Origin of the sequence: uncultured Succiniclasticum sp., from assembly GCF_902793885.1 — a bacterium.
Classification (GTDB): Bacteria; Bacillota; Negativicutes; order Acidaminococcales; family Acidaminococcaceae; genus Succiniclasticum.
The window spans coordinates 1-57,671 of sequence record NZ_CADBFF010000014.1 but is presented as its reverse complement, the minus strand read 5'-3'; the positions used below and the strand labels follow the sequence as shown (position 1 = coordinate 57,671).

38 protein-coding genes and 1 pseudogene (1 of these 39 running past the window's edge) are annotated in these 57,671 nt (G+C 48.9%); 8 read left to right on the top strand and 31 right to left on the bottom strand.

Annotation, left to right across the window (positions count from 1 at the left end; all coding sequences use genetic code 11):
• The 5 genes from rpsB to QZV31_RS08325 all read right to left on the bottom strand — a co-directional run.
• Nucleotides 1–226: the beginning of a 30S ribosomal protein S2 gene (gene rpsB, locus QZV31_RS08345; RefSeq protein ID WP_295359579.1), read on the bottom strand. 518 nt of this gene lie to the left of the window's left edge; only the first 226 of its 744 coding nucleotides appear in the window; it begins with the start codon at nt 224–226; the stop codon falls past the left edge of the window.
• Between the two features lie 162 nt (nt 227–388).
• Nucleotides 389–1,891 (bottom strand): threonine synthase, encoded by a 1,503-nt coding sequence (gene thrC / locus QZV31_RS08340; RefSeq protein ID WP_295359578.1) that lies wholly within the window; start codon nt 1,889–1,891, stop codon nt 389–391.
• Between the two features lie 13 nt (nt 1,892–1,904).
• Nucleotides 1,905–2,384 carry a Cys-tRNA(Pro) deacylase gene (ybaK, locus tag QZV31_RS08335; RefSeq protein WP_295359577.1) on the bottom strand — a complete coding sequence of 160 codons (480 nt, stop codon included), beginning with the start codon at nt 2,382–2,384 and terminating at the stop codon, nt 1,905–1,907.
• Nucleotides 2,385–2,623: 239 nt separating this feature from the next.
• Nucleotides 2,624–2,758: a hypothetical protein gene (locus tag QZV31_RS08330; protein WP_295359576.1), complete on the bottom strand. Its 135-nt coding sequence runs from the start codon at nt 2,756–2,758 to the stop codon at nt 2,624–2,626.
• Nucleotides 2,759–2,769: 11 nt separating this feature from the next.
• Nucleotides 2,770–3,222, bottom strand: coding sequence for a phage tail sheath C-terminal domain-containing protein (locus QZV31_RS08325; protein ID WP_295359575.1), 453 nt, complete (start codon nt 3,220–3,222; stop codon nt 2,770–2,772).
• 215 nt (nt 3,223–3,437) lie between these two features.
• On the opposite strand from QZV31_RS08325, the gene QZV31_RS08320 reads away from it, so the two are divergent.
• The 5 genes from QZV31_RS08320 (at nt 3,438) to QZV31_RS08300 (ending at nt 6,743) form a co-directional block, all read left to right on the top strand.
• Complete coding sequence (locus QZV31_RS08320; protein ID WP_295359574.1) at nt 3,438–3,935, top strand: hypothetical protein; 498 nt, start codon at nt 3,438–3,440, stop codon at nt 3,933–3,935.
• Nucleotides 3,936–4,729: 794 nt separating this feature from the next.
• A complete protein-coding gene (locus tag QZV31_RS08315) occupies nt 4,730–4,882 on the top strand; it encodes a hypothetical protein (RefSeq protein ID WP_295359573.1) in 153 nt (50 codons plus the stop codon).
• On the top strand, nt 4,834–5,616 hold the full coding sequence (locus QZV31_RS08310; RefSeq protein ID WP_295359572.1) for a hypothetical protein: 783 nt from the start codon (nt 4,834–4,836) through the stop codon (nt 5,614–5,616). The genes QZV31_RS08315 and QZV31_RS08310 overlap by 49 nt, the downstream gene beginning before the upstream one ends.
• Nucleotides 5,617–5,829: 213 nt before the next feature.
• Nucleotides 5,830–6,249: a hypothetical protein gene (locus tag QZV31_RS08305; protein WP_295359571.1), complete on the top strand. Its 420-nt coding sequence runs from the start codon at nt 5,830–5,832 to the stop codon at nt 6,247–6,249.
• Nucleotides 6,250–6,332: 83 nt separating this feature from the next.
• Nucleotides 6,333–6,743, top strand: coding sequence for a hypothetical protein (locus QZV31_RS08300; RefSeq protein ID WP_295359570.1), 411 nt, complete (start codon nt 6,333–6,335; stop codon nt 6,741–6,743).
• Between the two features lie 281 nt (nt 6,744–7,024).
• Here the strand turns inward: QZV31_RS08300 and QZV31_RS08295 are convergent, their stop codons facing one another.
• On the bottom strand, nt 7,025–8,014 hold the full coding sequence (locus tag QZV31_RS08295) for a hypothetical protein (RefSeq protein ID WP_295359569.1): 990 nt from the start codon (nt 8,012–8,014) through the stop codon (nt 7,025–7,027).
• 157 nt (nt 8,015–8,171) lie between these two features.
• Between QZV31_RS08295 and QZV31_RS08290 the strand changes: the two genes are divergently transcribed.
• The 3 genes from QZV31_RS08290 to QZV31_RS08280 all read left to right on the top strand — a co-directional run bounded on the left by QZV31_RS08290 (nt 8,172) and on the right by QZV31_RS08280 (nt 11,615).
• Nucleotides 8,172–8,804, top strand: a complete 633-nt coding sequence (locus QZV31_RS08290) for a site-specific integrase (protein ID WP_295359568.1) — start codon at nt 8,172–8,174, stop codon at nt 8,802–8,804.
• A gap of 280 nt (nt 8,805–9,084) precedes the next feature.
• Complete coding sequence (gene nadE, locus QZV31_RS08285; protein ID WP_295359567.1) at nt 9,085–11,001, top strand: NAD(+) synthase; 1,917 nt, start codon at nt 9,085–9,087, stop codon at nt 10,999–11,001.
• A 38-nt stretch (nt 11,002–11,039) separates the two neighbouring features.
• Nucleotides 11,040–11,615: a 3D domain-containing protein gene (locus QZV31_RS08280; RefSeq protein ID WP_093730824.1), complete on the top strand. Its 576-nt coding sequence runs from the start codon at nt 11,040–11,042 to the stop codon at nt 11,613–11,615.
• Between the two features lie 211 nt (nt 11,616–11,826).
• Here the strand turns inward: QZV31_RS08280 and QZV31_RS08275 are convergent, their stop codons facing one another.
• From QZV31_RS08275 to QZV31_RS08155, 25 genes and pseudogenes are all read right to left on the bottom strand, one after another.
• Nucleotides 11,827–12,771 (bottom strand): nitronate monooxygenase, encoded by a 945-nt coding sequence (locus QZV31_RS08275; RefSeq protein ID WP_295359566.1) that lies wholly within the window; start codon nt 12,769–12,771, stop codon nt 11,827–11,829.
• 60 nt (nt 12,772–12,831) lie between these two features.
• Nucleotides 12,832–13,260 (bottom strand): hypothetical protein, encoded by a 429-nt coding sequence (locus QZV31_RS08270; RefSeq protein WP_295359565.1) that lies wholly within the window; start codon nt 13,258–13,260, stop codon nt 12,832–12,834.
• Between the two features lie 12 nt (nt 13,261–13,272).
• Nucleotides 13,273–14,826 (bottom strand): hypothetical protein, encoded by a 1,554-nt coding sequence (locus QZV31_RS08265; protein ID WP_093730827.1) that lies wholly within the window; start codon nt 14,824–14,826, stop codon nt 13,273–13,275.
• Nucleotides 14,823–15,734 (bottom strand): UDP-N-acetylmuramate dehydrogenase, encoded by a 912-nt coding sequence (gene murB / locus QZV31_RS08260; protein ID WP_295359564.1) that lies wholly within the window; start codon nt 15,732–15,734, stop codon nt 14,823–14,825. Before murB ends, QZV31_RS08265 begins: the two co-directional genes overlap by 4 nt.
• 1 nt (nt 15,735) lies before the next feature.
• Nucleotides 15,736–16,071 (bottom strand): YlbF family regulator, encoded by a 336-nt coding sequence (locus tag QZV31_RS08255; RefSeq protein ID WP_295359563.1) that lies wholly within the window; start codon nt 16,069–16,071, stop codon nt 15,736–15,738.
• 58 nt (nt 16,072–16,129) lie between these two features.
• The gene (locus tag QZV31_RS08250) at nt 16,130–17,176 is read right to left on the bottom strand and encodes a M15 family metallopeptidase (protein ID WP_295359562.1); all 1,047 of its coding nucleotides are present in this window, start codon (nt 17,174–17,176) and stop codon (nt 16,130–16,132) included.
• Between the two features lie 3 nt (nt 17,177–17,179).
• Nucleotides 17,180–17,965 (bottom strand): carbon-nitrogen family hydrolase, encoded by a 786-nt coding sequence (locus QZV31_RS08245; protein WP_295359561.1) that lies wholly within the window; start codon nt 17,963–17,965, stop codon nt 17,180–17,182.
• Between the two features lie 38 nt (nt 17,966–18,003).
• Entirely contained in the window at nt 18,004–18,582 is a 579-nt protein-coding gene (locus QZV31_RS08240; RefSeq protein ID WP_295359560.1) for an HAD hydrolase family protein, read from the bottom strand.
• On the bottom strand, nt 18,579–20,171 hold the full coding sequence (locus QZV31_RS08235; RefSeq protein WP_295359559.1) for a HAMP domain-containing sensor histidine kinase: 1,593 nt from the start codon (nt 20,169–20,171) through the stop codon (nt 18,579–18,581). The genes QZV31_RS08240 and QZV31_RS08235 overlap by 4 nt, the downstream gene beginning before the upstream one ends.
• A 32-nt stretch (nt 20,172–20,203) precedes the next feature.
• Entirely contained in the window at nt 20,204–20,917 is a 714-nt protein-coding gene (locus tag QZV31_RS08230) for a response regulator transcription factor (RefSeq protein WP_093730834.1), read from the bottom strand.
• Nucleotides 20,918–21,176: 259 nt separating this feature from the next.
• A complete protein-coding gene (locus QZV31_RS08225; RefSeq protein ID WP_295359558.1) occupies nt 21,177–21,848 on the bottom strand; it encodes an NlpC/P60 family protein in 672 nt (223 codons plus the stop codon).
• A gap of 300 nt (nt 21,849–22,148) precedes the next feature.
• On the bottom strand, nt 22,149–25,928 hold the full coding sequence (locus QZV31_RS08220) for a phosphoribosylformylglycinamidine synthase (RefSeq protein ID WP_295359557.1): 3,780 nt from the start codon (nt 25,926–25,928) through the stop codon (nt 22,149–22,151).
• Nucleotides 25,929–25,955: 27 nt separating this feature from the next.
• Nucleotides 25,956–27,143, bottom strand: a complete 1,188-nt coding sequence (locus tag QZV31_RS08215) for a GNAT family N-acetyltransferase (RefSeq protein WP_295359556.1) — start codon at nt 27,141–27,143, stop codon at nt 25,956–25,958.
• A gap of 134 nt (nt 27,144–27,277) precedes the next feature.
• The gene (locus QZV31_RS08210) at nt 27,278–28,177 is read right to left on the bottom strand and encodes a phosphatidylglycerol lysyltransferase domain-containing protein (protein WP_295359555.1); all 900 of its coding nucleotides are present in this window, start codon (nt 28,175–28,177) and stop codon (nt 27,278–27,280) included.
• 242 nt (nt 28,178–28,419) lie between these two features.
• Nucleotides 28,420–28,713 carry a zinc-ribbon domain containing protein gene (locus QZV31_RS08205; protein ID WP_093730838.1) on the bottom strand — a complete coding sequence of 98 codons (294 nt, stop codon included), beginning with the start codon at nt 28,711–28,713 and terminating at the stop codon, nt 28,420–28,422.
• A gap of 503 nt (nt 28,714–29,216) precedes the next feature.
• Nucleotides 29,217–29,816, bottom strand: a complete 600-nt coding sequence (cobC, locus tag QZV31_RS08200) for an alpha-ribazole phosphatase (RefSeq protein WP_295359554.1) — start codon at nt 29,814–29,816, stop codon at nt 29,217–29,219.
• Between the two features lie 158 nt (nt 29,817–29,974).
• Nucleotides 29,975–30,850, bottom strand: coding sequence for a nicotinate-nucleotide--dimethylbenzimidazole phosphoribosyltransferase (locus tag QZV31_RS08195; RefSeq protein WP_295359553.1), 876 nt, complete (start codon nt 30,848–30,850; stop codon nt 29,975–29,977).
• A 105-nt stretch (nt 30,851–30,955) separates the two neighbouring features.
• Nucleotides 30,956–31,804: an adenosylcobinamide-GDP ribazoletransferase gene (locus QZV31_RS08190; RefSeq protein ID WP_295359552.1), complete on the bottom strand. Its 849-nt coding sequence runs from the start codon at nt 31,802–31,804 to the stop codon at nt 30,956–30,958.
• Nucleotides 31,805–31,806: 2 nt separating this feature from the next.
• A complete protein-coding gene (gene cobT, locus QZV31_RS08185; protein ID WP_295359551.1) occupies nt 31,807–32,820 on the bottom strand; it encodes a nicotinate-nucleotide--dimethylbenzimidazole phosphoribosyltransferase in 1,014 nt (337 codons plus the stop codon).
• Nucleotides 32,821–32,842: 22 nt separating this feature from the next.
• Entirely contained in the window at nt 32,843–33,415 is a 573-nt protein-coding gene (gene cobU, locus QZV31_RS08180; RefSeq protein WP_295359550.1) for a bifunctional adenosylcobinamide kinase/adenosylcobinamide-phosphate guanylyltransferase, read from the bottom strand.
• A gap of 474 nt (nt 33,416–33,889) precedes the next feature.
• Nucleotides 33,890–37,957: an ESPR-type extended signal peptide-containing protein gene (locus QZV31_RS08175; protein ID WP_295359549.1), complete on the bottom strand. Its 4,068-nt coding sequence runs from the start codon at nt 37,955–37,957 to the stop codon at nt 33,890–33,892.
• A 31-nt stretch (nt 37,958–37,988) separates the two neighbouring features.
• Nucleotides 37,989–39,770, bottom strand: a complete 1,782-nt coding sequence (locus QZV31_RS08170; protein WP_295359548.1) for a ShlB/FhaC/HecB family hemolysin secretion/activation protein — start codon at nt 39,768–39,770, stop codon at nt 37,989–37,991.
• A 123-nt stretch (nt 39,771–39,893) separates the two neighbouring features.
• The gene (locus QZV31_RS08165) at nt 39,894–55,931 is read right to left on the bottom strand and encodes a leukotoxin LktA family filamentous adhesin (protein ID WP_295359547.1); all 16,038 of its coding nucleotides are present in this window, start codon (nt 55,929–55,931) and stop codon (nt 39,894–39,896) included.
• Between the two features lie 414 nt (nt 55,932–56,345).
• Nucleotides 56,346–56,774: a hypothetical protein gene (locus QZV31_RS08160; protein WP_295359546.1), complete on the bottom strand. Its 429-nt coding sequence runs from the start codon at nt 56,772–56,774 to the stop codon at nt 56,346–56,348.
• 709 nt (nt 56,775–57,483) lie between these two features.
• A pseudogene (locus tag QZV31_RS08155) lies at nt 57,484–57,671 on the bottom strand (hypothetical protein); the annotation flags it as partial.

Genomic DNA, 57,671 nt, shown 5'->3' with positions numbered 1-57,671 from the left:
GCTTTTTGGTGCCGACGAACAGAATGTTGCCGCCGTTCTGCGCAGTCTCACGAATGAAGTTGTACGCTTCGTCAACTTTTTTAACGGTCTTCTGCAGATCAATGATGTAGATACCGTTACGTTCGGTGAAGATGTACTTCGCCATTTTGGGATTCCAGCGGCGGGTCTGATGACCGAAATGTACGCCGGCTTCCAGCAGCTGTTTCATGGAAATAATTGTGCTCATGTTTTTTTCCTCCTGTTTTTTCCTCCGCAGCCTTCTTTGTATTCGGGCTCACCGCTTGCGCGGACAGTACCCATCCGACTGCGTGTGTATTGAAACACTTGAAGTATTATAGCACAGTCGCTGCCATCAGGCAAGACTTTTTTAATAACATATCAAAATATTTTATTTTATGATTTCCAGCGTCTTTTTAATGTACTGTGCCATCTCTTCCGCTGCAATCACGTCTTTGTGCAGGATGGGCATCGATTCAAGGGCAGTAACCTGTGCAGGCACCGTACTTTCTGTTTCTTCCGCAAGCCGGTGCGCTGCTTCAAACGGATCGTTTTCATTTAATCCGGCCGCCTTGCCGATGCCTTCCAGAACCGTTTTGCAGAATTTAAAGGGACTGGCAGTAGACAGCACAACAATATAGCTGTCATCTCCGCTCAGCAGACGGTATTTTTCAGCAGCCCGCCAGGCCACAGCCGTATGCGGGTCAACCAAATACTCAAAATCATTGTGGACCCGCCCTATAGCGTCAACCGTTTCCTGTTCGTCGATCCAGGCAGCAAAAAACAGTTCACGCACCTGCTCCGCCACATCTTTGGAAACCTGGTATTTCCCAACGGTATTTAACTGCTTCATCCAGGCTGCAACCTGCGCCGCATCGTTTTCCGTCAAATCAAACAACAGGCGTTCCAGATTACTGGAAACCAAAATATCCATGGAAGGCGAAACGGTTTTATTCAGTACGCGATTCTTGTCATAAACGCCGGTGTTGACAAAATCCGTAAGCACATTATTCGAGTTGGATGCACAAATAAACTGTTTTACCGGCAGTCCCATTTTCTTCGCGTAATAGCCTGCCAGTATATCGCCGAAGTTCCCGGTGGGAACAGCAAAAATAATTCGTTCACCCGGTTTAATGCGTTCACTGGCAACCGCGTCCGCATACGCTTTAAAATAATAGGTAATCTGCGGAGCCAGTCTTCCCCAGTTGATGGAGTTCGCCGAAGAAAATACCCAGCCGCAGTCTTTCAGTTCATTTTCCAGTGACGCATCACTGAAAATATCTTTTACGCCCCGCTGCGCATCATCAAAGTTGCCGCGGATACCGAACACTTTCGTGTTTTTTCCCGGCTGTGTCACCATTTGTAATTTCTGTACAGGACTTACGCCGTTTTCCGGATAAAAGACAATGATTTCCGTGCCCGGTACATCTTCAAAACCTTCTAACGCAGCTTTTCCGGTATCTCCGGACGTAGCGGCCAGGATGACGATTCTTGTGTCAGAACCGGTTTTTTCCTGGGCTTTTGTCATAAGATGCGGCAGAATCTGTAATGCAATATCCTTAAATGCCATGGTGGGACCATGCCATAATTCCAGTACATCCGTGCGTTCCCCAACCTTACGGAGCGGTGTGGGATCAGGCCCGAACTTCCCGGCAGCATAGGCTGCCGCAGCACACTCTGTCAGCTCGTCTGCCGTGTAGTCCGTAAGAAAATAACTCAGTATTTTGGCGGCGAACTGTTCGTAGGGCAATGCATGCATACCCAGAATCGTTTCCAGGGAAAAGTACGGAAAAGACTGAGGCACAAACAATCCGCCGTCGCCGGCCAGGCCTTCTTTAATTGCGTGGGCAGCAGAAACCTTTCCAGTCTGCCCTCTTGTACTCACAAATAACATTTTTTCTTCTCCTTTACATTGTCAGCAAAACTACTGTGGCACGGGTCGCCCTGACCAGATCTTCGGGGCCGGCCAGAATCTGCATACCGCGCATACCTGCGCTGATGGCAATTCGGTCAAACAGCCGGCAGGTTTCATCCATAAAGACCGGATATTCTTTCTTTGCTCCCAGAGGCGAACAGCCTCCACGGATATAGCCGGTCAGGGGCAAAACTTCTTTCAGATGGACCATTTCGCAGCTCTTGTTCCCGCTGGCTCTGGCAAGCGCTTTTAAGTCCAGTTCCCCGTTTCCCGGAATTACAGCAAACAGTACGCCTGTTTTATCGCCGCGTACACACAGCGTTTTAAACACCTGTTCCGGCGGCATGCCAACTTCCTTTGCCACATGAACGGCGTCCAGATGTTCTTCATCTACAGGATATGTTTTTAATTCGTACTGAATCTTTAAATCATCCAGGATACGGGCTGCATTTGTTTTCTTTATTTTTTTCACAAATAAATCCTCCTGCGTTTATATATAGTAAACTAAAACCAATAATTTGTAAAGTGGGTGTAGCCACAAGCATAGTAGCCGTGCGTACTCGCGAAAAGTTTGTTAAAAAAATAAAACAAAAAATGGCGGCCACGTGGTAGCCACGTACTAAAAAGAATAAAAAATTATAGCAAAAAAATAGGGGCACCCCGAAGGGTGCCTTTGCTATTTTGCGACCAATGCTACCACCAGACAGGCCGCTACAGCCGCCCATCCATTTCGCTGGGCTTTAATGCGCAGCCTTCATACTTTTTAACGTTCGCGTAACGGTTCCCGTTAATCCATAACCTGCCATTTGTACCGCGTATGATTTTATTAGTAATATTATCCGGCATTTTTCACCCTCCTATTCCATATTGATGGTAAAGCGCAAATCTTCCATTGCATCCAAAATCTTGATATCACCTGCAAGGAACACATTCGATTTGAATGTCATCCGTTTCACCTTTTCAATGCTCCAGTCGCTGGCTTCCTGTTTACCGATGGCCAGCCATGCATCGCGCTGCTTCTCAACATCAACAAAACTCCGATTGTCAAATTCCGGATCCAAAATTTCTTCTCTCTGTAATTCGCGGAAATACGTATTTACAGAACTCATAAAGAGACACTGGTTATCATAATGGTTTTTATATTTCCCTACATAATAATCTTTGTATGTAGTGTAAATGTCTTCTTCAATTAAGTTCATACTTTCAACGATGATAATCTTTTTCATGTCTTCGGAGTCTGTGCTGGTAAATGTCGTAAGACTGTTCACGCCACGACCAATCTTGATTTTGTCATCATGTGATAGCTCCACCGGTCCTTGGCTGTCTTTACCGCGCTGCCGAATGGCAACCGTCCCTGCTAGAGCCCGAACCGGATAAAGTTTTCACTTTTCCCTAATATTCTGGCCGCTACCGCCGTTGGTACTTTCCTTGGCATCGTTAATTGCCTCCTTTCCGTTTTTGCTCCCTCCGTGCTATAATTTATGTACCGGCCCCCACCGGAATAAATTTGAAGGAAGTGGTGTTCATGAAATTGAAACTTCATCAGTTGCAAAGCTTAGATGCTTTGCTGAAACGGCTTGCTTTTGAACAGAGTTCAAATACACAGCCTGAGTTTCAACCGCAACTGGTTATTTCCTTAGATGGTCAACCTGTTGCCGGTGATTATTTCCACAAGTACGAGAATGGCCGTCCTTTTACGTTCACACATCGAAAATCCGAAACGGGAGAGATTACTGTTTCTTCTGATCAGGTAAACCGGCCCATTGACTACCATCTTGTCCAAGACTTTTATTTACGACAGTTTTCCAGCAAAGAGTCTTCCATTAGTTATCTTTTTGAAAATCCTGCTGTTTTATTTTCAATTCTTCTTCAAGACAAGTATCTTAATCTTGAAATCGATGAAGGCCAGCCTTTTATTTTCAATCCGCGTTTTTTGGGAAAAATTCATTGTGGTATTGAATTCCTGCAACTTGACAAAGACGCTGAATATGAGCTTATATCTCTGGCCATCGAATCTGTATAAATTGAGATTCAAGCTTTAACCGCTTGCATACCACTCCTGCTGAACTGTGTGGCTGGGATTATGTGCCACCAGATTCTATTCTCTCTTCATCAGAAAAGATTCTTATTTCTGACTTCCGCCAGCTTAATCCTGCCGGCCAGACAGCAGCCGCAGCCGCCGTCAAAAGCTTTACCCAAATGGATCAGTTCCGGAAAGATACAGAAAAGATACAGAAAGCAGACGCTGGATAAGGGTGTGCGGTCGGAACGGTATCCCCTGTTGATTGCCCGCAAATGGCTCTACTACCGTGGCTGGAACCGTTCGGTTTTATGTTCGGTTTTTGCGGCTCGACGCAGTGGCTGCTCTCTCGAACTAACAATAGAATGCTGGCAAGTTAAGTTACAAAGAGACAAACAAATAGACTGTCTATATTTATAACAGAGAGCAGGCTCAAAAGCCGCGCTATGACTGGACTGCAGAAAATTCTCCGGTCACTAAAGTGACCGGACGCATTGTCAGCCTGGCAAGTTACCGGCAAGTTAAAGAGATAATTCAGCCAGGGTACAATCTGTACCCTGACTACCTTCCCGGGGACAGGTTTCCCCGGGAACCAGTTACAGCTTGTTACCAGTTCAAAACGTGAAAGGTTGTCACGGGTTCATAACATATTCCCAAACGTTTGGGAATATAAAAAAGCCGTCCTGAGACGGGAAAAGGAGTGACTGCTTTAAAATTAATTCTCAATTAAAAATTAAATATTGTAGCTTCTCAGAAATAATGATATAATTTCAATACCAAGAAAGGAGGTGCTGATCATGTCAGCAAAAAAAGAGCCTGTGAAAATTGATCTTGAAGAACTGAAAAGGCAACGCGACAATCATGCCTCCCGTTGTGCAAAAATAGCCGAGGAGGTAAACAAATGGGGAAAAAAGAGCAAACCCGACCTGAGCTTTCTGAAAGCCAACTGATTGATTTCCTGTATATTGACAAGAGCCGTGTAGATTCCCTTATATCGCAAATTCGTAGCGGAACCCTGAGAAGCGTAACCAAAACAATTGGTACTTCTGAGGGTTCTTCTGTTTCTGTAAACGGCGGTGTTCCCGCTGTTGTGTCTGGCGGCTTCAACAATTCTTTAAAGAGCCAGGAAAAGGCGGCCGAAAACTATGATCCGTATCACAGCCAAATCCTTGATTTGCTGAATGACCTTTCTATTGCTCCACTGGTTGAATTGCCAGAACATGCCGTCGGTCAGCTGGTAGTTTTAAATGCAACGGTTAATATCCGGGATATCCGATCGATAAAAGCAGTTACTCCACTCATTGTAAAGAATAAAAAACTGCTAAAAATTCCCAGCGACAAAAATACCAATGATTTCTTTAGATTAATCGAAGACCTTGTAAAACAGATGGATGACGCAATTGATCTGACTGCAAATTTTAATGGCCATACCATTAAAGGTGTGCTGCAGGAATCAAGTCTCTGCCTGAAGCCAGCGGATATAACCCGTACCTACGGTGTGCAAATGCCCGGCTCATGGTACATTTTAGGAATTTTAGATTCTGCATCTCAGCCTGCAGATCCGCCGTCTGCAGATTCTTTCGAAAGTGCAATTGATGCGTTTACTAATGCGATAAGGCAAGTGTATTCTCAGCCGTTTTACACCGTTATTCCGATTCTGATTTATCGCGTAATTACTTACTGAGCAGATTTACTCTTCCCGGGGACAGGTTGTCTCCAGGGAACTGGTTACAGTACGAAACCGTTCTACTACAAAATGTGGCAACTGAAAGCGTGACAAATTGTCACTGGTTTAAAAGAATATCGTTTTGTTGATTTCAACAAAACAATAATGTAAGTAATTCCCAAACGTTTGGGAATTTAAAAAGCCTCCCGGTCGGGAGGCGGAAAGGATACCATGGCTAAATACTTAGGCGGAATTAGCAATCCGGATATTGATGTGGTTGATTTTTCCAAGAGTTTTCTTTCCATTGATTTTGAATTAAAATTTTATGATTATAACGGCGAATCTTTCGGTTCGCAAACTATGAGCATCAGTGATCATATCATCCGCTATGAAGAAGTCACTTCTGAAAAGAATCGTTCTTCTGATTACAGTCTAACCTGGGGATTGACCGGGTATCTTGCCGGCGGTCCGCTTTGGGGTATTGTCGGCGCCATACTGGGCGGAAGCAGCAAAGAAACTGAAAACCATATCGTCTTTTGCGAACTGGATAACGGCTGGCAGTTTGCCGTGCATTTGGATAAAGATGAATTTAAAGCATGGAAATTGTGCATGGATACTTCGATAAAATACAATACTCAAACAGATGAATAAATATAATAATCGCCCGTTGTTATGGTTTCCCAAACTTTTAGGAAAATAAAAAAGCCTCCCTGGCGGGAGGCGGAAAGGATACCATGGCTAAGTATTTAGGCGGAATTAGTGATCCGGATATTGATGTGGTTGGTGTTTCCACAAGTTTTTGTGATGTTGATTTTGAAATAAAGTTTGATGACTTAAAACATCCGGAAGCATCAGACTTTGAAAGAATCAATATTTACGAACATATCACGCATTATGAAGTAATAACTTCAGAAAAGGTTCAGTCTTCCAGCTACAGCTTAACCTGGGGACTGGCCGGATACCTTGTCGGCGGTCCGCTTTGGGGTGCTGTCGGCGCCATACTGGGCGGAAACGGGGAAAAGAAAACGCCTTCCAGCCATGTGGTTTTCTGTCAGTTAGATAATGGCTGGCAGTTCGCTTTGGAAATGACCCCCGAAGAATTCCGCAGATGGAAAGATTTTATCAAAAGTGCTCTTGAAGAATAATAAAATGACCGCCGGTGTTGGGGCACCGAGCGGTCAAAGGATGTGCTGCAAACATACACCGCACGCTAATACGGGAGTAGTCTGCCCTTTTATTAAACAAAAGAGTTTTTCATTATTATGTCTTGATATCATCACCAAATGTTATTGTAGTATTTCTAATCTGTTCAAATAGAGAATCTGATCTTACTGATGTCGAAGATGAATAGTTTACTCTTGTGCAGCTACTTAAGCTACATTTATCAATCCGTTTTTTGATTTCAAAACCAATATCTTTCTTGTTTTCATTCTGATAATTCTTCATGCTTCCACCCCTCAAACAACCTAATGTCTTGTAAAGTAGCAGCTCCGTTACCTGATTGTCTTATTTCGACCTTGCCTTGCGATAAAAAGAACTCTGAACCGCCATTTAAGCTTTCTAACAATACTCTTTTTACCGCATAATTCCCATTGTTATTTGCTGCAATAGTTCTTATGTCTGCTGGTTCTCTCAAACCAAGTTCCTTGCTTATATCATCATAAATATCTTTAATGATTCGATACAACTTATCATCAGGTTTCTTTATATTTAACTTTAAACTATTTTTTGCCTCACGCCTATTAATCGTGTAGTCATGACTTCCTGATTCACTACACAGAAAAGATATGATTTTTTTGATTCGCTTCTTGCTTTTTACTTGATTAATCAACAATTTTTTAGCAAGCATTTTGATTTGTGCTCGTGAACGAAAAACATTACCCAAAACAAGAGGATGAACGTGTTCAGTAAGTTTCAACAATACGTTTGATAGCGCCATGTCATCCTTTATTCGTAACTCGCTTTTCGCTAACGCAATATAACCTTTTACGGCTTCAACACTAACCGGATAGGTTTTATCTATATTAGGCATTCTTGGGTTTAATGGAGTATTAAGACTTGGATCTATAGGCCCTAAAGTTGCTTGTTTTGTCATTATAATCGAATTAGCTCCTAAGCTAATAATCGTCCCAGCGCTATGCGCTTTATGTGGCACAATAACCTGCAACTCGTCACAATACTGTCGAAGGAGATTAATTATATTCCAAGCAGCCGCTGTATCCCCTCCTCTTGTATAAAGATAAAGAGATATTTTTTTTACAATTCCAATCTTATCTAATTGCTCAATAAATAAGTCAATTGTATCTCCTGCAATTTGGGTTTCAAATCCTGGACGATCCCCAGTAACATATACTAACACATGACTTTTAAGCTGCTTTTCCAATTTTTTATATAACTCAACTCTATCTTTATACAAAAGCATCATCCTCTTTTATTGTATTTATGATGATTAATTATATCAATAAATCGGAGGTTTTTCAAATGAAACGTGCAAATGGAACTGGATCTTTGAATATGCCCTGGCCAATGACCTGGTCAATAAAGATTATTCGGCATTTCTGAAAACCATGGCCATGAAGCATTCGGACATGCACCAGCCTTACACCACAGAAGAATTACGCACGTTATGGCTGCACACGGATTCGGATCTGGTAAAAATCATATTGATTCAGATCTATACCGGTATGCGCCGTGGCGAACTGGTACAGATGAAGATGGAGAACGTCAACCTGAAAGAAAACTACATGATTGGCGGAAGCAAAACGGAGGCCGGTATCAACCGGACCATTCCTATCGCGAAATGTATTATGCCCTTTGTGCAGCACTTCTATTCCATCAGCCGATTCGCACACTGGCCGTACCTTCTCATGCCGGATAAACAACGTAACATTGGAGTGTGGAACGGTGTTGTTAATCTGCGTAACGTAACCGACAAAGCAACGGAAAGCTTATCGCTGCCCCGTCACCTTACCCACGATGCCCGGCACACCTTTGTCACTATGGCCAGCAATTACAGCATGGATGACACTACGCTGAAGCGGATCGTGGGACATTCACGTGGTAGCAACGTTACGCAAGCTGTTTATACGCACAAACAAATCCAGCAGTTAATTGCAGCGGTAAACACCCTTCCCTACGGCCCTGAGATGTACCTTTCCCCGGAAGAAAAACATATGAATAGTGGTAGCCACGTGGTAGCCACGTAGTAAAAATATGTGATAATTAACAGCAAGACAGACGGCGCAAACCCCGATAAAGCCTCATTTTCCTGAATCGAAAAAAATCATCACGAAAAAACTAAAATGTGGAAAAACGCAAATATCTCTGTTATAATTAACTGAGAAAACAACAAATTTTGTAAAATCTGTTAGCACATTTCCTTTAATTACTTTATTTTTGTTTTTCAAAACCGGTTTTTCCTGTTACAATTACATATAATAATTGGAATTGTATCGCTTATATATTTTACAGAAAGAGGCGCGGAAAATGGCGTTAAAAATTGCCTGCGGACAAATGGAAATTATCGCCGGACGTCCGGACTTGAATACTAAAAAAATGTTGGAGTTGATTGGTCTGGCGAAAAATGATAAGGTTGATATCCTTCTGTTTCCCGAACTGGCTGTTCCCGGTTCCATGATCGGTGATCTGTGGGAACAGACCGATTTTCTGAAAGACTGTGAGACTTACGGGCGACAGATCATTGCCGCGACAAAGGGAATCACTGTTGTTTTCGGTAATGTGGCCGCTGACTGGAAACGAAAAAACAAGGACGGCCATGTAAGGAAATACAATGCGGCCTTTGCCGCACAGGACGGAAAGCTTGTTCCAACCGGACAGGGACTTGACTATGTTGCCAAAACTTCCCTTCCCGCTTACCGGGAGTTCGATGACCCCAGATATTTTTCAGGTCAGGAGATGCTGCTGAAAGATAAACGTATATCTCTGAAAAACGGAATGGGATTGGTAACAGTAACATTACACGGCCAGGAGTATAAGATGGGTTTGCTTCTCTGTGAAGATGGCTGGACTGACAATTATCCCATAAACGTACCTGTCATGTTAAAACAGAGCGGCGCTGATATATTATGTAATCTTTCCAATTCACCTTTTACCTTGGGTAAAAACAGCAAACGGCACGCATTGTTTGGCAGCCAGGCAAAGGAATTGCAGCTTCCTGTTATCTACTGTAATAATACAGGTATACAGAACACCGGCAAAAACATTTACACTTTTGACGGACAAAGCTGCGTTTACGGCCCTGACGGAATGGTCAAAGCGGCAGCGCCTATGTTCGAAGAAAAATTGCTGGTTTTCTCCTGGGATAAGGATACCGAAAAGATACGAGCCTACTCGGCAGAAGATGAGCTGATCACCACAGAAGACGACGATGCGGAAATCTTATATAAAACCATTCGTTACGGAACATCGCGTTTTCTTAAACAAACCGGAATCAAACGTATGGTACTGGGTGCTTCCGGCGGCATTGATTCTGCTGTTACTGCCGCCCTGTTTACCGATATTCTGGGACCGCATCAGGTATTGCTTGTAAACATGCCGAGCCGCTATAATTCAGAACTGACCAAAAACCTGGCGCAGAATCTGGCAGAAAATCTTGGCTGCTGCTACACCATTACCCCTATTAACGAAAGTGTTTCACACACGGTTGAACAGTTGTACACGCCGATCCATAATTACACAACCAACCGCGATTTTAAAGTGGAACTGACCGGCCTCATGTACGAAAACATCCAGGCCCGTGATCGCGGCTCCCGGATTTTGGCCGGTTTTTCCGCTGCATTTAAGGGTGGTATCAGCTGTAATGCCAACAAAGCAGAAATTACGGTCGGTTATGGCACATTTTACGGAGACCTGATCGGTTTGTTCTGCCCGCTGGGAGATTTATGGAAGCATCAGGTCTATGCCCTGGGAAAATATCTTAATGAATCTGTATTTAAACGAAACGTAATTCCGGAACAGATTTTCACGATCCGTCCCAGCGCTGAACTGTCACAGGAACAGACGGTAGGAAACGGCGGCGATCCGCTGGTTTACGAATATCACGATTATCTGCTGCGTGCTTTTGTTGAAAAATGGGACACGTCCTCCCCTGCAGAAATCCTCAAACACTATATCCATCACGATTTGGAAGCGTTTTTAGGCTGCAGAGCGGGTATCCTCTCTCAAATTTTTTACACCCACGCTGCCTTTTGCAAGGATCTGGAGCGATGGTACGGATTGTTTACCGGGCTTGCGGTTGCCAAACGCATTCAGGCTCCGCCAATCCTTAGCTTAAGCAAAAGAGCCTTCGGTACCGATTACCGGGAAGCGCAGCTGACCACGTATTATTCGTTGGAATATAAATCCTTGAAGGAAAAACTGCTGTTGCAGGAACGGTTATTTTAATTGTGGTGAAAACACAGAGTTTGTGAAATGAGGTATCTATGAATTCATTGTATCGCGGGATATCCCTGGCCGCTGTTTTCTGGACAACGGTGTCCATGTCTGCCTATACTCCGCACGAAACCGGGTCCCGGACTACCGCCAGCGGCGCCAGAGCCAAAGAAGGATACACCTGTGCGGCTAATTTTGTGCCGATGGGAAGCGTCATCATTTATGAAGGCCATAAATACGTCGTGCAGGACCGAATGAATCCAAAATACAACCGGCATGTAGATATTTTTATGGAATCCCATAAAAAAGCCCTGCAGTTCGGTCGAAAGAATGCAAAAGTCCAGGTCATCACCCCGGACGACAAGCAGGTAAAGCTTCCGAAAGAGAATAAACACAAAGAGAATAGAAGCAAACAAATTGAAACAAAAACGGAATCAAAAAAACATATTCCAACCGAAGAAACAAAACCGACACCAAAACAACATATCCCAACCGAAGAAACCAAAACAGCGCCAAGCCAACAGATTCCAACCGAAGAAACCAAAATTCAAAATAAATCTGACAACAGTTCGCGTTCCCACAGTCCGGCTGCCGCCCCGGTGTTTAAGCCTCAGGTACGGCCTTGACAAGAAGGAGCTGATTCGCACAAACAAAACAGAAGACCGGAGCCTGTCTCTTTACCGCAATTCGCGCGATGAATTGCCGGTACATTGCAGAGAGGATGCTCCGGTCTGTTTTTATTATGGAATCACAGCGTATGATCCGAATTCGTGTAATATTCTGTTTATGTTTCTGACACAAATTACATTTCTAAACAGATTACATTTCTAACACAAATTACAATTCAATAGAAGTCGCATTAGCCAGCGTTGCTTTTGCGTCCGCCATGATCTTTTCGATTACATCTTTGCAGGGCAATACTTCATTCAACACGTTCAGGCTCTCACCTACCATGACACTGCCATTTTCGATGTCGCCTTCCTTCATGCCCATACGGGAAGTTCCCGTGCCCAGTTCCATCAGTTTCTCTTTGGGCGCGCCGCTTGTTTCTGCTTCAAGATATTTCTGCGTAAAAGCATTCTTCAGACACCGTACGCCCATATTTCTGGAATAACCGGTTACCACGCAGTCCGTATCGGTTGCCTTCACAATCATTTCTTTTGTTTTCTCGTGAATGGGGCATTCTGTTGTCACAAGGAACCGGGAGCCCATCTGCACGCCGTCTGCGCCCATCAGCAGGGCTGCAGCCATTGCGCGTCCGTCGGAAATACCTCCTGCCGCAAGTACAGGTATGGGATACTTATCTTTAAGCACATTGGAAAGCAAGGCCATCGTGGTCAGGGTTCCGATATGTCCGCCGCCCTCCATGCCTTCGATTACCATTGCGTCCGCTCCGGAAGTTGCAATCCGTTTTGCCAGTTTTACATTAGGTACTACGGGAATCACTTTGATTCCGGCTTTGTGCATCGGTTCGATCCAGGGTACCGGGCTGCCGGCGCCGGTGGTGACAAATGCCACCTTTTCCCTGCAGACAACATCTGCAATTTCTTTTACATTCGGAGCCATCAGCATCAGGTTTACACCGAAAGGCTTGTCCGTCAGGCTCTTCGCCTTTTTAATTTCTTCTTCTACCCACTCCGTGGTACGGCCTCCTGTACCGATAATACCGGCGCCGCCCGCATTGGATACGGCAGCAGCCAGTGTTCCGTCACTGCTCCAGGCCATGCCGCCCTGGATGATCGGATAGCGGATTCCTAACATTTCGCAAAAACGATTCTTCATAAAAACCTCCATTCTGACAAACGTCCGACAAAAAAAATGATAAAAACAACAAAATCTCAATCAGTGAAACAATCGCAGCACGAAGAGGATAATCGTGGTAGCCACCGCACCGATAATACCTACAAACAGAAATGCCGGAAGAATGAAAAAGATGATTCCCAGCACAATCAGGGCAAAGATGATCCATGTCAGCAGTCCGCCGCCCATGCGATACACTTTAAATCCGGATGAATTGTTGTTGTCTTCATAGGATTTATCCGCCCGCTGGTACGCGTCATCCTGTTGATAATAACTGTCTTTTTCCTGATATTCAGCACGTTTTGTATAACCTTCTTCGCCGGGATTTCCTTCCATTTCTATGGTTGTTCCAGCGAAGTTGTCCCGTTCTTCCCTTGTCAGGCTTTTCAGTTCAAAGTCAACCTGTTTGTGGCAGTAGGGACATTCTGTAAGACTGTCATCAAAATCATGCTGACAGAATTTACATAACATGGGTCATCCTCCTTACGAAAAAGCCATATTGATGAGACCGTCTTCACTGATATATCGCGAATCGAACGGTTTCAGGTGCAATACATCCTGAATGATTTCGCTTCGTTTCGCAACACGATTGCTGTCAATATGCACCTGTTCTGCATACGGCGCAACATCCATCAGATATGTTTTGGTGATCTTCATATAATTATCAAGTATTGCAAGAGTCCAGATCATAAAATCCTGATCACTGAAACAGGAAACGGGACGCAGCGCATAAAAATCGCTCCACATCTGCGACAGGTTTTTCCTGTCCTGCCATGATAAATGCAACAGTTTTCCAAATTGCAGGAGAAACTGGCAGACAGCATTTTCTTTTTTAACGGCAGCCGGCTTATAATCCAACTCCTTTGCAGGAAAGTGCATCGGTTTGCTAAGCATGTCCGTAGCCCCTGCAGAGGCAACCAAATGCGTCACCAGCGCCGGGTTGTCTTTTACGAACTGCTCCCAGTCCGCAAGAGGATTGGCAACCCTGTAATAAGCAAGAAATTTCGCCAGGCGGTTATGAAGTGTTTTCAGTCCTAAGGGCGCAATCTTGATACTGCGCAGATAGTCAGTAATCAGGTTACCGTCTTCAAAAACATGGGCGATACATAAAAGATCCCGGGTATCCACCGTTTCATCCACAGGCAGGCTCAATTCGGATATGCTTCCCGTAAAGAAGTCCCTGCAACTGAACCACCCGTCAGTTTCCTCCTTTTCAATGGTAAAAACCATTAGCTGGATTTTCTGCATCGACGCCAGTAATTCGATCAGGGCTTTGTTACGTTTGCCGTATTTGGGATCAGGATGTTTCCTGTAATACTCATAAAAGTGGTCAATGCCCCTTTCGTCCGTATCCCTCAAATGATAATCAAAAATAAAATATTCCCAAAAGGCTGCAAAAAGCTCCGGTCTGTCCGGATCAAATTCCGGTTCCGCATCCACCCCAAAATAAGCGTAACTGGCCCGCCGTCTGTCCAGACTGAAACGGGGTTCGCCAAAAAATTTCTGCATCATGTCAGACAGCGTGCTAAGCTTCTGTCCTAACTGCATGAAGACCTTGGCTTCCAGATCAGGTTCCTGGTTTGTCCTGTATCTGTCATATTCTTCCGGAAGGGATCCGTCTTTCCGGAAGAGCAACAGGCTGCCATCCGGCCCCAACAGTTTTAATCGGCACTTAGCCGCCGCCGTATCATTGCTGATGGCCCGTTTCTGTTTTAAAAACGTAAGCAGCCGCTGGATTACCGACAGGAAAAAATCCACGCCTTCGTAATCCAGCTCGAAATCGCCGATATTCCGCTGGCACCAGCTAATACAGTAAATGAAATCCTCACAGGTCATGTCGCCGATTCTATAGGAAGTGTTGCCGCAATAGATCATCAGATACATTACCTGCTGCCAGATATCCATTAACTCGTCGTCTGTTGCACCCCGAAACGCTTCCATCCGCAGAAACTGATCTGCATACCGGAACTCCAGTACGGTATTCCACCCCTCATCATCCGTATATAAATCATTGATTAAATCATAAATATTTGTCATACTTCTCCCAATACCAAAACTTCAGGTATTAACTGTACATTATAATTCTCCAAAATCTTCTTCTGGATGTATTCAATCAGCTGCAGCACGTCAGATGCTGTAGCGTGATCCACATTGACAATAAACCCGGCGTGCTTTACCGATACTTCTGCACCGCCGATCCGGAACCCTTTTAATCCGGATTCTTCTACCATCTGTCCTACAAACCGGCCCTCCGGACGCTTGAAAGTACTGCCTGCGCTGGGAACATCCAGCGGTTGTTTGCTGATACGGCGCTGGCTGAAATCATCCATCTTCGCCTGAATCGCGGCTTTATCTCCCGGTTTAACCATCAGTTCTGCTTCCAGAACGATGACATCGGAATCCTGTAAAGCAGAATGACGATAGGCAAAATGCAGGTCATCACGGGAGAGCGTTTTAACTTCCCCCGACCGTGTCATAACCTGTACGGACACCACCGCATCCTTCATTTCCCCGTCGTAAGCGCCGGCATTCATATAGACCGCGCCTCCGAGACTTCCCGGTATACCGACGGCAAATTCCATGCCCGTGTAGCCGGCGTCCCCGATGATCCGGCAGCATTGGGCCAGCGAAACGCCACTGCCGAAAACGAACCTGCCGTCATTTTGTTCCCAGTGTTTCAATGCGTTGCCAAGCTTCAGCACAATACCGCGTATTCCTTTGTCCCGAACCAATAGATTGGACCCGTTTCCCACAACCGTGAGCGGCGTTTTCTCTTCCCACGCAATACGCAACACCTTTCGCACATCTTCCCTATCTGCAGGAACTACCAATGCATCGGCAGGCCCGCCGATATGAAATGATGTGTGAAGGGACATAGATTCATCAAACCGAACCTGTCCTGCAATTTCTGATTTTAAACGTGAAACCGTTTCCTGTGTCAGCATATTATTCAGCTACTTCCTTCACGACATCCGTAATAGTCTTCGATACGTCCTGAAACATTAACTGAAAACGCTGGAACGCGTTCAGGTAATTCATCGCCAGCGGATTCAGGCTGAGGGTACGCATCATATCATTGAACTGCGCTTCTTTTTCTGCCGGGATTTCCTTTTTCTGATACCGGGCAATTTCCACTTCCTGACCCAGCTGCATGAACCTGTTGACCAGCGCTTTGGTATCCGGTTCAACCGATAATTTTTCTTTTGCTTCTTTCAAAACGGCAAATTCACGTGTCGCACGCATTTCCCTTGCCAGTTCATTAGCACAATCATATACTGTCATCGCTGTTTCTCCTCTGCAAAATAATTAAAATTACATACGTCACATATTGTAGCACAAATTACATAATCTGCCCATAGGGAATATTTAAATGCTGCCAGCCTTTTGTATCCCCCAACGTAAAATGCCACCATTCTTCTTTCCCCTGGGTAAAGCCGCATTCCGTCATTACAGAAACCAGCATATCACGCAAGAAGCGCTGCTGTTCCGTACCGCCTGAAAAATCCGGGAACTGCCGGACAGACACTTCATCAAAATCACTGATCATGGGTACCGCTTCTCCGGTTGCCAGATCATACAGGCTGACATCTACCACACGTCCGGTATTGCGGTCTTCCCCTTTATCAGGGGCAGGCATCATGCCTTTTTTATCTTTAGGCAGCAGATCCGAAGCCAGTTTGGAAACATACCAGGGTCGGTAGGCTTCCCACACCAAAAGGCCGTACCCTTTCGCGGCAAGCAGATCCGATGCTTTTTTCAACGCAGCGGCCGTTTCTGCCTCCGCAAACGCTTCCCCGGCATTATACAGGGGAACACCGAAAATGTTATTGTTTCCTGCGTAACGCAGATCAAACTTAACATTCGGAATAACGGATCGGATCCGAACCAGTTTTCCCGCCGTTCCCTGCTGCAGTTTTGCCGGCATGTCGGCCCTGGGCGCCGCGTCTTTCAGCGACTGGTAGTCTCCGGTAATTTCTACCCGGAACACTTTGTTTCCTTCACCCGGGAAAAAGTTCCGGGCAAACCGCTTGCCCCCAATTTTGCAGGCAATCCCGTTCCCGTCTGTATCCCTTTCAAAATGCACCGGCGCTTCCATTGTAACAAGCGGTCCTTCCTCATACAGCGTATAGGAATCAAACCGTACTTTTTTCAGCGGGAAAATATTTGCCATACTGAACTTTTTTTCTTCAGAACTTGACGGATATACAATCTGAAGCGTTCCTTTGTCTTCGCGCAACAGGAAAACAGAACCGCTTCCGTAATACATGCCTAACAGATAATTCACATCCTTCGGCACTGCCTTTGCCGCCATCACGGCAGGTGTCACAGAAAACAGACTGAGGGAAACTGCCAGAGAAAGTGCAGCAAGTTTTTTACTAATAGTCATAGATCATTCACCCGGTTTCATAATTTTAAAACGAACATCGGTCAGCGCATTCAAATTCTTCCGGATCTTTGTTACCATATCCAAATCAATATCCGCATAGATGATTTCTTCTTTGTCGCCGCCTTCCGCCACAATATGATTCATGGGATCAATGATGCGGGAGTGACCGTAAAAGGGATCGCCCTTAAAAGAACCGACGCAGTTTACTGCAGCCACATACACATGATTTTCGAAAGCCCGGGCGCGGGACAACAAATCAAACCCGTCTCCCCTCCGTGTGGGCCATTCTGCCGGGCAGACAATCAACCGGGCGCCCTGCAGGGCCAGATACCGGTAAAATTCCGGGAACCGTAAATCATAACAGATCGTAGCGCCGTAACATACTCCGTCCAGATCAAATGCGTTAAAAGATTCCCCCGGTGCAAAGAATTTTTCCTCATCAAACATGCCGAAGAGATGCGCCTTGCCATATTCATACACCAGGTCTCCCCTTTTGCTGATGGCAGGAATCATATTGTAAATGCGACCGTTTTTCCGAATCGGCAGCGAACCGGGCAGCAGGGAGCAGTTATATTTTCTGGCAATGCCGCATAAGGTTTCCACCAGCGGGCTGTCCAGGGTGACCGCTTCTTCTTTCAGATGTCCCAGCGAATATCCGGTGGTCCAGATCTCAGGCAAAACAACCAGATCGCTCTGCCGCGCCGCTTCCTCTAAAAGCATCAGTCCATGGGCCGTATTACCGGCACAGTTTCGTTCTTTGATTTCCATCTGGACCAGTGCAATTTTCATGTTAAAACCTGCTTTCTATTTCAAATAATTATTGACATTCAGCAATCCTCTTCCGGAAGGATTCCTTTTTTATCCAGGTACCGCGACACACATTTTTCCAACAACCGTAAGAGTTTTGTTCCTATAAAATCATTGCGGGAGAGCGGACGCAGCCAGGCAACCGGCAAATTGTACCAGTGAGCCCCCAGCACATCCGTGAACAACTGATCCCCGGCTGCCAGAATACAGCCCGGGTCCTTTGCCAAATCAAGTTTTGCCCGGCCCTCTTTCGCAGCAGATTCTTCCAGCAGACGGATGGCACCGGCATACGCCCGGGGAAACGGTTTCCCCGCCCATCGCAACAGCGGGATGTGAAGCCCGTGTTCTGTCAGTTGCTTTTCAATCGCCGAAATCCGTTTTCCTCCGTTATTGGAAGCCAGTACGATCCGGATATCCTGCTCCTGCAGTTTCTGCAGCCAGTCAATATGTTTTTCCGGTACTGCCCAACTGTTACGGGCTGCCAGCGTATTATCGATGTCCATCAAAACAGCCCGGTACTTATGAACGCGCAGCCATTCCGGCGTAATTTTTAAAATGGAAGAAAACCGATAGTCGGGATTTACTATTTCCGCTATCATGATTGGATTTCCTCACGGATGACCGCTTCAGCAGGAAACGTTACAACAAACCGGGTTCCTACATTAACCTGTGAAAAGACTTCAATATGCGCGCCATGCATACGGACGATCTCTTTGGCAATGGCCAGTCCCAGTCCCGTTCCTTTAGACGAACTCTGAGCATGGGACTTGTCCACTTTATAAAAACGTTCAAAAATAAACGGCAGGTCCTCTTCCGGAATCCCGGGACCGTTATCCACCACACTCATCTCAATGGAACCGTTTGCCAGCTGTTTTGTCTCATAGCGGACATAACTGCCCTGGGGCGAATACTTAATCGCATTGTCGCCCAGCAGTAACACAAGCTGAACGATCTGGTCGCCGTTCCCCATTATCTCCAAATCTTCTTCCAGCTGCAGTTTCAGTGTAATCTGCTTCGGTTCTGCTTTCACTTTCAGTTTTTCTGCCACATTCCGGATGATCTCTGTCAGGGGAAGCGGCTGCGTATCCGAAACTTTCAGCTTATCGGCCGACTGCAGCCGGCTGATATCCAGCAGACCGCGCACCAGACGTTCCAGCCGTTTTGTTTCGCTGCCGATCAGGTCGCAATACCGTTTGTTGGGATCGTCTTCCGCCAGACTGTCGCTGACAATGTCATTATAACCGCGTATAATCGTAATCGGTGTCCGAAGCTCATGGGAAACATTAGCCACAAAGTCGCGGCGTATTTTTTCCATACGGGCCAGCTTGCCTAAATAATTGCTCAGTTCCGTGCTCAGATGGTTGATGGCATCGCCCAGTTCCGCCACCTCGTCTTCGCCTTCCACTTCCACCCTGCGGGAATAATTTCCTTTCGCAATGGCAATCGTGGCATTTTTCATGGAAACCAGCGGCTTCACAATCTGCCGTGAAAGTTTCCGTACCATGAAGAGACTGAGCACCAGACCTAACAGTCCGACAATAATTGTAAAAATGTACACGCTCCGCAAAAAGCCGCCAAACCCGCTCAGCGGTTCCGCCATGAGGATCGCGCCACGGGGATGGTATTTATCGCCGTACGGTACGCCTACCAAAATTACCTGCTGTTTAAAATACGGATGATAAATCTGGGAACGCACGCTCTCGCCGCGGTAAATATCTTTTAAGATTTTATTAACATTACGGGATACCTGACCGCTTTTAATTTCTTCCGCCAGCCGCGTCGTGTACTCATATACAGGAATCCGGTCCGCAGGAACAGAAACGTCCGGCTTGCCGGTACCTACCTCGCCGTTGCTGCCTGCAGCCGTTTTCCCTGCGCTATCCACATCTGCCGCAATATTGGAAGCAGCCAGCAAGTTGTACTCATTGTCAAAAAGCCAGATACGGGCTCCCACCAAATGATCTACCGCAATCAGATAACGCATCAGCATATACCGGTTGTTGTCCTTCGTAACAAAGTACTCTACGGTATCTGCCATGTCATGGCCTTTCTGGGCCAGTTCGTCTTCTTTGATTTTAAAAAAGTAATCTGCAATTAAATAGGAAGTACCGGCCGTGATACCGACTACCACGATAACGATAATAGTCATGAAGCTGTACATCAGCCGGGTACTTAAGGATTTATTCACATTTCACCTCAAAATAGCATGTTTTGGCAGTTTTATGCTTTGTCTGATTCTACCGGCATGTTTTTCAGTTCAAACTTGTAGCCTACGCCCCAGACCGTTTCAATATCCCAGGGAGAATCCTTCGGAATGGCCAGTTTCTGCCGGATCCGTTTGATATGGGTATCTACCGTACGGGTATCCCCAAAATAGGTGTAACCCCAGATAGACTCAAGCAATTGGTTGCGGGAAAAAACTTTACCGGGCGAACAGGCCAGATAATACAACAGTTCGAACTCTTTCGTGGTAAACGTAACCAAATTTCCCCACGCGGTAACCTGCATCCGTTCCCTGTCTATGAAAAGTCCCTCGAACTCAATCTTCCGCTTGTCACTCAGCTTCTGAAAACCGCCGGAACGGCGCAGCACCGCCTTAACACGCGCTACGACTTCACGCGGGTTAAACGGCTTGGTAATATAATCATCAGCGCCTTTTTCCAGACCCAGGATGCGGTCATCATCCTCATCCTTGGCCGTGAGCATGATGATGGGAAGATCATAGCGGTGACGAATCTCTTCACAGGCCGTAATACCATCCAGAACCGGCATCATGATATCCAGCAATACCAGGTCCGGTTTTTCTTTTTCAATCATTGACAGCGCCTGCTGTCCGTCTTCGGCCTCCACTGTAACAAAACCGTCCTTATTAAAATAAACGCGCAAAATTTCACGAATCTGGGGTTCGTCATCTGCAATTAAAATTTTAGACATAGTTCTCTCCTTTTCTTCGTTTGTCTATCATCCTGTTACAACTGTGTTGATGAAAATTATGTAAGGGAAACCTGCAGATAAGAGAATCTGCTTCCATACATATTATACAATATAAAAGACGCGGAATACAGAGTAAACCGATTCATCTCACAAAAGATTTACAAAATAGATGTAAAAAGAACACAAACAGAAAATAAAAACAGGCAAGCCAAAACGGTTTGCCTGTTTCCTATCACAACATAATGCGATGCCGCCTGTTTTAGTTATACGCCCTTCCGGCACCAAGATATCTGGCTCCCCAGTAACCGGTGAACACTTCTGAAACCGTAATACCCTTGCTGGAAGAAGCATGAATAAATTTACCGTCCCCAATGTAAATACCAACGTGGGAAGGACCCGGGCAGTACGTTTCAAAAAAGACCAGGTCACCGCTCTGCAGGTTTGCTCTCGGAATATGGGTCAGAGAATAATACTGGGAATCAGCCATTCGCGGCAGAGAAATACCGGCTTTGCCATACACATAACATACAAAACCGGAGCAGTCAAACCCTCCCGGGGACATTCCTCCAAAGGAATACGGTACGCCCAGCATACTGAATGCGGTCTTCAGAATGTTACGGGTCATCATATGGTTACCGTAACGATCCGGAGGCAGCTCCTTGTTCAACAGATTGCGGTACGTAGCATCATTCACAATACCGTCAACTTTTAAACCCTTGGCTGTCTGAAAATCTTTGACAGCTTTTTCCGTAGCCGGCCCAAACACCCCGTCAATTTCACCTACATTGTAGTGAAGTACAGCCAACTGTTTCTGGATTTCAATAACTTCCATCCCACGGTCACCAACCGCAAAATCAGCGAAAGCTGTTGAAAAGGAAAAACAGGACAGGGCCGCAGCCGCAACAAACGTAGCTAACTTTCTAAAATACATTCAAAAAACACCTCTCAGATTTTTGTTTACAAATTTCTGAGATACATAAAAGAACACGTAAAAGCAACGAAACCATTACTGCATTTTAATATGAATCTCTAAAATTTACTTTCCACGGTTTCTATTATAACATATTTTTGACAAAAGTTTGTGAACTTTCCAATTGCGAAAAGTGTACAAAAATAAAAAGACGTCTGAGTGACGTCTTTTTGCGCAGCCAATAACCATGCGTGTTTGCACGATTTAGCAAGATTGTTTTTTCTTTTTACACAAAATTGCTTGCAATTTAAATTGTGAACTTTATTTAAAGTACTTCACGCCGCTTTCAAAAATATGCTGTTCTTTTTCACCGTAAATATTTTCCATCAGGCCGGGAATATATCGTTCGCTGTGACCCATTTTACCCAAGATGCGTCCGTCCGGACTGGTGATGCCTTCAATAGCATACAGGGAACCGTTGGGGTTCTGCGGACTGGCCATGGTGGGAATACCGTTCAAATCCACATATTGTGTAGCTACCTGTCCGTTCCGGAACAATTCGCGGATCGTTTCGGCCGGCGCGTAGAAACGGCCTTCCCCATGAGACACCGCAATGGCATGTACGTCTCCCGGGTCCGTCATATTCAGCCAGGGGGATTTGTTGGAAGTAATACGGGTGTAAACCATCTGGGATACGTGACGTCCGATGGTGTTAAAGGTCAACGTAGGAGAATTCTCTTCCAGCGGACGGATCTCACCATAAGGCACCAGTCCTAATTTGATCAGTGCCTGGAAGCCGTTGCAGATACCCAGCATGAGGCCGTCGCGGTTCTGCAGCAGATCGTTCACCGCTTCGGCGATGCGCGGATTCCGGAACATGGTAGCGATGAACTTGCCGCTGCCGTCCGGCTCATCACCGGCGCTGAAGCCGCCCGGCAGCATGATGATCTGGGCTTCTTTGATCCCCTTCACCATTGCCTGGATCGTTTCCTCGATAGCCTGCGCGGTCAGGTTGCGGATGATAAAAATCTTACTTTCCGCCCCTGCCAAATCAAAGGCCCGGGCCGTATCGTATTCGCAGTTCTGTCCCGGGAAGACGGGAATAAACACCTTCGGTCTGGCGATGTTCACCGGTGCCGTTAAGGGTAGTTCCCGTTTATACAACGGTTGCGAAAGCAAATCTTCCGGCGTCTCGGATTCCGGTGCTTTGGCCGGAAAAATAGGTTCCAGTGTTTCGGTGTAGGCTTTTACCAGTTCCGCATTCGCCAGCGTAATATCATTGACCGTTATTTCCGCGTTGTCCGTAACGGTACCCAGCGGCAGGCAGTCCAGTTCACCGAACAGCGCTTCCAGATCGGCATCTTTCGCTACTTCCAGCAACATGCCGCCGGGCTGCAGGGTAAACAGGCTTTCTGTATGGGGGAACGGCTTCACAAAACGGAAGCCCAATGCGTTGCCCAATGTCATTTTGGTAATACCCGCAGCAATGCCGCCCTCTTCCACAGCTGCCGCCGCTTTAATCTTTCCTTCAAGAATCAGCTGATGCACCCTGCGCAGGTTTTTCCGCAGCGTTGCAAAATCCAATACATCCCCATCCAGCAACGGCGTGCTCAGGAACACGACTTTGTCCCCGGCCTCCTTAAATTCGCTGGAAACCGCTTTTCTTCCGTCAATGACATTTACTGCAAAAGATACCAGCGTAGGAGGCACATGCAAATCCATAAAGCTGCCGGACATGCTGTCCTTGCCGCCTACCGCCGGAACCTCCATACTGTTCAGTACCGTGTTGGCGCCTAACAGCGCGGCAAAGGGAAGACCCCAGTCCGCTTTGGCTCTCATGCCCTGGAAGTATTCCTGCAACGTGAGACGGATGGTGTCGGGATTCGCCCCTAAGGCAACCGCTTTCACCAGCGATTGCGTAACCGCATACATAGCGCCGTGGAACGGGCTCCAACAGGCCACTTCCGGATTATAACCGTGGGTCATGAGGGAAGCCGCGTCGGTGTGCCCGTGCAATACGGGAATCTGTGCCACCATGCCTTCCGCCGGCGTCAACTGATATTTTCCGCCAAAGGGCATTTCCACCGTAGCTCTGCCAATGGTGGAGTCAAACCGTTCGCTGAGGCCTTTTTCGCTGCAAACATTCAGCCGGCTTATATTTTTCAGCCAGGCATCTTTCAGATCCGATGCTTTTTCTACAACCTCCGGCGTCTTATCAAACACAGAGGCGCCGGTAATATCTTTCACTAATACTTCCGCATGCTGGGCCACGCCGTTGGTATCCAGGAACTTGCGGGAGATATCTACGATCTTATCCCCCCGCCAGTACATGACGAGACGGGGTTCCTCCGTAACTTCTGCCACAATGGTGGCTTCCAGGTTTTCTTCATCCGCAAACTTCGCGAATTTTTCCCAGTCTTCTTTCCGGATCACAACCGCCATGCGTTCCTGGGATTCGGAAATCGCCAGTTCCGTTCCATCCAGGCCGGCATATTTTTTGGTTACTTTGTCCAGATTGATCTTCAGTCCTTCCGCCAGTTCGCCGATGGCCACGGAAACACCGCCGGCGCCGAAATCGTTGCAGCGTTTTATCAGCACCGTTACTTGGGGATTCCGGAACAGGCGCTGGATCTTACGTTCCGTAGGCGGATTGCCTTTCTGCACTTCCGCTCCGCAGGTAGACAGGGAATCTACCGTATGTTCCTTGGAGGAACCGGTTGCCCCGCCGATGCCGTCACGGCCCGTACGTCCGCCCAGCAGAACGATGATATCTCCTGCCGCCGGACGTTCCCGGATCACCGCGCTCTTGGGAGCAGCCCCCATGACCGCGCCGATTTCCATACGTTTCGCCACAAAACGGTCGTGATAATATTCCTGTACCTGCCCGGTAGCCAGACCGATCTGGTTGCCGTAAGAGGAATACCCGGCCGCCGCCCCGATGGTCAGCTTGCGCTGGGGCAGTTTGCCCGCCAGGGTTTTTTCAATGGGCGTACGGGGATCGCCGGCGCCGGTAATACGCATCGCCTGATACACATAGGCCCGGCCTGACAGCGGATCGCGGATGGCGCCGCCCAGACAGGTGGCTGCGCCGCCAAAGGGCTCGATTTCCGTGGGATGGTTATGGGTTTCGTTCTTGAACATAACCAGCCAGTCTTCTTTCTTTCCGTCAATTTCCACAGGCACAACAATGGAACAGGCATTGATCTCTTCAGAGTCATCATTGTCCGGGAATTTGTTTTCTTTCTTTAATTTTTTCGTAGCGATACAGGCCATGTCCATCAGGGTGATGGGACGGTCGGTTTTCTTTCCGTACACTTTGTCACGGATGGCCAGATACTGTTTAAATGCGTCTTCAATGGGTTTTGTGTAATACCCCGGCTCGATTTCCACCTTGTCCAGATTGGTCATAAAGGTGGTGTGACGGCAGTGATCGGACCAGTACGTATCTAATACGCGAACTTCCGTAATGGTAGGTACACGCTTTTCTTCTTCTTTAAAATATTTCTGAATCCACAGCAGATCTTCCACGCTCATGGCCAGGCCCAGATTTTTCTGCATGGCGGCAATGTCAGCCTCCGAAAGATCCAGAAATCCTTCCATCCGTTCCACATCCGCCGGTTCCTCCCAGGTATCTTCCAGCGTCTCCGGTTTATCCAGCGCCGCTTCCCTGGCTTCAATGGGGTTCACCAGATATTTTTTTACTTTTTCAAATGCAGCGTCGGTCAGGCTGCCTTTTAACACAAATACTTTGGCCGCAGCCACCAAGGGTTTTTCTTTCTGGGTAATCAGCTGGATACACTGGGCCGCGAAGTCTTCCCGCTGGTCATACTGGCCGGGCAGCAGTTCTACCGCAAAAACTTTTTCATCGGCAGCGGGAACCAGTTCTTCCATCACCGTATCCACTGGCGGTTCAGACAATACCAACTGCAACGCCTGGGAAAATTCTTCATCCGTAAGGCCCATCACGTCATAACGGGCCAGCACGCGGACCTTTTCCAATCCGTCCATCAACAAATTGTTTTTCAAATCTGCCAGCAACCCTTTTGCTTCTACGGCAAAGGCGTCCTTCTTCTCTACATAAATACGTCTGATCTCACTCATATTCCGGCCTCCGTGAACAGAAAAATATTAATAATACTCATTAATAAAATTTACACACCTGGGAAACAAAGCATCGAGGAACGCCGCCAGTTCCGGCCTGTAGGAACGCATCCGGATCTTGCCCGCTTCTACCAGCTGGGTAAAAGTAAACGCCCCGAAATACAGCTGGGTAAACGCTCCCATGGGAACCACCGCATCCGCATCGCCGGCAGCTTTTTCCAGATACAGGCTGCCCGTGTCCGCGATCAGCGTAACCAGACTGTTATTTTCCTTCAGCAGTTCTTCCTGCAGCAACAGAGTAACCTGCCCGTCGGGACAATCTTCAGGCACTTCATATCGCTGCAGTGCCTGCACCGCATCAAAACAGCGGGCCATCATGAACGGTTTTACACGCCCTGCCCGGTCTGCCTCCGGAAAATCCAGCCAGGTGTAATCGTCTTCCATTGCTTCCCAGTAAAACTTTTCCGCTGACGACTGATGTTCCCCGGCGTACCGCAACAACGCCCATTTGGCGTCCGGCGTCAGGGCAACCAGCTCCTGGATGAAAAATGTTTTATCCTCGATATGATAAAACATATAGCCTCTCGGCTCGCTGCCGTGATACACCACCGCCGCCTGCATCTTTTCCAGCTGATGTACGGCCAGCAGTTTCCGCCACTGGAAATCCGTACGAATAGGCAGCCCGTTGTATCCCTCTGCCAGTGCCGCATATAACCCTTCGAACAACTCTTTCTCCAAAAAGCTGTAATGCCGCAGCCACAGATTTCCGGAAGGAACCGGCACGACCAGTTTATCCAACGGCATCTCATACACGTGCTTGCGGTAGCAGAACGCGAAATCGTATTTCTGATAAATCCCTGCATACGCAGGCATCAGCAACGAAAAGGCGCAGCCTTTTCTTCGCAGCAGACGGAATGCCGACTGCAACAGTTCTTCCGTCAGATGCCGCCCCCGGTCCGCCGGGTCCGTCGCCACACCCACAATATACGGAACGCGTTCTTCCTGACCCCGCAGCAGAATACTGTAAGGATTCAGATGCATCATGTTCTGCAGATGCCCGTCGTCTTCCGAAAAACCGCCTACAACCAGATTATGCTGCAGGCAATACTCCTGAAAGTACCATTGATAAAACGGTTCTTCTTTTTTTTCAAAACAATAGTCCCAAAGCGCCATAACCTGCGGCAACTCTGTTTCCGTCACAATTCTGCAATCCATAAACTTCCTCTACACTACGAAACCGGAAAACACCGAACCGCTTCCGGTAACCGGGCAGGCGTACAGCCGTGTTCCCTTTCTTAATCAGTACGTCTGCTTTCAAACAGTATTCACTGCGTTTCAAACAGTTTACATTATTTTACCAGCAGACTGTACTTCTTCACCATAAACGCCGGGTGCAGCGCTTCTTTCGCCTTGCGCAATCCTTCCAGTCCTATATCTTCTTCGCGGTTAATATATTTCATGTCAGGCCAGACGTACTGCGCGCACTCCGTCTGGATCGCCGCATACAGACCGCGGATATCGGGATTGGCTTTTTCCACATTTTCATCGCAGACTTCCCCGTTAATGGTCTTGCCAAAACCGAACGCCTCGATCTTCCCATTCACGCGAATCGCCCCGCCCCGCAATCCCAGAGGTTCAAAATTCACAAATGCTTCCTGCAATGCGCGGATCTCCCAAACAATGCTGGGATCCGTCTCCATCCGAGCCTTGCACCACTCTTCGCCAAAATTCAGACACTCGGCAAAATTTTCCGGATTGATCATTTCAAATACATAATCCGGATTCTCCCTTTTGAAAGTATTGTAATGATTCTTCTGCCCGTGGTAACGGCGTCCCCGCAGCGTCGCCAGATCCTCCTGCAGGTACACGTAATCCCAACTGTCCCGGTTTTCCCGGAATTCTTCTTCCCCTTTCAGGCAGCTTAACCGTTCCAGCGAACATTCATAGATGCCGCGGAATTCAAACGGACCGCCCTCCGCCTCTCTGATTTCCTTTGCCAGAAGCGGCAGGTCTTCGTCTTTTCCTCCGAAAGGCTGTAAGTAATAGCTTTCCCCCTCCAGTTCCACTTTGATCAGCAGAAAGCCAAATATTTCAGTCCACCACGTACGGTAATAATCCCGCCAGATATACAAATTCGTAAAGGCGCATTCCGAGCCGAAATGTTCCGGTTTATTTAAGTACGTTTCAAACAGGGCGCGGTCTTTTACCGCGACTTCTTTAAATTCTAAAATAAAAATACCCCTTTCCAAAAATAGACATGAATTACCGGCTGCTTTCCTGAAACAACAAAAATACAGTAGAAACAATAAACAACAGAAAACGCTATGGAAGCAGGAGTAATAAACTTGCTGTCAGTTTATGTATTCTTAGATATTTTTAATTATATCATAACTCTCTTCAATATAAAACAAAAATAAACCGACTGCCTGTTAAACAGTCGGTTTAGGATACTATGGGTCTCTTAGGGTCTCTTAAAACTTTTCACAGAAATTTATTCGTGATCATGTCCTGCTTTACGTTTATTGAAGCAGTCAAAGCAATAAACCGGACGATCTTCCGAAGGACGGAACGGAACTTCCGTCTCTTTACCGCATTCCGCACAAACTGCTTTAAACATTTCCCGCGGCTGGGTCCCGTTCATACGGGCCTTACGGGCAGCACGGCAGGAAGAGCAGCGTTTCGGTTCATTGGTAAAACCTTTCTCCGCATAAAATTCCTGTTCTGATGCGGAAAAAACAAAATCATTACCGCATTCAACACATTTCAGGGTCTTGTCTTCAAACATAGTTCAGTCACTCCTTTTTCCTTTGTACCCCATAGGAACAACTTGCTTCTTACTGTACCGCTTTTTCCTAATTGACGCACTCGGAAAAATAAGTGAGAAAACGAAACAAAACGAAACAATAAACTAAGCCGGCCTTGAGATATCCTAAAGTGAAGTATACCAAAAAAAGAAAACTTGTCAATGCTAATTTGCAATATTATTGCTTACAATTTTAGTAAAATTCACTTTTTAAATCATTTTAGCACTGGTTGTTGTTATTTGTGCTGATATAATTGTAATATCATTCACAACATTTTCGTTACAAAAGTTTGTGATAAAGAAAAAAATTATGTTTTCTGTATTTCAGCGGCCATATTACGAATTAAATCTGAATTAAAGCAGCTGATCGGGACGCCATACCGGTCAAGTCATACGAAAATCAATCCTATAGCGGACTGTTCGGACATCAGACCGGTCATAAATTTTTTAAATCAATACTATAGACTGTTTTGACGCCATACCGTTCAGTATTGCGTCAGGTTTGCATAATCCAGCGTGTAGGACCGGCCCCAGTAATAAAAACAGGTTATGGAAGCATTCCCTACATGCACATGCCAGGCACGGTTCAGATCCAGCCCCAGCATGGTGCAGATCAACACACGGATAATGCCTCCGTGGGCCACAAACGCCACGTCGCCATCCGGATACTGATCCAGGATTTCCTGTACAACAGGATAGGCGCGTTTCTGCACATCTAACATACATTCCCCCTGGGGAATCGTTGTCGTAGCCGGGCTTGCAAAAAAATCTTTCCATTCTTTGGCATATTTTTTCTGGATATCTTTGCTGTTCATGTTTTCCCAGATACCGAAGCTCATCTCCTGCAACGCATCCGTTGCCTGCGGTTCAAGCCCCTTCACCTTACCGATAATCTCTGCGGTGGTTCTGGCGCGTTTCAGGCTGCTAGTATAAATCGCCTGCAACGGGATATCCCTGAAAAATTCTGCCGCCTTTTCAGCCTGTTCGATTCCTTTCTGATTCAGAAGAATATCCGTCCGGCCCTGAAAACGCATTGCGTTGTTGTAATCCGTTTCTCCGTGACGAATCAGATACAGTTTAGCCATGAAACTCCTCCTTTTGCTGCTCTGGACAGCAGCCTTCCCCTTCCAAATTACTTTTCGTAACCTTCGATGTATTATGAAGTCACGATTATGTCTGTAAATACAATATCTTACGAACACACGACGACTGTCAAACGCACGATGACTTATAAAAACGCTGATCACTCAGCATCTTCTTTAATATTTTTCTTTTCTTCCTGCACTTTTAACGAATAATCTTCTTTTTCATTATGCACGCCGGCCTCTTCGAAGGTTTCCATTTCCGTATAAGCCTTGATGCCCGCGTCAAACAGGCGCAGACAGGTCAATGCTCCCACGCCCTCTGAATGGTTCAGGGAAAGGCGTAAGGGCGCCTGCAGTTTCAGTTTATCCAAAAGCAGTCCGCTGCCTTCTTCCGCTGATTCGTCGCCGGCAAAACAGTATTGCAGTACAAAGGGATTAAACATGGAAGCAGCCAGGGCTGCCAGACAGGTAGCGACGCCGTCCAGCATAACCGGTATGCGCATCCCCGCCGCCTGCAGGATCGCACCGGTCATTGCTGCTACGACAGGACACTGCAGTCTGTCCAGAAAGGCCAGTCCGTCTTCCTCATCCAACAGGTCCTGCCAGTCAGGTTTCAACTCGTTTTCACAGGAACCGAGACAAATCAGTCCCGCTTTTTCCTCGCCGATATATTCTCCTGCCAGCATAGCGCCTTCTTCCAGCAGATCGTAGGACGTTTCCCCGATGACAAGCAGCGGGATAACGGTTGCATCGACATGAGACGCGTAAACAGAAAGCGCTTTTTTCTGCAACATAGCCGCCTCAATTTGCGCCGCATGCTTCGCTTCTCCCCACAGCAAAAGAAGGCGGGTATCCGGAACCGTCACCAGCTGTTTATCCGATGAACCGATGATTCCCGCATAACGCGCGGTCATACTTTCCAACTGGGCCAGGGAGCCTACCGGCTTGATCAGGTTGTCAAACCGTTTCTGCGCCGCCCTGATAATCTCTTTGCTTAAAGGCTGAATTTTCGTAACCAGTTCTTCAATATGCATAATTGCCTTCCTCAAACAATATATCCTGAACTCTAAGCAACACAGTATCCGGCGTCTGATTCCATTCTAAAAAGAAATCATCAGCCCTGTCCGAAATACTGTTTATTATCTGAATAAATAATAAGCCAAAAACAAAACGATTACAGTTCCGCATTCCGTTAAAAAGCCAAAGGTATCGCCGGTCAGACCGCCCAGATTCCATTTCAGGTAAAAGGCAAGGGCCATACAGGGAACGCAGCTGAAAACCGCCAGCCTGCACCAGACCGGACCAAGGTAAAACAGAATGCCCGCCGCCAGTACAAGCGCCAGCGGCAAATACACCGGACTGCCTCCGGTTTTGAACATTTCCCCCAGACCGCCGGGCCGTGCGTTGGGAAACAGCAGAATATAAACCACCATCAGCGTCCGGGTCACAACGTACATAGCAACAAGAAGCGGACCTAACACGGCGGTTGGAAAGGAACCCAGCAGGGTAACTTTGGCCAGGATCAGGATGATAGCGCCGATGACTGCGTTGGCACCCACATGACTGTCCTGCATGATCTCCAGCTTCCGCTCCCGGGTCCGGCCGCTGAACACACCGTCCGCCGTATCCATAAACCCGTCATACATCAGCGTGCCGATAAAAAATAATTCCGCCAGTACCAGAAACACCCCCAGCACATTGCCGGAAAAACCGGCCAGGGCGCCAACACGGGAGGCGCCCCACATCAGCGCGCCCATGATTCCTCCCACCAGCGGGAAATACGGCACGGAACGGGCAAAGTCATCCGGGAACCAGACTTCCCGTTTAGTCATCCGTATCCTTGTTAAAAACTCAAGGCAGGTAAAAAAATCCCGAATGTAACGGAAAAGACCCGTCGAACGTTCCGGCAACGGAATATTCAGCCGGTTCCAGAAGCCGGTTTCCTCTTCCACTTCCGTCCCTTTCGTCTTCAAATTTTCTTCCGCCATGGTTACTCCTTAATCAGTTCCCTGTATGTATCCAGCGCCGAACGTAAAATACTGATGGCCAGCGAAGCGCCGGTACCTTCACCCAGACGCATGCCGGCGTGTACGACAGGTTTCAGCTGCAGCACCTCCAGCATCTTTTTGGCGCTTAAATCCGAAGAAAGATGCGAGCACAGCAAATATTTCGCGCAGTTGGGATTGATCCCGTACGCAATCAGCGCGGCAGCCGTGGCGTTCACCCCGTCCACCATAGTGGGAACATGCCGGGCCGCGCCAGCCAGCATCATACCGGCCAGCCCCGCGTGATCATAGCCGCCCACCTTGCATAACACATCCAGTCCGTCCCCGGGTTTCGGTTTATTTACTTCCAGTCCCCTGCGGACCACTTCCGTTTTAATTTTCAGCCGTTCATCGTTGATGCCGCTGCCCCGTCCGACCGTCAGCTCGGCAGGCAGATCCAGAAAGCCTGCGGCAATAGCAGCCGTAGACGTTGTATTGGCGATTCCCATCTCACCGGTCTCCAAAAGATTGCAGCCGCCGTCAATGGCTTCATCAGCCATACGCATACCGGTTTCCAGCGCTGCAACCGCCTGCTCACAGGTCATCGCCGGCCCCCGGGTAAAATCCTCCGTGCCCCAGGCAATCTTGCATTGCCGCACATGGGAAAACCCGTTCAGGTCAAAATTCGTCCCTACGTCCACCACAACGATATCCGCACCGGCATGACGGGCCATCACATTGGCGCCTGCCGTGCCCCGGCCATACCCGTTGATCATCTGCAGGGTCACTTCCTGGGGGAAGGCGCTGACGCCGTATTTGCAGATACCATGATCCCCGCACATGAGCAGCATCACCGGTTTCAGTCCCCGGATGCCTCTTCCGTCCGTCATCATCAGATAATCCGCCGTCAGGCCCGGCAGGATGCCAAAATCTTCGCCCGGAGCCAGATCAGCCCATTCTTTCAGCACTTCCTTACGGATGTTATCGTTTGGCAAAGATATATATAAATCTTCTAACATAACTGTTGCTCCATTCAGAAACTTATTCAAACCGGAACGCAAGCCGCTTGATATCCACCGCCTGCCCGGCTACCACATAAAAAACCTGGTCGGCAGCCTCCCCGATCTGCTGGTTCACCCAACCGGAAATATCACGGTATTCCCGGGCCATGGCATTATCCGGTACGATGCCGTTTCCAACTTCATTGGAAACAAACACGACCGTCCTGCCGCAGGCTTTGGCCGCATCCAGCAGCGCCTTCATACGTTGCCGTATCACAGCGGCTTTTTCCGCCGTGGTGCCCCGGGGCGCATCTTTTCCATACAGCATGTTACTCAGGTACAGGGTAATATCGTCAAATAAAATCGCATCCGTACGTTCTCCCGCTTCCGGGAAAATTTTCTCCGCTTCGTAGGGAGCTTCAAAGGTGATCCAGCGTTTTTCCCGGCGGGCTTTGTGCAGCTTCACACGTTCCGCCATTTCCTCGTCCAGAATTTCGGCCGTAGCAATATAGCCGCACAGATTGCCCGCATGCAGCACAAACTTTTCCGCAAATTCACTTTTCCCGCTGCGGGCCCCGCCCAGCACCAGCACAAGCTTATTCTCTTTACTCAATGCAGCATGACCTCCTGTTGCTCTTACCTCTTAGTTGCCTACGCCTTCCCAATGCACATCATGGGCCGTAACCGCGAAATTGTTGAACTCACCGTCAGGCGCCTTATCCGGCAGATTTATCCGTTATTTATTCTACTGTTTCCTGAACTGCATTTTCCTGTTCTGCCTTCGACTCCGCATCCTGGCTTTTCAAAGCTTCTGCGGCTGTTTCCTGTACCACAGCTTCCTTAGCCGCTTCATACTCCACTTCTTCTTCCGCAGCCTTGCGCGCTGCTGCTTCCTGCGCCGCACTTTACGCAAAACTTACCCGTATTGGTCTTACCACAACTGCACATCCATGTATCCGCAGCATTGTAATCGTATTCCGCCATTGTTAGCACTCCTTTTATTTGTTCGTATCCCTGAAACCTTTCGACACGATTCGCAGTACATTTTCTTATGACTACTCTACGAGTTTCTTATATTTGGAATCTTTCATTTCCCCAGCTTAGCCTCAATCGCCGCTAACCTTGCTGCCAGTTTGGCGTTTTGCTCTTTGATTGCCGCATTTTCTTCCTGCAACGTCCGGATCTTGGCTTCCTGTTCTGCATTGGCTTTACGCTGTTCCTCCAATGCTTCACCCTGTGTCTTCAACTGTCTGGCCATCATCGCCTTGCTGGTAACAAATCCTTTGCCCTTATCCAGCGCAAAGCTGATACCTGCATTAAGCAAATTTTCCCCGCTGCCCATGGTACCGCCCATACTGATCATGATCTTGTCGGTAGGACGATAGAAAATACCAATCGCTGCCGAATGCGCGTCCCGGTAGTTCCCATAACCCAGGCCCATGGAAAACTTGTCGTCCGTGTCAATTGGGTGCAGCGCTGCCAGAGCTGCTGCACCGGCGCCTACTTTGTTCACTTTATTGTCCAGCCTGCTGATGCTACCAGCCGTAGTCTGCGCCAAGGTGTCCATTTGCCCGACAGTGGCTGCATCCGTTGCGTCTACACCTGGCGCGACGTGTTTGATTTGCCGCTCATTTTTCGGCGCGCCAACAGATACCGCATTATCCACGCCAACAGAACCATCGCCTAAAACTACCGCGTTTTTTGCGTCGGTATTTACCTTACTGCCCAGCACAAAGGTATTACTGCCACTAATCGTATTGTCGTTACCAACTACGAAAATATTATTTTCGGTAATTTTATCTCCATCTTTATAGTTGGCATTCCCGATATGATTATTATTACCAACAACATACGATTCATCAGCTGCTACGACCATCGGGTCGCCAATTGCGCCAGCATTGCTTCCGTAGACTTTCAGACCCGAACCGATAGCAATGCTCTGGTTTCCTTTTACCACATTACCATTGCCATCTTTATCTACAGTTCCTATAGAAACAGAGCGTTCCCCTGTTGCTTCACTGCCTTTGCCAATAGCTATTTTAGTAGTGTTTTTACCTAACGTTAAGGTTTCATTTTTACCGTCGTTAAGATATTCATAAACCGTCTTGCCTTTGATAAAGTCGTTGGACGAAGGTTCTACTTGTCCATTCTGTTTTGCCAGCGCATCCACTTTTGCATCGGTAGCAATAATGTCTGCAATATTCAGCCCCGTACCAATCAACAATACAGATACTCCGTGCATGGCATTATCTGCGATCATTCTTGCGACACTTATGTTTTCCGTATTGGTTTTAATCTTTTGCGAATTAGCTGCAATATTCTGCGCATTGGTTGCGATGCCTTTTGCATTGGTCTCGATGTTCTGTACATTTTTCGCAATGCCCTGTGTATTGGTTTCGATGTTCTGGGCATTGGTTTTAATCATTTGCGAATTAGCTGCAATGTTCTGCGCATTGGCTGCAATGTCTTTTGTATTGGTTTCGATGTTCTGGGCATTGGTTTTAATCATTTGCGAATTAGCTGCAATGTTCTGCGCATTGGCTGCGATGTCTTTTGTATTGGTTTCGATGTTCTGTGCGTTTTTCGCAATGCCCTGTGCATTGGCAGTAATCTTGTCCGAATTCTCCGCAATACTGTCTGTATTTGTTTTTACCTGTTTATCCAATGCCGTTAAGTTGGCTGAAGTTGTGCTGCTCTTCTTCACATAATTACCATCGGTCTGTGGGCGTACCTCACTGTACACAGTACCACCGGTAACCAGTTTGCCATCGCCGCTTTCCACAGCGCCAGTTCCCAACGCATTGCCCCAGGCCGCTGAATTATCTGCGGCAGAGCCGTCAGCCGCAGTGGCATTTTTTCCCACATTGGAAGCATCAGCGTTTGCTTTTTTGTCTAACTGCTCTTTGGTAGTACCCGACTGAGTCTGAATTACCTGATCCAGCAAGACCAGATTTTCCGAAACATTCTTATCTTTCTTTATGACATTTCCATCTGCGTTTAGCGTACCGATTCTGTTGGACAAAGCGGTGTCTGCCGAAATGCGGGCGGTAGCTTCGCTGTTCAATGCATCCTTCCGGTCGGCAACTTCTGTTTTCAGAGCATCTGCCGTCTCTTTCAGATTTGTATCCAGGGCAGTAAGATTATCTGCTGTAGTATTGTCTTCTTGAACATAAACGCCGTCTGTCGGGCGAACTTCCTCATATACCGTATCGCCTCTGACAAATTCATCTGCCCCGCTATCGCCTTCCGGAACGACTTGGCCATCCATACTATAGATGCCATCTATCTCTTTAGTCCTTTCCACGACCTCGTCAGCTATATTGTTAATAGCGTCAAGGTTAATGTCTGATACAGCCGCGATCAACTGCAGGTCAGCTTTAGTCTGCTCTGCAGTGGTTTTAACATCACTCAGCGTAGTATCCAGCACAGTCAGATTCTCCGAAACGTTATTATAAGACTTAATGATGTTGCCGTCTTTTTTCAACGTGCCAATACGATTGGATAAGGCAGTATCCGCTTTATCAACCTGAGCTTTCGTATAGGCGTCTGTAATCCCGTAGCCTGCCAGCGTGGTGGCTTTGTCTGCTTTTGCTTTGACTGCCGTATCAACCTGAGCTTTCGTATAGGCGTCAGTAATCCCGTAGCCTTGCAACGTGGTGGCTTTGTCTGCTTTTGCTTTGACTGCCGTATCAACCTGAGCTTTCGTATAGGCGTCTGTAATCCCGTAACCGGCTAGCGAGGTGGCTTTGTCTGCTTTTGCTTTGAGTGACGAATCTACCTGGGTTTTCGTATAGGCGTCTGTAATCCCGTAACCTGCCAGCGAGGTAGCTTTGTCTGCTTTTGCTTTGACTGCCGTATCAACCTGAGCTTTCGTATAGGCGTCTGTAATCCCGTAGCCTGCCAGCGTGGTGGCTTTATCTGCCTTGCCATTTACTGCCGAACTGATGGCATTAGTTGTTTCTGCCCTGGTAAACGCATCACTGATACCATAGCCGGCCAATGTTGTTGCCTTGTTTGCTTTTTGGGCAATCGCGTTTTTATTGGCAGTGACCTGCGTATCTAATGCCGTTAAGTTCTCTGCAGTGGTTTTCGTTTTATTCACATACGTGCCGTTGGCTGGACGCATTTCTGTGTAAAGCGCGGCGGCTTTTACAAACGCATCGCTTCCGTCTTCGATGTCCCCGCTTTTCACTTTAAGCGCGCCGGAAGCAAATTCAAGCCCGTCACCGGTTTTTACGCTGATTTTATTGGTAGCCGCATCAATATTGATCCCATTACCGGCGCTATAGGTTTTACCGCCATTCTGCATGGCGGATTTTAACTGCGCCACATTAACGGCATCCGTATCGAAGGTACCTGCAGCCACACCTGTGATCTGCCGGGTTTCAGTGGCCGCGTCACTGTTGTTGGAAGATGCGCCAACCGCAATCGCATTGGCTGTAGAAACCCATGCCTGACCACTGACAGTACCTCCATCTGGCCGATAACCTGCCACTCCCGCCGCACGGTTTGCCACGGAACCGCCGCCTAAAGCAACGGTATTAGCCAGATTAGCCTTTGCCCCAACACCGATTGCGGCAGAACCGTCCGCGCCTGCAGCCGTGATTCCTCCCAGTGCCGCAAGGGAATTTGCTGCATTCGCGATGGACTGCTTTCCAAATGCTGTAGAGTAATCGCCAAGGGCCTGCGTAACATAACCCCATGCCGTAGAACCCCAACCTTTTGCGATTACATATTCAGGATCTTCCTGGGCTATCGTTGAACCTTCATATCCAACGCCCCAGGCAGTAGCGCCCTGCCCTTCAGCTTTCGTGTAGAATCCCCACGCCGTTGAGTTCAGTGCTTTTGCTAACGTTGCACTGCCCCAGGCAGTAGTATTAATTCCTTCTGCCTTTGCACTGTTACCCCAGGCAGATGCATTGGTTCCGGACCGGGTGACATTGGCCCCTGCCACTCCGGCATTATCTGCCATCGCAGCCGGTACCCCGTATCCTCCCACAAGATACGCGCTGATCAGAAACGCGGTAAGAGTTTGGGCCGCTGTCACGCGCACAGAACGCGACCTGCTGCCTTTGGTATGGTTCTTTGCCAGTTCACTGGCTACCACGTAACAATTCTTTGCTTTACTCCAGATAACTTTATAAATCCTGTTCATGACTAATGTTCCTCCCATTAGTGTTACTATATCAGAATGCTACGGAACAATTAAAATGGATCCGCGTTCTATCAACTTTTTGTCCTTGCAGACTCTCGAACTCCCGTTTCAGCGGAATACCCAGCGTCAGGCTGGAGTAAAAGTTTTTATAGCTGGCTGTTAAGCCCACACCAGTGGAATACAGCGTTTGATCAAGGGCCGCCTGTGTAGTTTCATTTCCAAATACACGCCCGTAATCAAAAAAGGCAAAGGCATTAAAGATGCGTTTCTTATCCAGCGGCACCAGCCAGGAAAGGCTGGCGTTGAAGCCCTGTGAACCGCTCAGGAAACTCTCCTCATAGCCTCGCACACTGTTGGCGCCGCCGATATAAAACATATCCGAAGAAGACATGTTTTTACTCTGGCTGGCCACCTGGGCATTCAGCCGGGCGGACAGCATCTGTCCCCCACCGAGTTGTTTCTGGTATATGGTGTCCAGCTTGTAAGCCGCATAAGAGTCGCCGGTATTATTCAGGTTGTCATACTTAGTAAATGCAATGCTGTGTTTATGGTATAACACGCTGCTTTTTCCATAGTGGGTAAAGGAAATATAGGGAATGTAGGTGTTCCGTGTATCATCTAAAGCTCTGTAAGAGTTAACATCTGTATAGGAATTCTGGTGCAGGAACTGCAGCCCAACTTCATATCTTCGCTTATCGTCCACGAGCAGGGGATGACGGAGAGTCAGGCCGGCCGCATAGGAGCGGCCTTTTACGCCAGCTGATTTCAGGTTTCCTTTGGTAATTTTCGTAGTGTTGTAACCGTAATCAAAATCCAGCATGGTACCCAGATTGTTCACCGGAAGGGAATAATTGGCGCCGAAAATATTCGTTCCCTTGCTGCGCAGATAGCTCAGCCGCAGGGCATCACGCTGCCCGGTTACACTTCGCATCGTATAGAAGATGCCTTCCCGCCAGCGCCCGGAAGTTTCATATCCGGCGTTATCCACATACAGCGAAACCGCGTGGTTGCTCTTCGGTTCAACAGCCGCAATCTCATAATCCGTCGTGCCGGGCTTTTCCCCGGCGTGTACCAGGATGCGCAGCTGCACGTCATTGGTAGCGTTAAAACGCTGCAACCGATCCGTCAAGGCATCCGTGTTGGCCACCTTACCCGGTTCCAGTTTAATGCGGTTCGCAACATACCCTTTCCGGGTATGGCGCAGGCCATTGATGACCACATTGCCGGTCTTGCCTTCCAGCAGGCCGACATGCACCATACCTTCGTGAATCCGCTGAGGCGGCAGGTACGCCTTGCAGACGGAGTACCCTTTTTTCTCGTAAACCGCATTGAGGGCATCCGTCATGTCGTACAGATCCTGCAGGGAAACTGTTTTTCCGGTATACTGATCCGTAATTTTTTTTATTTCTTCTTCTGTTAGAATTTCCGAGGGGTCTGTTTGCACCTGTTTCAGGGTGAACGTGACTGTAGCAGTGCTTTCCTCCGGCTTTACCGTTTGTGTTTCCACCTTGGATTTTTTTCGTTCCTTGTCTTCTTCAATCTGCTGGGCCACACGCTGCTGTTCCATGTAATCCCGGGTGCGGCTCAACTGGACGCCGGAATCATAGCTGGCCGGTCCCGGCAGGGGCTGTGAACCATTACTTCCTGACGCCGGCGAAGCCGCCCAGGCCACCGATTCCGCTGACAATGAACCGGCTGCGTTTTCCGGCAACACCGTCGTTACCGCAGGGGTAAACGCAAAAACAGCAAGCACAGTCGAAATAATCCATCTCGTGGTTGCGGAAGGTTTCGCAACTTTTCTAAACTTATTCATTACCTGCTCTCCTTATGATTATTATTCTTCTTCATAATCAGTTGATTATTTATTTTTATAATCAGTATCTATTTATCTGGGGCTGCATACTGACAAGTACCTCATCAAAGGATTCGCTATAATTTAATGCTTTACGTCTGTTACTTTAATTTCCGACGGACTTGCATTGCGTACAGGTACAAAACTGCCCGCCTTGTCATACCCAACCAGACCGTAACGGTTAAAGTAAGCAATTTTCCCATAGCCTTTACGGAGTTGTTCCGGCAGATCCTTGCCTACCGTCACTTTGCCCATATAAGCTATGGTTCCCGATCCCGTATGGGAAATTACGCTTCGACCGGCAACTACATCCCTGCCATATATAATATCTCCAGCAACAGTATCTGCTATCACATTGCGGTCCGCTTTAACGGTTCCCAAATATATTATATTCCCGTTTTGCGTAATTTTAGCTTCCACGTTACCGTTTGCATTAACAGAATCAACATAAATAATGCTTCCGGTCCTCATCAGAGCGGTAACATTGCCGCCGGCTCTCACATTTCCGTCATACAAAATAAAACCGTTTCCTGCTTCCGCAATAATCCTGTTGCCTGTTTCCACAGAACCGGCGTAGCGGATTATACCATCCTGTGTGGTCGCTTTTACTTCCCCACCGGCTTTTACAGAGCCGGCATAGGTTATATCGCCATTTTTCTTAACGGTCGCCGTAATGTCTCCGCCGGCATTTACAACATCATTGCTGCCAGTGTTGTCCAGCACGCCCGCCAAAAAGATTTCGCCGGTTTCAGTTTCAGATGTTATACTGCCGCTTTTCGATACAATCTTCCCTTCAACGAGAATCAGGCCGTTTTCCGTTTGCAGACTGATGTTGCGGCCTGCAAGGATGTTCATCACCTCATGTACTTTCTTATCCTTGTAAAGGGTAATTTCTCCGTCACCGCCGGTTTTCAACGTCAGGTCCTGCCGGACGTCAAAATCGCCGCCGATGTTGATATCACCGGTTTCGCTGGTGATGGAAAGATTCTTTCCGGTTGTTTCCAGCTTTCCGTATCCCGTAATCACGCCGTTTTTACTGGTAATTTCCATGCTTCCGCCAATGACACTGCCGGTTATGTAGATATCCCCTTGCGCAGTATTATTATGCAGTGCTGCCAGGTTCCGGGCTGTTACGTTACCATTCACTATCATATCACCGTTTTTCCCTTTGCCGGTCTTATCCTGGTCAACCTGTATCGTAGCATTCTCCGCACTCATGCTGCCGGGCACAGAAATACCGCCGCCTGCCAGAGTCTCTAACGTGGCATCGGTACCTGCTGAAAGCTCACCTGAAAGCAGCAGATTGCCTTCGCTTTGCATGATCGCCTTGCCGGAAGTTTTTACATCGCCCACATTCATCGTCGCTGCATCTCCCAGCTGTCCATTGACACCCTTGATATAGGCTTGCTCCGCTTCCAGCGAAATTTCCCCTCCGGTGTTAAGGATACGCAGCGGGTCGTTAGCATAGCCCAGTATGCCAGAATTCGGATCCGATGTCAGCCGCAAATGCTGCCCTGCATTCAGGTAAGCGCCGCTATAATTCTTATCCCAGGACATCTGGATGCCTGCCGCAGAGTCCAAAGCAATCGTATCCCCGGCATACAGGGAACCAACATACAGTGTGGCGGATTTCGAGCCAATATTTTTGATATAGATACTGCCGTTGGCATTGGCACTCTGCAAATCGCCCATCAGGTCGACCCCCAGATACTTATCTGCAGCACCGATATCCTTTGTGCCGCCATAAGCAATGAGGTTTTTCGCTTTCACGTTAGCCTGACCGGCATCCTTGCCCTGCAGCGCGTTGTAGATTCCTTCCTGCGTATACAGTCGAACATCCTGATTTTCCGCATTAATAACACCGGTATTTAAAGGTGAGTAAACGCCATTTTCGTCACCTCTGCCGGCGACAAACACATTCCCGCCGCTGGCGGTGACATTCACCTGCCCTGACGCCTTTACGCCTAAAGGAATCAGATTACCGATGACAAAGGAATACACTGTTCCGTCGGTCTGTACCGTATTGCCATTGGCATCCCGGGCCGTTACGGTCTGTTTGCCCTGTGAATCAGTACCAAAGGTCAGAATATTTCCGTTTTTATCTTTTATCGTCACATCTGCCGCGTCCGCATTAGCCAGCAGCTTCATATTGGAAATGGCCTTCTCGGATCCACCGGTCAGATCGCTGGCAAGGATGGTTGTTGTAGTACCGCTGTTCATGCCGATACCTTTGGCAACCAGCGTCACATTTTTTCCCTGCACGTTAGCCATCTTGCCCTGGGTCTCTGCCGTCACGCCGCTTTCCTTGTTCACAATGGCATTGCGGATGGAGTACAGCAGTTGCTCCTTGGTCCACACATAGGTGGGGTTTTCATATTTTTTCACGATTGCCTGATAAGTTGCGTCCTGAGTCAGATACTCAGCGGCGCTGGCATATGTGGAACCATCCGCTTTCGTGAACCGTTGTTTAACTGGCTCTCTGGCCCCGCCTTTCACAAACTCCTCATATTCTGCTTCTGCCCTTGCCTTATAATTAGCCGCATCCTGTTTCAGTCCCGTGATATAAGCGCCTTCATAATCGGGGGTGCCTTTGATCAGTCCGGTATCGATCCAGTGCCGCACCAGGTCGTCTTCATCCACATTGTTACTGCTTTCCTCCCGGGGCAGAGCATCCAGCAGCCGTCCGTTCTTTGCCGTCAGGATCACGTCACCATCCTGGGACATCACAGACCCGATCCGCATATCGCCCGTTGCTTCTGATAAATAGATGCTCTTTTTGGCGACTGCGTCCACATTGGAGGATTCCGGGGTAAAGCCATAGGCTTCCGAATGAGAATCCATGACGACAGCCTGTTTCTCCGTACCGATTCCGCCATTGATACTGGTCAGGGAAATTTCCCGGCCTTTTACGGCAGTATCTGAACCCGACTGGGTAATATTGCCATCCGCTTTCAGCATTACATCGCCGGTGCCATTGGTTTCGTTTCCGATACTATACAGCTTCTGGATCTCTACATTACCAGGCAGAGCCTGACCTTCCGCCGTACCGCCCTGTACGGTTACGTCTATATCTCCACCATCGGTGGAAACCGCGCTGAGCAATACTTTGTCAGAGGTGGTATAGGTCTTCCCGTCACGGTTAGCGGTACGTACACCCAGAGAAGTAATATTGATATTTTCAATGTTATTCCGGGCCTGCAGATCTGCTTTGCCGGTAATCAGGGCCGTATCCCCTTTCTGGATGATACTGCCTGCCGCCGTGTGGATAGTCAGCGACGCATTAGCCGTATTATTCTTGATGGTATCGGTCAGGTTGATATTGGAACCTGACTTGTTGGTCCCGGTAATGGAAATGCTTCCGGTTTCCGTGCCGATAAAGCCGATGCCGATATCCCGATCCGCCTTCAGGGAGAAGGTGTAGGACTGGCTGGAACCGGTCTTCGTAGTCCATTCCATATGATATTTAGGGTTTGACCAAAAGGCCCAGAAGTCGCCGGACTCTTTCCATGTTCCTGTAACAGTGCGGGTATCACTGGTCACCCGGTTTTCATACACTGCGCCAAACTCCGTGCTGTTCAGCTTTTTACTGTAATCGGTGTCTTTAATCGCATCGATAAATGTACCGCTTCCCAAATCACGGGTAGCCCCCTTATTCATTTCCTTCACTTCGCTGCTGCTTTCCAGTTCTTTAAGTTTAGACTGGCTGCTGGAAGTATCCAATGCGCCCCAGAACAGAGAGTTCTGGACTTTATGGTAATATTTCGTGGTGCCGGTTTCCGTGCCCAGGGTCCAGTTATACCGCAGGCCTCCCTTCACCTTGTATGTACCGGATGGCGTGGCGCCGATGTTATAGCCGATGCCGTCCAGCGTTTTGGCCGCTTTATCCGCTGCAGCGCTGTCCTTTGCATATTGACTGTATTTCTCAATCCTTTTTGTAGCGGAACGTGTATATTCCGTCCACATATCCTGTGCCAGATCAGTGATAGTTATTTTGCCTTCAATATTGTTGTTCAGTATTTTCCCTACATTCAGGTCATACGCAGATTTATTATTGACTGTGATGTCAGCCCCGCCGTCCGCTGCCAGGATCCTGCCGTTGCCCGTGCTGGAAATGCGGCCGGTCAGATAAATCCGGCCTCCTTTTGTATCAATGTTTTCCAGTACCAGCTGCTGATTCTGCGGGTCGTAATACACCTGCGCCACGTATTTAAAGGCGCCGATGGTATGATCAAATACAGGCTTGCCGCCATCGTTCACCTTATACATGGTACGGCCCTCAACAGTCACTTCATTAGACTTAGTCATGAGGCTGTTAATATCTTGGATATCGCCGACTTCCGCTTCGTATTTGCTGTAGCCGCTCTGGATGAGGCCGTTCACGTTAATATCCGCCGCCGCGATATACACGCTGTCGCCGGCGATGCGTCCCAGTTCCGCATTGGTGATGTCTGTAGCCGTCTGCTTCAGTCCTTCTGTCTGGGGCTCTGATTTGTTCACCGTCTTATCCGCCAGCGTATTGCCTTTTGCAATATTCACTGCAAACTTTACTTCATCCGCATTCAGGTCCTGGGGCCGTCCGCCGATATTTACAATACCGTCCACATAGTCCTGGGAGATGCTGTCCTTAGCGGTGAGCTGCACCGTCCGGCCAATAATGTTGGCGCCTTTTGATGTACCGCCGATGGTTATGGAACCGCTGCTGTTAGTAATGCGGATATCCCCGGCATCGTTGCTCACATCCCCCGCTACCGCCACATCGGTAATGGGAGTATAGGTTCCCTGCTTACCGGTAGAATCCTTTACCGAAACGGAAGATCCCACCTTGTTTTCGTTGGTAATCCTGATCACACTGGCCTGATTGCCTGCCGTATCGTTCCGGAAGACAGCGAACGCCGCCGGATTCTTCTTATCCTTGTTCAGCCCGTTGACTTCCTCATTATTCTTCACGCTGGTCGGAACTGTACCATTCCCCTTAAAGAGGATTTCCCCTCCCGGGTCATGAATCCGAATCCCATCCAGTTTCAGATAGGCATTGGAATGATTGGTAATGGTCACCTGGGGGACGCCGTTGGCTTCCAGTTTTCCTTTCCCGTACAGGTTTTCCGATTGTACCGTAATGTTTCCGCCGCTGGCCGAAATTTCCGGAATCTCCACATACCGGATGGTAATGCCGCTGGTAGTATAGACTTTTTCCTCTTTACCGGTCTGCGGGTTCCTTTCCTTCCTGAACAGATTTCGCTTGTCCAGCTCGTCCAAAATGCGCTGCCGCTGCTGCACATAACCCAGATAGGATGCCATGCTCTTGGTGTCCGTACCGGTACTGTATTCCTTGATCAGGGCTTCCACTGCCGCCAGCTGGTTCCCCAGCTGGGTCGCATAATCCATATCGCCGGTCTTGATATCGTCCTTGTTGAAGTTTTCGCTGGAACCAGTGGTGTCGATAACCAGCTCCGACTTTCCGCTTACCGGCGTAACGCCGCCTGCTTTGGGTACAGCACTGCCAGTAATGGTAATATTCACCTTGTTGTGGATGCCCGCTTTCAATGCGCCTTCCACGTTTACAAAGTTATTGTTCGTCTCTTTGATATTAGTTTTACCCGGCTCATTCGTGACCAAACTCGAACTCGTAGAGGCATTTGGCTGGAACAGATTATAGATTACCTTGGAGTCCTTCTTTACAGATTCCGACCCGTTGTCCGCCGTTATGTTGATATTGCGGACCGATGTGGCGTTTCCGCCGGCGCTGACTTTTACCTGATGATTGTTTTTCATGTTATATTTAAAGCTGGGCTCCGATTTAAGCGAAGCAATCGTATTGTTGTGACCTTCCACAATACCCGTCAGCTTTACCTGAGCATCTGCCCCGTCCACGTCGCTGCCTGCGTAAAGGTTAATATCGTGACTGCTGGATAAAGATCCATTCACTTCAATCTGGTTACTGCGATTGATATTGTTCTCCGAAAATATGTTCAAAAAGCCCTCAAAACCGCCTACCCAGGCTTCAGCCAGGGAATTCAGGTTCAGATTATCGCTGGCGCTGAGGATCAAATCTCCGTCGTCAAAAGCCCCTTGCTGATTCAGGGCTGCACCCTTGCCAATGGTAATCTTACTGGTTTCCGTAGTGGTATTGATACTGTGCACGCCCATGTTTTCAGCGAATCCGCCGCCCTTGCCTTCTACCTTGTTAGACAGATTCATGGCGTTATGAGCGTCGTATATCTGCCCCTTAGCCGTGGTCACTTTGCTGTTATCCTCAGCCACAATATTGGCTTTTGCCGTCACCACGGAGGTGGATTTGACATCCGGCGCAAAATTAAAGACGCCGCCTATATTCATATGCGTATTGTATTTTTCCTTTTCCCAGGCGCCGGTAGTGATGTTATTTGCAGCCAGCACATAGGACCGATTCGCATTCAGCGTCGCCCCTTTGGCCAGAACGGTTTTGGTATCCGCTGTCACGTTGTTGTCGGATTTTGCCCAGTTCACGCTGATGACACCGCCGGCTCCTGTCCTGGCGGTAGCACGGGAGGACGTGGTTTGCACAGCACCGATATCGGCCTGGCCCGACACATTCCATGCACCGGCCAGGGTAGCCGTTGTAGTAGTCTTGGTATCCATCGTCACCGTAGAAGGATCTGCTATAGATATGGCAGCGCCGGAATCCCCGTCCGCATAACCGGAGGCATTGGCCTTCCCCGTAGCGCTGATCTTCAGATTCTTCACATCGCCGCCTGCTGCCCGGACAGTACTGAAGTCATTGGCAGAAGCTTCCGCATTTCCAATGCCGATTGCCATAAGCAGACCCACGGAAGTATTGCCCATGGTCGCTTTACGGCCGGCATTGTTCTGGGAGATTACCGCGAGGGATGTGCCCGTTTCCTTATCGGTGTCCTTTTCTTTCTTTTCCGGTTTCCTGTACGTTTCCTTCCCAACGTTCACAGTGGCTGTGGTGTTGGTAATGGCATTGGCGAAGTTGGGATTAACGGAAAGGCCCAACCCTACGCTTGTGCCAGTCGTTTCCGCCTGCGCCAGCAACCTGTCTTCGCTGCCAATGACGGCCTGGGTGAGCACGCTGTCTCCCAACAGTTTGTTGTCATCCGCCACCGTCACGTTAGCCGAAGCTTTTGCCCTCACATCGCTGCGCATCACAGAAACGCCAATAAGAGAAGCAGCGGTTCCGCCGGCATCCGATCGCAGGACCGGTGCGTTGACGGCTTCCATCTTAACGGTATCCGCCTCAAACGTATTGCCGCTTCCTTTTACCTGCACATACGAAGTACTTACGTTGGTTTTGTCATTTTTGTCGGTTTCCCAGTCCCTGGTTTTGGCGGAATTCACCACAACGGCCAAGCCCCCTGCCCCTACACCCGTAGTTTTGGAAGCCACTCTGCCGGTGCGTTCCGTCAAAAGGCTGACAGCGGCCGTTTTATCCTTGTCCTTTCTTGATGCGGATAAGGTGCTGCCGCCTTCCACAGTGACAAAGGTGTTTGCCAGATTCGTATTATGGGCCACACTGACAGAAGCAGTGCCCAACGCCGCGCTGGCTCCGATCATCAGGGCCTTGCTCCATGCGGAATCCGCAGACTGCAGCGTCAGGTCGCCGTCTGTGGCAGTGAAGGTACTTTTATTAACTGCAATGCCGGTACTTCCTTTGGTGGTCAGACCTGCATAGCCTACGCCTACTCCCCCTATGCCTGCGCTTGCCTGAACCGTACGCAGACGTATGGCGTCTTCATTATTTTCCGTGATATTGCCCTGTTTCGCCGCCAGGGAAACGCTGGTACCTTTTACCGTGGAACCGGCTACCGTTATATCGTTCAGTTCGTTCAGATGATATACCGTATCCGCTACGCTGACAGCGCCGATACCGCCTGCACCGCTGCCGCCGTTCAGGTCAGCGTCATTTTTTTCTGAATTATTAACGCTTACAGCGCCGGAAGCAGCTTCCAGCGTAGACTTGTTCTGCACATAGGTATGTACCCCGGTACCCTTCTGACTGTTCCCGGCCTTCGCATTAACCTTCGCCTGCTCCTTTGCCTCTTTCTTTTCCGCGTCACTTAAACCGTAGAAACTGTCGGTCAATTTGGAAGTCGCTTCATTATTGATGCTGTTCAGTACTTTGCCCAGGCTGTCCTTATGGCTGAAAGTTCCTTTGGTGTCGCTGGTGCTTTCACTGTCTGTTACGTTTTCCAAATCATTGATGCCGCTGTTCAGGGAAACAGACAGCACGTTCACCGCAAGGCCGCCTATCCCAGCGCCTACGCCCGCTACGGTAGAATTTATGGCCCGTTCCGTAGCAGTGTTTACCGATAAGCCATCCTTAGCCTTCAGCGTACTGTTGTTTATTAACGTACTGACGGTATCGTTCAGGGTGTTCACATCCACGCCGACGCCGACCCCCGCCAGCAGGCCTGCGCCGCCCGTACCTGTAGCGTCCTTGATCTTCAGTTTGTTGGATGTCCCGATGCCAATAGTATCACCCTGCAGGGAACTGCCGACGATGTTGGTGATTACAGACGTATCAATATTGTTGACGGCCGCGCTGCCGGCAACACCTGCACTAAACAGGCCGCCTGCCACTCCTACAGATACCAGCCGGGATTCCAGCGTGGTACTGTTGGACGCCTCCGCATTGAGTTTGGACTTTGCTGTTTCGGATTTCAGTTCACTGTTCTGCACGTTGGCCAGGACGGAAGAATCCTCATTCACCACACCCACGCCCACATTCAGGGAGCCGGCTCCTTTTAACGAAAGAGTCAGGCCTGCGTCAATGTTCAGGTTGTAGATACGGTCTTCATGATCTGCCTTTACGGCGGTTTCCCCTGTGTAATCCAGTGTAGTATTGGTAACGGTAGCAATGGTGACGCTCTTCATCTTGCTGCTGCTGCCGTTATCACCTGTCTCTAAAGCGGCGAAAGAACTGCCCGCCACGGCTCCAGCCACATTAAAGGCTGACATAGCCTGCTTAGCGTCCGCTGTCACCGCAAAGTTTTTCGCAAACACCGTATTCAGAGACTTGTCTTCCGGCGCCGTATACTGCTTCCTGGAAGCATCCCAGACAGCCTTGGACGTGGATACCCCTGCGCCGGTCTCCCGGTCCACGGTGTTAAAGTTAAAGGTCAGGCCCGCTGCTCCGGCACCCTTATCCCCGAAGGCCACCGCCGCCGCGCCACTGAATTCAGCCTCATTGGTATAATCGGCTGCCCTCACGGTCACATCGCTTCGGGTAACCTTTGTATTTACTTTGGAATCCAGTATCTTCGCCGTTGTCTTTCCGCCAATACGGTTGATGTTCAGCAAGCCCGCCAGGCTGGCGCCGATACCGCTGTCTCCCGCGCCTACCGCCACGCCGGCGTTGGCCAGCACGGAAGATATGCCGTGGGTAGCGGAAGCGTCCACCACTACGCCGGTCTTTTTCTCTTCTTCCCGGCCTTCCTGCAGCTTACCGCCGGACCAGGTGTTTTTGGTCACTGCGCCGTCGATCAGATACGCATCGCTGCCTGTGTTGGCCTTCAGCTTACTCTTTGTTTTGATCGTCTTGTCCTCTTCCGTGCTTCCTGCAGCCACTACCGTGCTGTCCTTTATAACAGCCTCCGTGGAGCCGGACAGTTTGTTGCTGGAGCCGCTTACGCCGAGGGCGGCGGAAACACCCTGGCTGCCTGCAGCCACGTCCAGCACGCCCGCATAGTTGCTGATAGCCTCATCGCTCAGGGCCACCACGCCCACATTGCCTGCGCTGTTGATATTCGCCTTCTCAATTTTAGCCGCAGCATTGTTCTCAATGTAATTATGGCTGCCGGAACCGCCTGCGACTGCTGTTCCTTTCACAGCCACAGAAGCCCCCATGGCCACGCTGGTGATTTCGCCTTTGGCAGTACCGTTAATATACAGGTTCCCCAGATTCATAGCCGTGGCGTTTTGTTTATCCGTATAGGTCACACCTCCCGTAGTGGTATCTTTGATGCGGTTCACCCCTGTCGCCACAACCCCGGCCAGGAAAGTGTCCGGCCCGGCAAGCTGCAAAGCCGCCGCCCCGGTCTTCAGGGTGGAAGAAGTGTCCGCTTTCACAGTCACCAGCGCCGCCTTGCTGCCGCCATCTTTGTCAACAGAGGTATCCTTCAGCCCTGCCGTATTATTTTTGAAAATATTGGCGTCCGCCCCGATGCCCTGGGCGGCAAATTTCGCGCTTTTCACCAGCCCTGCGCCTACGGCTGTCGTGGTCGCTTTGGAAGTATCCGAAGAGATGGCGCTGATTACAGGAGATTTGCCGTCCTTTTTCACGGTCGTAATATCCGTATTGTTGATCTCAGCCCGAACGGTTTCTCTTCCGTCGCCGGCTTCGGATCCCTTGTCGCTTTCTGATAAGGCCACGCCGACACCCAGTGCTACCGTTGTATCTTTAATGGCCAGCTCGGCTGCCCCTGCTATCGTAGTCTTTGTAGTTTTATCCGTCGCCTTTACCGTCACGGAAGATGCGTTGGTTATTTTATCCTTGCTGCTTCCTTTCTTTCCGTCTTTATCTTCCCCGATAACGGCTATCGTATCGTTGTGGCCCCGGTTGATACCAAAGTTGCCGTGAGCTGCTACATTGCCATCATCCTTGTAAGTAGCCGCAGCGCCCAGCGACAGGGCCAGAGCATAGGCGTCATTTGATGCGTCCAGGGACACCTCTACACCTTTCGCCGCCTCTTTCGCCCGAATCTGGTTGTTCCCGGCGTACACACCCGTAGTGTCATCCATGCTATTATAGGCAATACCTAAGCCCACCGCATTCCTGCCCCCGGCAAAGTCGCCGGTCACGTTCACAATGTGACCGGTGTTCTTCGCCACGGCGTTTACCGAATTGGCGGCGATACCACTGTTTGCAGCCGTACCGTTACGGTTTCCGGTGACCGACACAATATTATCCTGATCCAGATCGTTAAAGGACAGAGAACCTACACCGCCCCAATCCGCTTCGCTGAAACTGACGCCCGCCGCCACAGATACGATATTGGTATGTACGTCCGCCGCCGCCTTGACAGAACCAGCTTCCAGCGCCTTATTGTTCACAATGTCAGAACTGAACTTGTTCGCCACACGGTTCACGGAAATTGCCGCTCCGGCGGCGTTCGTCTTTCCTTCGGAAATCTCTGCCGCCACGCTGACAACGGCGCTGCCGGCCGCAGTCCCCGTCCCCAGCTTCTTCGTCGTGTCGCTGCTCAGGTACCCCATCCCGGTAGCATCCACCTTGCGGTCTCGCAGATATTTTTTATATTGATTCTCTTTTTTGCCGGAAATATCCTGACTGGTCACCGTCACATCGCCGGCAGCCTTGACGGCCTCTGTGCCGGAAATATAGCTGCGGTTGGTATTCTTCAGCTCCGTGTAGGCCAGGGAACCTGCCGCCGCAACGCCCCGGTCCGAACGGGAAAAACCCAGACCTGCCGCCGCGTTCACCTGGGTCAGGGCGTCCTCGCCGGCCACCAGCATATTGGAAAGACCCGTGTAGGATCCCCCCTGAATGCCGCTCTGGATATCGTTATTGATTTCGCTGACGGCCGCAGTCATGCCGGCCGCGATGCCCGTTCCCGCCTGATCCGTCTTGACCCAGGCTAAATCTACGCCGCCGGACACCTGGATATCACCGTCATAAGCGCTGTTTTCCAGATCCGTACCGCCTGTATAGGTCATATTATCGGCATTTCCCTCATACCTGGAGGTTGTGTCTATCAGCAGTGCGTGGGCTCCGGTGTTTGCCTTGTTCATGGCCAGGCCGAAAGAGACGCTGGCATCCGTACTGGTCCCCTGGCTGTCATTCGTCAACGCCAGGCCCAGGGCCACCGCGGCTTCCGAACCGTTCCGGATGGCAGTATTCTTAATGTTGCCTGCCTGGGAAATCCGGGACGACAGTACAAGCGCATCTGCGTTCCGGTTCAGATGGTTGACCGCCAGCGCGGTGCCCAGCGCGCCTTTTTTTGCATTGTTGTTGGCAGCCGCCCCGGTTGCGCCGGTAAACCAGTTCACTGCCGCCGCGCCGGCCCAGGCCCCGCTGAACACATCGTCCGTCGCCGTATTGACCAGGGAACCCGCCTTGTCTGCTTCCTTCTGCTTGCGCAGATTCACATCGGCGCCGCTGATGACGGCCGCTGTTTCGCTGTTGACTTTGTTCCAGGCCACGCTGGCCGCCGCTGTGGCGTTGAAGGACGCTTCCGACGCGTTGTCGTTAGCAGGCTGCACCGGGTTGTAGTCACCAAAGTTCCACTTCTTACGGAGCTGCGTATTATTACTGGCTATCGATTTAAGCTTTTTAATCGGGAAATCCACCACATTCTTGCCCGCGTCCGTCAACTGGTCGCGCAGATAGGTTCCCTTCTTATCCCAGTTCGTGAGAAAATCAAAACCGGCGTGACTTTCCGAAGCCTCTGCGCCCTCAATCCCCACGGCGTTCAAGGTTCCGATGCTGTTCCCCGTCACAGAAACGTTATTGGTTGTTACCATGCCTTTGGCAGCCCCTGCAGCTGTTTTTGCCCCCAGGGAATCCGTCAGTTTTTGCTTTGTCAGCTTAAACTCCGCGTCCATCCGCTGCACCTGAGATTCCGCAGCCGCCACTTTACGGGCGGTGGCCAGGGTATTCTCCGCCTTGATCTTGTTCTGCTCCTCCGCGCTCTTTTTCTTAAATTCGTCCGTGTCTGTATCCGTCACGGTCGTAGACGCGTCCGAACCGGTATCGCCGATCATGGCGATGCTGTTCACGTCCAGCAGGTTCACCGCCACCCCGGCGCCCACCGTGGCGTTGGTACGGGCACTGCCCAGAGCCAGGCCGCCGACCACATTGGTTATCGTAGTGCTGCTATCGGCCCCCATGGAAAAAGTGCCTGCCGCCTTGACCGTTGTTTCATCGTCCAACAGCACCAGCGTGTTGTTCCCTCCCGTCAGCAGGTTCAGGGAACCGGACACACTCAGGTTCTTGTCCGCCTTGCCTGCGCTCAGGATGATGCCGGTCTGGATCATTTCGTTTTTGGCGTTCAGGGCAATGTTTCCGCTGTCCTTTCCGGCCGTATTCGCTGCAAGCGACACATTTTTCCCGGACAGGATCAGGCTGTCGCCGATAAAATCCTGTACCGCCACGGTGGTCCCGGCAGCATTGCCGTTGCTTTCCGACATGGCAAAATATTCCCCGCCGTAGCCGGTGGCCGTCACCACATCGGTATCCGACAGCGTATTAACTTTAATATTTTTCCCGGCGGAAATGTTCGCTTTTTCTCCCAGGGATACGATACCCTTATTATGCAGCTTGGCAATGTTAATGGACGCCGCCAGGTCCAGATTGGCGGAGCCGTTGTCCTGGGAATCCACTATGTAGCTGCGAACATAATAGTTGGTATAGCTTTTCGGGCTCAGGGTGTCAGATAAATCCTGCACCAGATTTTTTGCTTCCGTGTTCAGCTTGGAAATGTTCTTCCCTTCTTTTTTTAAGAAGTTCATTACCGAATCACAAAAATCCCAAAAGGAAGCCCGGTCTGTCACCGTTTCGACTTTTCCGTCCTCCAGCATCTTCTGCACCTTCACGGTATCGGATTCTAGATTGGCCAGTTCCGGGAACTGATATCCAAAATTCTTTAATATCTTCCACATCTTTACCGCGCGGTCCGCTACTCTTTTGTACGGTTCTGCCGCATCGTAGGCCTGCTTGGCCGTCGCGTTCAGGTTCACGCTGCCCTTATCGGAAACCAGGGACGCGGCCTCCTGGTTCGCCTTTGCCCCTTGCAGTTCCACCTTGGCATCGTTTTCGACATTGCTATACAGGACGGAGGTCGCAACCGTGACCTTGGACGCGGTGTCCGCATCCTGCTCATTGGCCCATCCCTGTAAGGAATGGTGCAAGCTGTCAATGTGCGCATTTGCCTCCAGTGTCACATCCCCGCCGGGAACCTCCTTACCATTGGCATCCTTTTTGACTGCGTCTCCGGTGGCATTCAGGGTCACAGCGGGTCCAATGGTAACCGCAGCACTGTTGACACTGTCCACCACCGCCACAGCGGCGCCAGCCGTAATATATCCCTGTGCAGTGTTAAAGGCATTCTCCAGACCCGCCAGTTTATCTCCGTTGACAAGCCCGTTCCAGTGAAATTTTTCTTTCAGCTTGTTGGCAAGCTTATCGCCTTTGGTTTCCCTGTTTATCAGCGCAAAGCCAATTAACCTGTCCTCTCCCTCGCCATTGGCATCTTCTGCGGCCACCCTAAGGCCGGCAATCTCGTTTTCTGCCTTGGCCTTTATCGCCCTGGCCTTTACGGACCGGTTGATGTTTACATTGGTTGCCGTATCAAAATCCAGTACCGCGACAGATGTAGACGCAAAGGTTTTATCCGCGCCCTCTACATAGCTGCCGGCCTTCAAGTCGCTGATTGCATGAGCTTCCGCCGTAAAGTCTCCGGCCGATTCGATAATATTCCCCTTGTCAATATCTATCTGGGCCAGATTATCACCGCTCAGCCAGGACACTCCCACATATATGGAATTGCCCTTGTCTCCTTCTGCTATGAGTTGCGTGTTAGGCGTCAACGCCAGAGTTTTCATTTCAACATTTGTATTGGCGTTCGCCTTCAAGGCGATGTCGCCTGCCTTGGAAGTAATGCGCCCCTTCACATTGACCAGCGCCTTGTTTTTCACAATGCCAACGGTAGCTGCCGCAACCGGCATCGCCGATGTGGTATCCGCCACCTTATACGGCCTGACCTTGGCTTCCAGCTTGATTTTCGTGGACGCATCCGCCTGAAGGCTCACATTACCTTCGGCCATAATATCACCGTTTTCCTTCAGGTTCACCTGAGCCGTGGAGTGTTTCTGCGCACCGGCGGCATCGATGTTCAGGCCAACCAAATCGCTGAGCAATTCTTTCCCAACATCCATAATCGGCTTGGTCAACGTAAACTTGGTGCTGTCAAACACATGGGTTGCGCTGGCCGAAATATCCGCTTTTCCGTCAGTCTCTATCGTGCCGTCCATGTCTACCTTGGCGTCCAGATCAGTTTTTACGATCGTTTCAATCGTAGGCGCATACAGGAACGTATTGTTGTGTTCTGTCGCCGCCCGCAAAATCACATCACCGCTCTTGTCATCCGCTTCAGCCTTCAGTCCCATGCGGGAAAAATTTGCGTTCGTAATTACGTTGCCGCTGGTGTCAATGGCATTCACCAGGTTGGTAAAGTTTATATTTTTATTTCCCCGCAGCCATGCGCCTTTTTGAATATCGATGTGGGCAGCGCCCAGCAGCATGCCACTGCGGGTGTTCACCTGACCCTGAATGATAATTTCGCCCTTTGGAGCCAGCTTGAAGCCCTTTAACTCCCCTTGCTCGGCCCATTCGGTACGCATCACGTTAAACTCTCCGTCAGCGCTGCGTTTTCCAAAATTCGAAATATAATGTTTGAATTCATACGCCATCTGAGTGGTGCTGCCCCACATACCGCTGGTGTTCACCCTGCCGTCGAAATTATCGGAATGAGGCACCATGCCTATAAAACGGCCCGCATTGATGACGCCGGTGTTACCGACGACCATGCCGTTAGCGCTCAGGAAATATAAATTGCCGCCGATGCGGTTGTCCTTGATTGCGTTCACCGTGCCCTGGATATCAATTTTGCTGTTGACCAGGTTCACCAGGTTGTCCGATTTGATCTCCGGATGGTCCTTAAGATGAAAATACATATTGGCAATATCGCCCTGGGAAACCTGGAATTTCTGGAAACGGTTATAGCCAAAATTTCCATCGTCGTTGCTCAATATCTTCTGTGTATAGATATCATGTACCTTCCCGCCGGAGGTCAGGGAATTTTTATCCGCATCCGTGATGACGGAAGCGAAACCAGGTGTGGCCTGGAGCATAATACCCACCGTCATCAGCGGCACGATCCAATGGGCTGCCGTACGGGGATGCCATGCCGAGTCAAAGGCCTGCTCCAGGACGTCAGACTCTGCCAGCGCAGCGGCATACATACGGCCTGCTATTGCCTGGGCATGTGTCGCCAGCTGGCTGACGATACTTCTTGTATTATTCTTGCCGTGGTTCTTCGCGATTTCGGAAACGACCACGTAGCATTTTCTAGCATGACTCCAGATTACTTTGAACGCCTTATTCATAAACTGACCCCCATCTAACCCGCATGAAAAAAACGGAATAAAAAACCAAAATGAAAGAGACGACTCCGTGCTGAAACACGATATATCTCACAATAACCCACATTACATCATTATTTCATTATTATAACACAAAACCCGTGACAAAACTATGGCAAATTCTGAAAAAACTACACTAATTAAAGAATCTTTTACTCATCATTTATTGAATTTCTTGCTCTTCGATTTAATGAATTTTATCTTCCTCATTAGTCGAATTTCAAACTATTAATGAATTTCACACTCTTCCCTTGCAGCATTTACAAAATACAAGGCCGTTTAAGAGAAAACACCATTTTGTGCTATACATAAAAAGACCCGCAGGTTTCCCTGCGGGAAATTGTATTTAATTATACGGCACTGCTTCCGTCCTCCAGTTTACTTGTTCGTGTCCCTGAAACCTCTCGCTACGATTCTCTGCGCCGCTTCCTCCGAGCCAAACTTTTCCGTTACGATCTGCTTGTAGGTAGCATTGTCTATTTTGCCCTCTTTCACCTGTTTGGCCAGGTTACCAATAAACCTGGCATCTTCGCTCATGCCGTCCCCCAGCCCGTTCTTTATGTTCACATCGTTTATACCCTTAATTATATCATGCTCCTTGGCTGTGGTACGCGTACTTTCGTAATGGTTGCTGGCCGACTGTTTCTCCAGATAAGCAATCTTCTTTCCCATCTCCGTTTTTTCTGCCGCACTCAGGTTCGTATCCGTCTTCAACTGTTCCCGCAGTTTCTGCGCCTCCGCGTATTGCTGCTGATGCCGTTCCAGCGGCGTACCCTGCTTATGGATGGCCGTCTGCTCATTGAACACACCCGTACCTTTTTCCGGCGCCAGGGATTCATTACGGTGTTGCAGTACTTCACCTGTTTATAAACCTGGGCGCCCGCGTTGCCGGTAATGTGCCAGCCTTTGTCCTCAAGATTATTCGCAGCCAAATCCAGCACGGTATCTCCCGTTGCTTGAAGAAACGCTTCCCCCATGTCTTTATGATTCACGTATGCGTCTGTCATAGTTTCGGTGTAGTTGGTGCAGCGGAATAAGCATTGGAGAATGCCTGGTTACCTGTCAGTGTACCATACGCGTTAACCGACTGGTCCGCCACGAATTTTATCTCCTGGGCTTTTATTGTTTTATTGTCCCAATCCCAGCTTCCTGATCATATTGTCCGCCTTCGTAAGTACTGATGGCTACCCATATTTTAACTTTTCCCTGAACAGAAATGAGAGTAGAAAAAAGTGCTTTTCATTCATTTCTCTGAATTATCTGTGAAGCTTAGAATCCTCGAGGCCTAATTACCTTTCTCGGTCACTTAAGTGACCGGACTTTTTTCGTAACTCCAGCAGTTACGCGGTTTTCCATCCTGCTTTCTGTTATAAATAAAGACAGTCTAATTGTCTGTCTCCAAGTGATACTTCTTTCGTTCATTTTATTGCTTTGTTCGGGAAAGCTGCCACTACGCTGACGCGTAAATTTCGTGTTATATATTAAAAATAGAGAAAATCTTTCTACCGGAAAGAGGCTATAAAAAATTCACCGGACGCATTTTTATACGCCCGGTGAGATGTCGGCGAAAAGCCCTCAAAAACAAAACAATCGCAGAAGTTAAACTGCTCTGCGTCATGCCGGCTTTCACTAACTTGTGGTGAAAGGCTCGATTTGTGTATTGGAATCCCCGATCGCTATGAAATAGAGGATGCGCATCTGGAT

Excerpts from the sequence above, each read along its gene's own strand:
- thrC (WP_295359578.1), bottom strand. The coding sequence starts at position 1,891 with ATGTTATTTGTGAGTACAAGAGGGCAGACTGGAAAGGTTTCTGCTGCC.
- QZV31_RS08330 (WP_295359576.1), bottom strand. The coding sequence starts at position 2,758 with ATGCCGGATAATATTACTAATAAAATCATACGCGGTACAAATGGCAGG.
- QZV31_RS08320 (WP_295359574.1), top strand. The coding sequence starts at position 3,438 with ATGAAATTGAAACTTCATCAGTTGCAAAGCTTAGATGCTTTGCTGAAA.
- QZV31_RS08315 (WP_295359573.1), top strand. The coding sequence starts at position 4,730 with ATGTCAGCAAAAAAAGAGCCTGTGAAAATTGATCTTGAAGAACTGAAA.
- QZV31_RS08310 (WP_295359572.1), top strand. The coding sequence starts at position 4,834 with ATGGGGAAAAAAGAGCAAACCCGACCTGAGCTTTCTGAAAGCCAACTG.
- QZV31_RS08305 (WP_295359571.1), top strand. The coding sequence starts at position 5,830 with ATGGCTAAATACTTAGGCGGAATTAGCAATCCGGATATTGATGTGGTT.
- QZV31_RS08300 (WP_295359570.1), top strand. The coding sequence starts at position 6,333 with ATGGCTAAGTATTTAGGCGGAATTAGTGATCCGGATATTGATGTGGTT.
- QZV31_RS08290 (WP_295359568.1), top strand. The coding sequence starts at position 8,172 with ATGAAGCATTCGGACATGCACCAGCCTTACACCACAGAAGAATTACGC.
- nadE (WP_295359567.1), top strand. The coding sequence starts at position 9,085 with ATGGCGTTAAAAATTGCCTGCGGACAAATGGAAATTATCGCCGGACGT.
- QZV31_RS08280 (WP_093730824.1), top strand. The coding sequence starts at position 11,040 with ATGAATTCATTGTATCGCGGGATATCCCTGGCCGCTGTTTTCTGGACA.
- QZV31_RS08275 (WP_295359566.1), bottom strand. The coding sequence starts at position 12,771 with ATGAAGAATCGTTTTTGCGAAATGTTAGGAATCCGCTATCCGATCATC.
- QZV31_RS08270 (WP_295359565.1), bottom strand. The coding sequence starts at position 13,260 with ATGTTATGTAAATTCTGTCAGCATGATTTTGATGACAGTCTTACAGAA.
- QZV31_RS08265 (WP_093730827.1), bottom strand. The coding sequence starts at position 14,826 with ATGACAAATATTTATGATTTAATCAATGATTTATATACGGATGATGAG.
- murB (WP_295359564.1), bottom strand. The coding sequence starts at position 15,734 with ATGCTGACACAGGAAACGGTTTCACGTTTAAAATCAGAAATTGCAGGA.
- QZV31_RS08255 (WP_295359563.1), bottom strand. The coding sequence starts at position 16,071 with ATGACAGTATATGATTGTGCTAATGAACTGGCAAGGGAAATGCGTGCG.
- QZV31_RS08250 (WP_295359562.1), bottom strand. The coding sequence starts at position 17,176 with ATGACTATTAGTAAAAAACTTGCTGCACTTTCTCTGGCAGTTTCCCTC.
- QZV31_RS08245 (WP_295359561.1), bottom strand. The coding sequence starts at position 17,965 with ATGAAAATTGCACTGGTCCAGATGGAAATCAAAGAACGAAACTGTGCC.
- QZV31_RS08240 (WP_295359560.1), bottom strand. The coding sequence starts at position 18,582 with ATGATAGCGGAAATAGTAAATCCCGACTATCGGTTTTCTTCCATTTTA.
- QZV31_RS08230 (WP_093730834.1), bottom strand. The coding sequence starts at position 20,917 with ATGTCTAAAATTTTAATTGCAGATGACGAACCCCAGATTCGTGAAATT.
- QZV31_RS08225 (WP_295359558.1), bottom strand. The coding sequence starts at position 21,848 with ATGTATTTTAGAAAGTTAGCTACGTTTGTTGCGGCTGCGGCCCTGTCC.
- QZV31_RS08220 (WP_295359557.1), bottom strand. The coding sequence starts at position 25,928 with ATGAGTGAGATCAGACGTATTTATGTAGAGAAGAAGGACGCCTTTGCC.
- QZV31_RS08215 (WP_295359556.1), bottom strand. The coding sequence starts at position 27,143 with ATGGATTGCAGAATTGTGACGGAAACAGAGTTGCCGCAGGTTATGGCG.
- QZV31_RS08205 (WP_093730838.1), bottom strand. The coding sequence starts at position 28,713 with ATGTTTGAAGACAAGACCCTGAAATGTGTTGAATGCGGTAATGATTTT.
- cobC (WP_295359554.1), bottom strand. The coding sequence starts at position 29,816 with ATGGCTAAACTGTATCTGATTCGTCACGGAGAAACGGATTACAACAAC.
- QZV31_RS08195 (WP_295359553.1), bottom strand. The coding sequence starts at position 30,850 with ATGCATATTGAAGAACTGGTTACGAAAATTCAGCCTTTAAGCAAAGAG.
- QZV31_RS08190 (WP_295359552.1), bottom strand. The coding sequence starts at position 31,804 with ATGGCGGAAGAAAATTTGAAGACGAAAGGGACGGAAGTGGAAGAGGAA.
- cobT (WP_295359551.1), bottom strand. The coding sequence starts at position 32,820 with ATGTTAGAAGATTTATATATATCTTTGCCAAACGATAACATCCGTAAG.
- QZV31_RS08175 (WP_295359549.1), bottom strand. The coding sequence starts at position 37,957 with ATGAACAGGATTTATAAAGTTATCTGGAGTAAAGCAAAGAATTGTTAC.
- QZV31_RS08170 (WP_295359548.1), bottom strand. The coding sequence starts at position 39,770 with ATGAATAAGTTTAGAAAAGTTGCGAAACCTTCCGCAACCACGAGATGG.
- QZV31_RS08165 (WP_295359547.1), bottom strand. The coding sequence starts at position 55,931 with ATGAATAAGGCGTTCAAAGTAATCTGGAGTCATGCTAGAAAATGCTAC.